The organism is Streptomyces sp. HB132, from assembly GCF_016909575.1.
GTDB lineage: Bacteria > Actinomycetota > Actinomycetes > Streptomycetales > Streptomycetaceae > Streptomyces.
Genome location: NZ_JAFBGA010000016.1, coordinates 57,030 through 114,530, shown reverse-complemented (window position 1 = coordinate 114,530; position 57,501 = coordinate 57,030). Strand labels below are relative to the sequence as shown.

The 57,501-nt window shown below is 71.6% G+C and carries 46 protein-coding genes and 3 pseudogenes (2 of these 49 running past the window's edge); 24 read left to right on the top strand and 25 right to left on the bottom strand.

The genetic code is table 11. The annotated features are described in order from the left end of the window. A protein-coding gene (locus JOC24_RS27530; protein WP_205023104.1) for an acyl-CoA dehydrogenase family protein crosses the window boundary here: on the bottom strand, positions 1-329 show its start. 859 nt of this gene lie to the left of the window's left edge; the window shows 329 of its 1,188 coding nt (coding positions 1-329); it begins with the start codon at positions 327-329; the stop codon falls past the left edge of the window. A 64-nt stretch (positions 330-393) separates the two neighbouring features. Between JOC24_RS27530 and JOC24_RS27525 the strand changes: the two genes are divergently transcribed. Both JOC24_RS27525 and JOC24_RS27520 read left to right on the top strand, forming a co-directional pair. Next, complete coding sequence (locus JOC24_RS27525) at positions 394-1,065, top strand: TetR/AcrR family transcriptional regulator (RefSeq protein WP_205023103.1); 672 nt, start codon at positions 394-396, stop codon at positions 1,063-1,065. Between the two features lie 144 nt (positions 1,066-1,209). Then, positions 1,210-2,154 (top strand): DMT family transporter, encoded by a 945-nt coding sequence (locus JOC24_RS27520; protein WP_205023102.1) that lies wholly within the window; start codon positions 1,210-1,212, stop codon positions 2,152-2,154. Positions 2,155-2,272: 118 nt separating this feature from the next. Here JOC24_RS27520 and JOC24_RS27515 read toward each other — a convergent pair whose 3' ends face one another. The 6 genes from JOC24_RS27515 to JOC24_RS27490 all read right to left on the bottom strand — a co-directional run bounded on the left by JOC24_RS27515 (position 2,273) and on the right by JOC24_RS27490 (position 10,789). Next, entirely contained in the window at positions 2,273-3,352 is a 1,080-nt protein-coding gene (locus JOC24_RS27515; protein ID WP_205023101.1) for a Zn-dependent alcohol dehydrogenase, read from the bottom strand. A 53-nt stretch (positions 3,353-3,405) separates the two neighbouring features. Further along, positions 3,406-4,800, bottom strand: a complete 1,395-nt coding sequence (locus tag JOC24_RS27510) for an aldehyde dehydrogenase family protein (RefSeq protein ID WP_205023100.1) — start codon at positions 4,798-4,800, stop codon at positions 3,406-3,408. A gap of 229 nt (positions 4,801-5,029) precedes the next feature. Next, positions 5,030-6,283: an MFS transporter gene (locus tag JOC24_RS27505; protein ID WP_205023099.1), complete on the bottom strand. Its 1,254-nt coding sequence runs from the start codon at positions 6,281-6,283 to the stop codon at positions 5,030-5,032. After that, a complete protein-coding gene (locus JOC24_RS27500; RefSeq protein WP_205023098.1) occupies positions 6,283-7,695 on the bottom strand; it encodes a CitMHS family transporter in 1,413 nt (470 codons plus the stop codon). Before JOC24_RS27500 ends, JOC24_RS27505 begins: the two co-directional genes overlap by 1 nt. A gap of 121 nt (positions 7,696-7,816) precedes the next feature. Beyond that, on the bottom strand, positions 7,817-9,997 hold the full coding sequence (locus JOC24_RS27495) for a molybdopterin-dependent oxidoreductase (RefSeq protein ID WP_205023097.1): 2,181 nt from the start codon (positions 9,995-9,997) through the stop codon (positions 7,817-7,819). 162 nt (positions 9,998-10,159) lie between these two features. Further along, positions 10,160-10,789, bottom strand: a complete 630-nt coding sequence (locus tag JOC24_RS27490) for a TetR/AcrR family transcriptional regulator (protein WP_205023096.1) — start codon at positions 10,787-10,789, stop codon at positions 10,160-10,162. 109 nt (positions 10,790-10,898) lie between these two features. Here JOC24_RS27490 and hmgA point away from each other — a divergent pair, with 109 nt between their 5' ends. From hmgA to JOC24_RS27475, 3 genes are all read left to right on the top strand, one after another. Continuing rightward, on the top strand, positions 10,899-12,218 hold the full coding sequence (gene hmgA / locus JOC24_RS27485) for a homogentisate 1,2-dioxygenase (protein ID WP_205023095.1): 1,320 nt from the start codon (positions 10,899-10,901) through the stop codon (positions 12,216-12,218). Positions 12,219-12,276: 58 nt separating this feature from the next. Beyond that, complete coding sequence (locus JOC24_RS27480; protein ID WP_239581067.1) at positions 12,277-13,053, top strand: GntR family transcriptional regulator; 777 nt, start codon at positions 12,277-12,279, stop codon at positions 13,051-13,053. A 151-nt stretch (positions 13,054-13,204) separates the two neighbouring features. Continuing rightward, on the top strand, positions 13,205-14,446 hold the full coding sequence (locus JOC24_RS27475) for a type ISP restriction/modification enzyme (protein ID WP_307792766.1): 1,242 nt from the start codon (positions 13,205-13,207) through the stop codon (positions 14,444-14,446). Positions 14,447-14,681: 235 nt separating this feature from the next. Here JOC24_RS27475 and JOC24_RS27470 read toward each other — a convergent pair whose 3' ends face one another. Then, positions 14,682-14,945 (bottom strand): hypothetical protein, encoded by a 264-nt coding sequence (locus JOC24_RS27470; protein WP_205023092.1) that lies wholly within the window; start codon positions 14,943-14,945, stop codon positions 14,682-14,684. A 208-nt stretch (positions 14,946-15,153) separates the two neighbouring features. Between JOC24_RS27470 and JOC24_RS27465 the strand changes: the two genes are divergently transcribed. Then, positions 15,154-16,293, top strand: coding sequence for a serine/threonine-protein kinase (locus JOC24_RS27465; RefSeq protein WP_205023091.1), 1,140 nt, complete (start codon positions 15,154-15,156; stop codon positions 16,291-16,293). Between the two features lie 58 nt (positions 16,294-16,351). Here JOC24_RS27465 and JOC24_RS27460 read toward each other — a convergent pair whose 3' ends face one another. Beyond that, positions 16,352-17,161 (bottom strand): SGNH/GDSL hydrolase family protein, encoded by an 810-nt coding sequence (locus JOC24_RS27460; RefSeq protein ID WP_205023090.1) that lies wholly within the window; start codon positions 17,159-17,161, stop codon positions 16,352-16,354. Positions 17,162-17,528: 367 nt separating this feature from the next. Here JOC24_RS27460 and JOC24_RS27455 point away from each other — a divergent pair, with 367 nt between their 5' ends. Next, positions 17,529-18,623, top strand: a complete 1,095-nt coding sequence (locus JOC24_RS27455) for a DUF5925 domain-containing protein (protein ID WP_239581066.1) — start codon at positions 17,529-17,531, stop codon at positions 18,621-18,623. A 20-nt stretch (positions 18,624-18,643) separates the two neighbouring features. On the opposite strand, the gene JOC24_RS27450 is transcribed toward JOC24_RS27455, so the two are convergent. Next, the gene (locus JOC24_RS27450; RefSeq protein ID WP_205023088.1) at positions 18,644-19,018 is read right to left on the bottom strand and encodes a GntR family transcriptional regulator; all 375 of its coding nucleotides are present in this window, start codon (positions 19,016-19,018) and stop codon (positions 18,644-18,646) included. A gap of 94 nt (positions 19,019-19,112) precedes the next feature. On the opposite strand from JOC24_RS27450, the gene JOC24_RS27445 reads away from it, so the two are divergent. Then, a complete protein-coding gene (locus tag JOC24_RS27445) occupies positions 19,113-20,033 on the top strand; it encodes a GNAT family N-acetyltransferase (RefSeq protein ID WP_205023087.1) in 921 nt (306 codons plus the stop codon). Continuing rightward, positions 20,014-20,511 carry a ribonuclease FAU-1 family protein gene (locus JOC24_RS27440; protein ID WP_205023086.1) on the top strand — a complete coding sequence of 166 codons (498 nt, stop codon included), beginning with the start codon at positions 20,014-20,016 and terminating at the stop codon, positions 20,509-20,511. The genes JOC24_RS27445 and JOC24_RS27440 overlap by 20 nt, the downstream gene beginning before the upstream one ends. 145 nt (positions 20,512-20,656) lie before the next feature. On the opposite strand, the gene JOC24_RS27435 is transcribed toward JOC24_RS27440, so the two are convergent. The 4 genes from JOC24_RS27435 to JOC24_RS27420 are packed head-to-tail and all read right to left on the bottom strand — an operon-like array spanning position 20,657 to position 25,180. Next, complete coding sequence (locus JOC24_RS27435; RefSeq protein ID WP_205023085.1) at positions 20,657-22,144, bottom strand: trifunctional class I SAM-dependent methyltransferase/NUDIX hydrolase/VOC family protein; 1,488 nt, start codon at positions 22,142-22,144, stop codon at positions 20,657-20,659. Positions 22,145-22,178: 34 nt separating this feature from the next. Beyond that, complete coding sequence (locus JOC24_RS27430) at positions 22,179-23,666, bottom strand: tripartite tricarboxylate transporter permease (protein WP_205023084.1); 1,488 nt, start codon at positions 23,664-23,666, stop codon at positions 22,179-22,181. Between the two features lie 3 nt (positions 23,667-23,669). Continuing rightward, positions 23,670-24,200 (bottom strand): tripartite tricarboxylate transporter TctB family protein, encoded by a 531-nt coding sequence (locus tag JOC24_RS27425; RefSeq protein WP_205023083.1) that lies wholly within the window; start codon positions 24,198-24,200, stop codon positions 23,670-23,672. Then, on the bottom strand, positions 24,197-25,180 hold the full coding sequence (locus JOC24_RS27420; RefSeq protein ID WP_205023082.1) for a Bug family tripartite tricarboxylate transporter substrate binding protein: 984 nt from the start codon (positions 25,178-25,180) through the stop codon (positions 24,197-24,199). The genes JOC24_RS27425 and JOC24_RS27420 overlap by 4 nt, the downstream gene beginning before the upstream one ends. A gap of 142 nt (positions 25,181-25,322) precedes the next feature. On the opposite strand from JOC24_RS27420, the gene JOC24_RS27415 reads away from it, so the two are divergent. The 3 genes from JOC24_RS27415 (at position 25,323) to JOC24_RS27405 (ending at position 28,970) form a co-directional block, all read left to right on the top strand. Then, a complete protein-coding gene (locus tag JOC24_RS27415; protein WP_374104530.1) occupies positions 25,323-26,021 on the top strand; it encodes a response regulator in 699 nt (232 codons plus the stop codon). A gap of 126 nt (positions 26,022-26,147) precedes the next feature. Then, the gene (locus JOC24_RS27410; RefSeq protein WP_205023081.1) at positions 26,148-27,722 is read left to right on the top strand and encodes an alkaline phosphatase D family protein; all 1,575 of its coding nucleotides are present in this window, start codon (positions 26,148-26,150) and stop codon (positions 27,720-27,722) included. 231 nt (positions 27,723-27,953) lie between these two features. Beyond that, positions 27,954-28,970, top strand: coding sequence for a lytic polysaccharide monooxygenase auxiliary activity family 9 protein (locus JOC24_RS27405; protein WP_205023080.1), 1,017 nt, complete (start codon positions 27,954-27,956; stop codon positions 28,968-28,970). A gap of 48 nt (positions 28,971-29,018) precedes the next feature. Here JOC24_RS27405 and JOC24_RS27400 read toward each other — a convergent pair whose 3' ends face one another. From JOC24_RS27400 to JOC24_RS27390, 3 genes are all read right to left on the bottom strand, one after another. Next, positions 29,019-29,912 carry an esterase/lipase family protein gene (locus tag JOC24_RS27400; RefSeq protein ID WP_205023079.1) on the bottom strand — a complete coding sequence of 298 codons (894 nt, stop codon included), beginning with the start codon at positions 29,910-29,912 and terminating at the stop codon, positions 29,019-29,021. A gap of 239 nt (positions 29,913-30,151) precedes the next feature. Next, on the bottom strand, positions 30,152-31,150 hold the full coding sequence (locus JOC24_RS27395; RefSeq protein ID WP_205023078.1) for a DNA polymerase Y family protein: 999 nt from the start codon (positions 31,148-31,150) through the stop codon (positions 30,152-30,154). Continuing rightward, positions 31,147-34,611, bottom strand: a complete 3,465-nt coding sequence (locus tag JOC24_RS27390; protein WP_205023077.1) for a DNA polymerase III subunit alpha — start codon at positions 34,609-34,611, stop codon at positions 31,147-31,149. Before JOC24_RS27390 ends, JOC24_RS27395 begins: the two co-directional genes overlap by 4 nt. 153 nt (positions 34,612-34,764) lie before the next feature. Here JOC24_RS27390 and JOC24_RS27385 point away from each other — a divergent pair, with 153 nt between their 5' ends. Further along, a complete protein-coding gene (locus JOC24_RS27385; protein WP_205023076.1) occupies positions 34,765-35,829 on the top strand; it encodes a DUF3533 domain-containing protein in 1,065 nt (354 codons plus the stop codon). Positions 35,830-35,838: 9 nt separating this feature from the next. Here the strand turns inward: JOC24_RS27385 and JOC24_RS27380 are convergent. Continuing rightward, positions 35,839-37,013 (bottom strand): annotated as a pseudogene (locus JOC24_RS27380) (macrolide family glycosyltransferase). Between the two features lie 469 nt (positions 37,014-37,482). On the opposite strand from JOC24_RS27380, the gene JOC24_RS27375 reads away from it, so the two are divergent. Continuing rightward, entirely contained in the window at positions 37,483-37,980 is a 498-nt protein-coding gene (locus JOC24_RS27375) for a phospholipase (protein WP_205023075.1), read from the top strand. 205 nt (positions 37,981-38,185) lie between these two features. Here the strand turns inward: JOC24_RS27375 and JOC24_RS27370 are convergent, their stop codons facing one another. Together JOC24_RS27370 and JOC24_RS27365 are read right to left on the bottom strand one after the other, a co-directional pair. Further along, positions 38,186-38,806, bottom strand: coding sequence for a hypothetical protein (locus JOC24_RS27370; protein ID WP_307792767.1), 621 nt, complete (start codon positions 38,804-38,806; stop codon positions 38,186-38,188). Between the two features lie 171 nt (positions 38,807-38,977). Further along, positions 38,978-39,445 (bottom strand): MarR family winged helix-turn-helix transcriptional regulator, encoded by a 468-nt coding sequence (locus tag JOC24_RS27365; protein ID WP_205023074.1) that lies wholly within the window; start codon positions 39,443-39,445, stop codon positions 38,978-38,980. A gap of 103 nt (positions 39,446-39,548) precedes the next feature. Between JOC24_RS27365 and JOC24_RS27360 the strand changes: the two genes are divergently transcribed. From JOC24_RS27360 to JOC24_RS27325, 8 genes and pseudogenes are all read left to right on the top strand, one after another. Continuing rightward, positions 39,549-40,763, top strand: a complete 1,215-nt coding sequence (locus tag JOC24_RS27360) for an amidohydrolase family protein (protein ID WP_205023073.1) — start codon at positions 39,549-39,551, stop codon at positions 40,761-40,763. Positions 40,764-40,995: 232 nt separating this feature from the next. Then, positions 40,996-41,328, top strand: coding sequence for a hypothetical protein (locus JOC24_RS27355; protein WP_205023072.1), 333 nt, complete (start codon positions 40,996-40,998; stop codon positions 41,326-41,328). An 88-nt stretch (positions 41,329-41,416) separates the two neighbouring features. Next, positions 41,417-41,953: a VOC family protein gene (locus JOC24_RS27350; protein ID WP_205023071.1), complete on the top strand. Its 537-nt coding sequence runs from the start codon at positions 41,417-41,419 to the stop codon at positions 41,951-41,953. Next, positions 41,946-42,749, top strand: a complete 804-nt coding sequence (locus JOC24_RS27345; RefSeq protein WP_205023070.1) for a MerR family transcriptional regulator — start codon at positions 41,946-41,948, stop codon at positions 42,747-42,749. The genes JOC24_RS27350 and JOC24_RS27345 overlap by 8 nt, the downstream gene beginning before the upstream one ends. A gap of 356 nt (positions 42,750-43,105) precedes the next feature. After that, positions 43,106-43,654 carry a hypothetical protein gene (locus JOC24_RS27340; RefSeq protein ID WP_239581064.1) on the top strand — a complete coding sequence of 183 codons (549 nt, stop codon included), beginning with the start codon at positions 43,106-43,108 and terminating at the stop codon, positions 43,652-43,654. Between the two features lie 435 nt (positions 43,655-44,089). Then, entirely contained in the window at positions 44,090-45,595 is a 1,506-nt protein-coding gene (locus tag JOC24_RS27335; RefSeq protein ID WP_205023069.1) for a serine/threonine-protein kinase, read from the top strand. Positions 45,596-45,866: 271 nt separating this feature from the next. Beyond that, a pseudogene (locus JOC24_RS27330) lies at positions 45,867-46,065 on the top strand (transposase); the annotation flags it as partial. Positions 46,066-46,263: 198 nt separating this feature from the next. Then, positions 46,264-48,258, top strand: a complete 1,995-nt coding sequence (locus JOC24_RS27325) for an N-6 DNA methylase (protein WP_205023068.1) — start codon at positions 46,264-46,266, stop codon at positions 48,256-48,258. Positions 48,259-48,344: 86 nt separating this feature from the next. On the opposite strand, the gene JOC24_RS27320 is transcribed toward JOC24_RS27325, so the two are convergent. Together JOC24_RS27320 and fxsT are read right to left on the bottom strand one after the other, a co-directional pair. Beyond that, entirely contained in the window at positions 48,345-49,430 is a 1,086-nt protein-coding gene (locus JOC24_RS27320; RefSeq protein WP_205023067.1) for a S1 family peptidase, read from the bottom strand. A 518-nt stretch (positions 49,431-49,948) separates the two neighbouring features. Further along, positions 49,949-53,875: an FxSxx-COOH system tetratricopeptide repeat protein gene (fxsT, locus tag JOC24_RS27315; protein ID WP_205023066.1), complete on the bottom strand. Its 3,927-nt coding sequence runs from the start codon at positions 53,873-53,875 to the stop codon at positions 49,949-49,951. A 395-nt stretch (positions 53,876-54,270) separates the two neighbouring features. On the opposite strand from fxsT, the gene JOC24_RS27310 reads away from it, so the two are divergent. Both JOC24_RS27310 and JOC24_RS27305 read left to right on the top strand, forming a co-directional pair. Continuing rightward, on the top strand, positions 54,271-54,540 hold the full coding sequence (locus tag JOC24_RS27310; protein ID WP_307792765.1) for a hypothetical protein: 270 nt from the start codon (positions 54,271-54,273) through the stop codon (positions 54,538-54,540). A 269-nt stretch (positions 54,541-54,809) separates the two neighbouring features. Further along, positions 54,810-55,316, top strand: a complete 507-nt coding sequence (locus JOC24_RS27305) for a DUF4231 domain-containing protein (protein ID WP_307792764.1) — start codon at positions 54,810-54,812, stop codon at positions 55,314-55,316. Positions 55,317-55,489: 173 nt separating this feature from the next. Here JOC24_RS27305 and JOC24_RS27300 read toward each other — a convergent pair whose 3' ends face one another. The 3 genes and pseudogenes from JOC24_RS27300 to JOC24_RS27290 all read right to left on the bottom strand — a co-directional run. Next, the gene (locus tag JOC24_RS27300; RefSeq protein WP_205023064.1) at positions 55,490-56,392 is read right to left on the bottom strand and encodes a S1 family peptidase; all 903 of its coding nucleotides are present in this window, start codon (positions 56,390-56,392) and stop codon (positions 55,490-55,492) included. 268 nt (positions 56,393-56,660) lie between these two features. After that, positions 56,661-57,467: a DUF1684 domain-containing protein gene (locus JOC24_RS27295; RefSeq protein ID WP_205023063.1), complete on the bottom strand. Its 807-nt coding sequence runs from the start codon at positions 57,465-57,467 to the stop codon at positions 56,661-56,663. A 4-nt stretch (positions 57,468-57,471) separates the two neighbouring features. Beyond that, positions 57,472-57,501: pseudogene (locus JOC24_RS27290) on the bottom strand (NtaA/DmoA family FMN-dependent monooxygenase) (it continues 1,299 nt past the right edge of the window).

The following is a 57,501-nucleotide window of genomic DNA, read 5'->3' as shown; positions in this document are numbered from 1 at the left end:
CACTGCCGCTTCTGCTCCTCACTGCCCCAGGAGGCGATCGTCTTGGCGACCAGGCCGAGCGAGACCGAGACGATGCCGCGCACCGAGGAGTCACCGCGGCCGAGTTCCTCGGTCACCAGACAGTAGGCGAGATGGTCCCCTCCGGAGCCGCCGTACTCCTCCGGGATCGTCAGCCCGAGGAAACCGAGGGCGCCCAGCTTCTTCACGATCGACTTGTCGACACTCTCGGCGCGGTCCCATTCGACGACGTGCGGGGTGATCTCCCGTGCGACGAAGTCCTCGGCGAGCTGCCGGACGGCGTCCTGCTCCTCGCTCAGCTCCAGGTTCATCCTGTGACACCCACTTTTAATTAGCACTGCTAGTTTTAGGCTTGCAGGCCCTACTATGTGCCGCATGGCCCGACCGCGCAAGCCCCTCCTCAGCAGAGACCGCATCGTGGCGGCGGCGAGCGCGCTCGTCGACGCCGAGGGGCTGGACGCCGTCTCGACCCGCCGTCTCGCGGCCGGCCTGGGGGTCAGCGGGCCCTCGCTGTACAACCACTTCCGGAACAAGGACGAGATCCTCGACGCGGTCGCCGACGCCGTGTCGGCCCAGGTCGACCTGTCGATGTTCGAGGAGTCGGACCCGCGCGACTGGCCGGCCGCCCTGCACGACTGGGCCGTCTCCTACCGCGCGGCGCTCACCGCGCACCCGCACATCGTCCCGGTGCTCGCCCAGGGGCCGGGCCGCCGTCCGGCCGGCCTGCGGGTCGCCGACGCGGTCTTCGGCGCCATGGTCCGGGCCGGCTGGCCGCCCGCCCAGGCCACCTACATCGGCGCCCTGATGCGCTACTTCATCACCGGATCGGCACTGGGCTCCTTCGCCCGCGGATTCGTCGACGACGAGACGGCGTACGACCCCGCGGACTACCCCCACCTCGGCCAGGCCCACCTGCTGGCCGACCGCCGCCAGCAGGTCGACGAGGGCGCCTTCGAGACGGGGCTGCGCGCCCTGCTGGACGGTCTCGCCCTCCAGTACGAGCAGTCGGCCCTCCGCACCCCCCGGCCCGCTCCGAACAGCGCCTGACGCGTCCGTCGCCGTCCACGGCCCACCTGCGGCCGGGGAGCGCAGCCGGTCCTGCGCCCGCCCGGCCCGGCGCAGGGCCGACGTCACTCGGCGTCGTCGACAATTCGGTGGGCCCGGAAGCGTCCTGGGCTTACCGTCGGGGCCATGACGACGACACCGCCGGTGAGCCCCGCCCCGCCCACCGCATCCCGACGCGACTGGCGTGCTCCGGCGGCCGCCTGCACCACGGTCATCCTGTGGGCCTCGGCCTTCGTATCCATCCGCAGCGCCGGCGAGGCGTACTCACCGGGTGCGCTGGCGCTGGGGCGGCTCCTCGCGGGCACGCTGACGCTCGGCGCGATCCTGCTCGTGCGCCGCGAAGGGCTGCCGTCCCGGGCGGCCTGGCCGGGCGTCATCGGATCCGGGCTGCTCTGGTTCGGGCTGTACATGGTCGTGCTCAACTGGGGTGAGCAGCAGGTCGACGCCGGGACGGCGGCCATGATCGTGAACGTGGGGCCGATCCTGATGGCGCTGCTCGGTGCCAGGCTGCTCGGCGAAGGGCTGCCGCGCCGGCTGCTGACGGGCATGGCGGTGTCGTTCGCGGGCGCCGTCGTCGTCGGCCTCTCCATGTCCGGGCACGGGGGTTCCTCGGTGCTCGGGGTGCTCCTGTGCCTGCTGGCCGCGCTGTCGTACGCGGGCGGAGTGGTCATCCAGAAGCCGGCGCTCCGTCACGGTTCCCCGCTGCAGATCACCACGTTCGGCTGCCTGATCGGCACGGTCGCCTGCCTGCCGTTCACCGGGGCCCTGGTCTCCGAGGCGGCCGACGCACCTCTGTCCGCCACGCTGAACATGGTCTATCTCGGCGTGTTCCCCACGGCACTCGCCTTCACCACCTGGGCCTATGCGCTGGCACGGACCACCGCGGGCCGGATGGGCGCGACGACGTACGCGGTGCCGGCGCTGGTGGTGCTGATGTCCTGGCTGCTGCTCGACGAGGTGCCCGCGCTGCTCACCGTGGCGGGCGGGCTGCTCTGCCTGGCCGGGGTCGCGGTCTCCCGGACACGTGCGCGGAGGGCGCGTGGGGAGGCGGAACCCGCCGCGGCCGCCTGAGGGACATCGTCCTTACGGGGCGGGCGCGCGGAGCCTGATCCGCCGCAATGCTCGGCGCGGGCGGGCGGGGCCGCGTATCGTGCGGCCCCGCCGTCCGGCCGGCGCCGTCTGGAACCGTCTAGAACACAACCAGCGCGCGTCCGCCCTTGCCCGCGATCATGTTCTCGAAGGCCGCCGGGATGCCGTCGAGCGCGATCCGCTCGGTGACCAGCATGGAGAGGTCGAACCGTCCGGCGCGGATGTGCTCGGCGATCACCGGCAGGTCGCGGGCTGGATCGCTGTTGCCGTAGACGCAGCCGGTGAGGGAGCGGCCCCAGTGGAAGATCTCCAGGGCGTTGAAGGTCACCTGCTGGTCCTTGCCGCCGATGCCGACGACCGTGGTGCGGCCGCCGCGGCGGGTCGATTCCCAGGCGCCGCGGATGGTGGCGGGCCGGCCCACGCACTCCACGGCGACGTCCGCGCCCTGGCCACCGGTGAGCTTGCGGACGGCGCGCGGTGTGGTGTCGGACGCGAGGACGTAGTCGGTGGCGCCGGCCCGGCGGGCGAGCTCCTCCTTCTCCGGTGACACGTCCACCGCGATGATCTTCGATGCTCCGGCGATGCGGGCCGCCTGCAGGACCGCGAGGCCGACCCCGCCGATGCCGAGGACGACGACGCTCTCGCCCTCGCGCACCCGGGCGGAGTGGTGGACCGCGCCGTACCCGGTCAGGACCGCGCAGCCGAGCAGGGCGGCGTCGTCGAGCGGGATGCCGGACGGGGCGGGCAGCACGCAGTTCGCGGCGACGACGGTCTCCTGGGCGAAGGCGGCGACGTTGAGGCCGGGGTGGAGCTCGGTGCCGTCGGCGGTACGTGCGTGGACGTTCGCCGCGCCCTTCAGCGCGTCGGCGCACAGCCAGACCTCGCCGATCCCGCAGTGGAAGCACGCTCCGCAGGACGGCGCCCAGTTGAGGACGACCGGGTCGCCGGCGGCCACGTGGGTGACGCCCTCGCCGACGGCGAGCACCGTGCCGGCCCCCTCGTGGCCGAGGACGGCCGGGACGGGCAGCCGCATGGTGCCGTCGGACAGGGACAGGTCGGAGTGGCAGACACCGGCGGCGGCGAGGCTGACGCGCACCTGGCCGGGACCGGGCTCGGGAAGTTCGATGTCGGTGATCTCCAGGGGAGCTCCGACGGCGGGCAGTACGGCGGCGCGGACCACGAACAGACTCCTCGGTGGATCGTCGGGCGGATCAGAGTGGATCGTCGGGCGGATCAGAACTGGAGGGACTTGGTCTGGAGGTACTCGGAGAGGCCGTGCGGGCCGAGTTCGCGGCCCACTCCCGACTGCTTGTAACCGCCGAAGGGTGCCAGGGGGTTGAAGCGCCCGCCGTTGATGTCGACCTGCCCGGTGTCCATGCGGCGGGCGAAGGCCACGGCCTCCTCGTCGTCCGCACCCCAGACGGCGCCGGCCAGCCCGTACACGGTGTCGTTGGCGATGCGCAGGGCGTCCTCCACGTCCTCGTACTTCAGGATCGAGAGGACCGGGCCGAAGATCTCCTCCTGCGCGATGGTCATGTCCGGGGTGACGTCCGCGAAGACGGTGGGGCTGACGTAGTAGCCCCGGCCCTCGGGGGCCTCGGGGCCTCCCGCGACGAGGCGGGCGCCCTCCTCGACACCCTTCTCGATGTAACCCCGCACCCGCGCCTGCTGCTTGGCGTTCACGAGGGGGCCGACCCGTTCCCCGGGGACGTACTTGGCGACGGCCGTCACCGCGAGGCTCACGGCCTCCTCGTACCGCTCGGCGTCGACCAGCATCCGGGTCCAGGCGCTGCACGTCTGGCCGGAGTTGGACATCACGTTGGCGACGCCGCCGTTGACGGCCTTGGCGAGATCGGCGCCGGGCAGGATCACGTTGGCGGACTTGCCGCCCAGCTCCAGGGCGACGCGCTTGACCGCCGCTCCAGCGGTCGCGCCGATCTGCCTGCCGACGGCCGTGGACCCGGTGAACGAGACCAGGTCGACGCCCTCGTGCTCGGCGAGCGCCTGTCCGGCGACCGCTCCGATGCCGGTGACGAGGTTGAAGACGCCGGCCGGCAGGCCCGCCTCCTGGGTGGCCTCGGCGAAGAGCTGGGCGGTGAGCGGGGTGTCCTCGGCCGGCTTGAGGACGACGGTGCAGCCCGCGGCCAGCGCCGGGGCCACCTTGGCGACGATCTGGTGGAGCGGGTAGTTCCAGGGTGTGATCGCGCCGACGACGCCGACGGGCTCCAGCAGGACCGTGGAGTTGCCGAGCTTCTCCTCGAAGGAGTACGAGGCCGCCAGCTCGGCGTACGAGCCGGCGACCAGCACCGGTACGCCGGCGTGCACCGTCCGGGACAGCTGCGGAGGCGAGCCGAGCTCGGCGGTGACGGTCTCGGCGATCTCGTCCCTACGGGCGGCGAGCACGTCACGCAGCGCGGCGATCCTCGCTGCGCGCTCGGCGGGCGGGGTCGCCGCCCAGCCGGGGAACGCGGCGCGTGCGGCCCGCACGGCGGCGTCGACGTCCTCGGCGGTGCCCGCCGGGACATGGCCGACGACCTGCTCGTCCGCCGGATTCACGACCGCGATCGTGTCCCGGCCGGAGGCGGGCCGCCACTCCCCGCCGATGTACATCCCGTCATGCGCCTTCATGGCTGCCCCTCCCGGGCTCGCTGTGCCTGCCGCCGAAGCCGTGCGTCGTACGGACGGATGCGTCCGGCCCCAAACTAGCGCTGTTAGTTTTTCGGCGCCAGGGAACGGCTGGAGACACAGGTCACGCATGGCCGACGGCCACACTCGCACGCCGGCCGGTAAAAGTCGCCGGGCAGGACGGGGCCGGGCTCCGCGGGCGCCCGTGGGGCGCACTCGGCGGGGTCGCGCGTCAGGTGGAGTCCCGCCGGGCGCGGGGGCGCTCGGCCCGGGGGCCGGGGGCCGGGCCGGGGGCCGGACCGGCAGCCGCGGTCCCGCCGCCGCGCAGCCCGAGGCCCGCCGCCCCGACGAGCAGCGCGCCCAGCATGACGAACGGCGCGGCGGTGCCCGCGACTCCGGCGATCAGTCCGGCCGCCGCGGGCGCCGCGACCTGACCGAGCCGGTTCCCGGTGAGCCGGAGGGCGAGCGCGGTGGAGCGGGCCGCCGCGGGTGCGGCCTGGACGACGGTGGTCATCGAGAGCGGCTGGCCGAAGCCCAGGCAGAAGCCCAGCACGGCGAGCATCACGGCGAGCCCCCACACCGGGACGGGAAGAGCGACGGCCGCGCAGAGGAGGCCGCCGAGCAGGCAGGTCACGGAGAGCAGGGCGGCCCTGCCGACCCTGCGGAGCACGGGCGTCATGACGAGCCGGCAGGCGATGGTCGCGGCGGCCCGCAGGCTGAGCAGCAGGCCGACGGTGGCGGGCGCGATCCCGCGGTGTTCGCCGACCACCGGCAGGTAGGCGGTGAGGATGTCGGTGGCGCTGAGCACGGCGAGGCTGATGAAGATGCCGGCCGGGACCCCGCGGGTGCGCAGGATGGTGCCCACCGGCACCTTCGGGGCGGCCTTCCGTGCCGATCCGGCGGTCCTGCGGTGCTCGATGCGCCACAGCGAGGTGAGGGAGACGGCGGCGACGGCCGCCGAGACGAGCAGCGCGAGGGCGCTCGTACGGGCCATCGCGCCGTCCCGCTCGGAGATGAGGTAGCCCGCGGCGATCGGTCCGATGAGCTGGCCCAGGGAGGCGCCGATGGTGAAGTGGCCGAAATTGCGGTCCTGTTCGGCGGGGGCGGACTGCCGGGCGACGAGCGACTGGGCGCCGATCACGAAGCACAGGTGGCCGAGCCCCATGACCCCGCTCCAGGCGGCCAGTGCCGTGAGGGAGCCCGAGGTGCCGCTGAGCGCGCAGCCGCCGCCGATCAGGACGACCCCGAGGGGCAGCAGGGGTGCGCAGCGGCCGTGGTCGGTCCGCCGGCCCAGCGGTACGGCGGCGAAGAGCGGCAGGAGCGCGTACACCCCCGCGATGACGCCGATCGCGCGCTCGTCGGCGCCCAGCGAGAGAGCCCGGTAGGAGACGGCGGGCCGCGCCATCGACACCGCACCCTGCGCGAAGGCGAAGGCGATGACGAGGCGCAGCAGCCAGCCCCTGCCGGGCCCTGGTTGCGGAGGCATCAGACGAGTCCGAAGAGGATGGCGGCGCCGAGGACCACCAGCGAGGTCAGCACGGCCCACTTGACGGTGAACCGGGTGTGGTCGCCGAATTCGACCTTGGCCATGCCGACCAGGACGTAGACGGCGGGGACGAGCGGGGAGGACATGTGCAGCGGCTGCCCGACGATGGAGGCCCGGGCGATCTCCAGGTGGGAGACGCCGTGGGCGGCGCCGGCCTCGGCAAGCACGGGCAGCACTCCGAAGTAGAAGCCGTCGTTGGACATGAAGTAGGTCAGAGGCAGGCTCAGCACGCCGGTGACGACGGCCATGTGCGGGCCCATGCCGTCGGGGATCGCCCCGACGAGCCAGTCCGCCATGTGTTCGACCATACCGGTGCCGGTGAGCACGCCGGTGAAGACGGCCGCGGCGAAGACCATGCCGGAGACGTTGAGCACGTTGTCGGCGTGGGCCGCGATCCTGGCCCGCTGGTCGGGCATGTGGGGGAAGTTGACGGTGAGGGCGAGGGCCGCGCCGATCAGGAAGAGCACGGGGATCGGCATGAGTTCCAGGATCATCGCGGCCAGCAGGGCCACGGTGAGGCCGGCGTTGAACCAGTAGAGCTTGGGGCGCAGCGTGGACCTGTTGGGGTCGAGCCCCTTGAACTCCTGCTCGTCGTCGTCGCCTTCGGAGACGTCCGCGCTCCCCGTGCCACCGGTGCCGGTGCCGGTGCCCTGCGGGGTCTTGGTGAGCCGGTCGCCGCCGCCCGCGCCGACGAGGACGGTCTCGGGCTCGGTCACCAGCGCCTCGTCGAGGGTGAGCATGCCGAGCCGCTTGCGCTCGCGGCGGCCCAGGACCCAGGCGAGGAGGATGACGGCGAGGAGCCCCACGGCCAGAGCGGGGATCATCGGGACGAAGATGTCGGCCGCGTCCACCTTGAGCGCGGTGGCCGCCCGGGCGGTGGGGCCGCCCCAGGGCAGGGTGTTCATGACCCCGTTCGCCGTGGCGGCGACGCAGGTCATGACGACCAGGCTCATCTTCAGCCGCTTGTAGAGCGGGTACATGGCCGAGACCGTGATCATGAAGGTGGTGGAACCGTCGCCGTCCAGCGAGACGATCGCGGCGAGGAGCGCCGTGCCGATGACGATCCGCATCGGGTCGGCCTTGCAGAAGCGCAGGATGGCCCGGACGATCGGGTCGAAGAGGCCGACGTCGATCATCACGCCGAAGTAGACGATGGCGAACATCAGCATCGCCGCGGTCGGCGCGAGCGTGCCGACCCCTTCGATGACGTAGTCACCGAGCTTCGCGCCCTGTCCGACGGCCACGCAGAACAGGGCGGGGATCAGGACCAGCGCCGCGATCGGCGACATCTTCTTCGTCATGATCAGGACCAGGAAGGTCGCGATCATCGCGAAGCCGAGGATTGTCAACATATGGGATACCTAACGTTCACCTTTGAACTCTCACCGGTGCCGGCGGTGCGGATGACGTTAGGGGCCCCCGATCGGCGTTAACAAGATGTTGACGTGTGAGCAATACGAGCAAAACCCCAGGTCAACGGATTGGTGTGACGGAGACGGGGATGGCGTTGAGCACTGCGGTGCCGGACATCGGGTCCAGGAGGGTGCCGTCCAGGAGCTGGTTCACGTTGACGCCCGGATCCGCCCCGGCGACCGACATGCGGACGCCCGGGCGGCTGTGGCCCCAGCCGTGCGGAAGGCTCACGACCCCGGTCCGTACCGAGTCGGTGATCTCGGTGGGCGCCTCGACCTCGCCGCCGGCCGCGGCGATCCGGGCGGTGTCGCCCTCGGCGAGGCCGATCCTGGCCGCGTCGTCGGGGTGGACCTGGAGGGTGCAGACGTTCGAGCCGCCGCGCAGCGCGGCGACGTTGTGCATCCAGCTGTTGTTGGACCGCAGGTGGCGGCGGCCGACGAGGACGAGTCCGGCGGGCCGCGCGCCGAGCGACGCGCGGAGCCGGGGCAGGTCGGCGGCGATCGGCGCCGGGAACAGCTCGATGCGGCCGCTGCGGGTCCTGAGCACCTGCGGGAGGCGCGGCTCCAGCGGGCCGAGGTCGATTCCGTGCGGCTGGGCGAGGAGCCGCTCCAGCGTCAGCCCGTACGGCCCGAGCCGCAGCATCAGGTCGAGGCGGCGTTCCGCGCCGGTGCGGCCGGTCAGCTCGCCTGCGAGCGCCTCGGGGGCACCCGCCCTGGTGAGCGCCGTGGTGAGGGCCAGGTCGTCGACGGCCTCCGGCGGTGCGCCGTGCATGCCGCCCACGGCGAGGATCAGCCTGGCGAGGATTTCGCTCTCGTCCATCCGTCCGTCCTCCAGCGGGACGGCGGGGCGGCTGTAGCGGACCTGGTTGCGCACCGCGAGGGAGTTGAACGCGAAGTCGAAGTGGGCGCTCTGCGAGGGGGGTGGCGGGGGCAGGACGACGTCGGCGTGCCGGGAGGTCTCGTTGAGGTACGGGTCGACGCTGACCATGAAGTCGAGGCCGTCGGCGAGTGCCCGGTCGAGGCGGTCACCGTCCGGTGCGGAGAGCACCGGGTTGCCCGCGATGACGATCAGGGCCCGGATCCTGCCCTCCCCCGGCGTCTCGATCTCCTCGGCGAGAGCGGCGGCGGGCAGTTCGCCCTTGGCCTCGGGATGTCCCGATACCCTGCTCCTCCAGCGACCGAGGGCGAAGCCCCTGCCGGGCGCGGCGGGGCGAGGGGCGCGGGCGGTGGCGGAGAGCGGGAAGAGCGCGCCGCCGGGGCGGTCGAGGTTGCCGGTGAGGATGTTGAGTACGTCGACGAGCCAGCTGGCCAGGGTTCCGTGCTCGACGGTGCAGCTTCCGATGCGTCCGTAGACCGCCGCGGTGGGTGCGGCGGCCAGTTCGCGGGCGATCGCCCGGATGGTGTCCGCGTCCAGGTCGCAGGCCTCGGCCACCGCCTCGGGGGTGAAGTCCCCCATGGCTTGCGCCAGTTCGTCGTAGCCGTCGAGGTGCTCGGCCAGCGCGCCCGGGTCGGCGAGCTTCTCCTCGACGACGACCTGGGTGAGCGCCGCGAGCAGGAGGGCGTCGGTGCCGGGCCTGATGGCGGCGTGCCGGTCGGCGAGGCGCGCGGTGCGGGTGCGGCGCGGGTCGATGACCGTGAGGGTGCCTCCCCGCCGCCGGAGCGCTTTGAGCTTGCCCGGGAAGTCGGGGGCGGTGCACAGACTGCCGTTGGACTCCAGTGGGTTGGCACCGATCAGCAGCAGGTGGGCGGTGCGGTCGAGGTCCGGTACGGGGATGGCGTTGGCGTCACCGAAGAGCAGCCCGCTGGAGACGTGCTTGGGCATCTGGTCCAGGGTGCTGGCGGAGAAGACGTTGCGTGTGCCGAGGGCGGACAGCAGGAGCGGCGGATAGAGCCCGCCGGCCATCGTGTGGACGTTGGGGTTGCCGAGGAAGACCCCGACGGCCTGCTTGCCGTGTTCCCGGACCAGAGCCGGGATCTTCGCGGCGATCGCGTCGAACGCCTCGCCCCAGGTCGCCTCGCGCAGGACTCCGTCCGTGCGGACCAGCGGGGCGCGCAGCCGGTCGGGGTCGGCGTCGAGACCGCCGAACGAGGCGCCCTTGGGGCAGATGAAGCCCCGGCTGAAGACGTCCTCGCGGTCACCGCGGGCGCCGGTGACCGTAGCCCCCTCGATGGTGAGGGTGAGTCCGCAGGTGGCCTCGCAGAGCGGGCAGACACGCAGAGCGGTGCGGGATTCGTGGGACATGGGCCCTCCCCGGGGCGGCGGTGGCGCGCGGGCTGATCCGGCGTCCCGCGGCGCGCTCGGCGGGCGCGGGCTTCCGGCGGACCGAGCATACCGACCGGTACGGATGCTGGCGAGGTGCTGGAGCCATCCGTTGTACCGCGGCTACCGCGGCTCGGGATGCGGTCATTCGAGGACCCGCGCGAGATAGGCCTGGAGCAGGACCCGGGTCTCCGCTATCAGGTCGGGGTCACCCGCGGGGTCGGTGCGGAAGGCGAGCTGGAGGAGCGCGTCGGCCGCCTGCACGCAGACGAGGACCGTGCGGAGCAGACCGGCGTCGCCGAAGGCCCCGCCGCCCGCCCTGCCGAGGTGGCCGGAGAGGAGCTCCGTGAGGTGCCCCGCGACGCGACGGTTCACCTCCTCGTCGAGCTGACCGGCGACGGGCACGGGCGGGCCGAAGTCGACCAGCGCGAAGCCGGCGACGGAGCGCTTCATCGCCAGGTACTCGTCGAGCACGGCGTCGATGGCCGCACGCCACTCCCGCTCCGGGATCGCCTCCAGCCTGGCGACGACCCGGCCCGCGTAGACGGCGAGGTTACGCTCCGCCAGGGCGTCGACCAGCGCCCTCTTGTTCGGGAAGAAGCGGTAGACGGAGCCGATCGGCACGCCGGCCCGGTCGGCCACCGCCCGGGTGGAGAGCTGTTCGTATCCGGCCTCGTCGAGCAGCGCGGCACCGGCGTCGAGGATCCGGGCGAGGCGGTCGGCGCTGCGTTGCTGCACGGGGACGCGTCGGAGGTTCGTATGAGCGTGGGACACGGCTCCATGATGCCCGTATGCCGTTGACGGGCCACGTTTCGATTCCTACGGTGATCCATAGGATTCTTCGTCAGGGGATCCATGGGACCCCATCCACCGGGAGCGCATGATGAGCGGCAACGAGCAGGCGAGGGACGCGGCGGAGAACCTCGCCCATATGTCCGGCTTCGGCAACGAGCACAGCTCGGAGGCCGTCCCGGGCGCCCTGCCGCACGGCCGGAACTCGCCCCAGCGCGCGCCCCTCGGGCTGTACGCGGAGCAGCTCAGCGGCTCGGCCTTCACCGAACCCCGCGCCCGCAACCGCCGGTCCTGGCTCTACCGGATCCGCCCCTCCGCCGCCCATCCGGCCTTCGTCCGCATCGACAACGGCACGCTGCGCACCGCGCCGTTCACCGAAACGGTCCCCGACCCCAACCGGCTGCGCTGGGACCCGCGCCCCGACCCCGCGCCGGGCACGGACTTCCTGACCGGCCTGTGGACACTGGGCGGCAACGGCGACGCCACGCAGCGCACCGGCATGGCCGTGCACCTGTACGGCGCGGACTCCTCCATGACCGACCGGGTGTTCAGCGACTCCGACGGTGAACTCCTGATCGTCCCCGAGCGCGGCGGCCTGCTGCTCCGCACCGAACTGGGCCTGCTGCGGGCCGAGCCCGGCCACGTGGCGCTGATCCCGCGTGGCGTCCGCTTCCGCGTCGAACTGCTGGACGGCACCGCGCGCGGCTATGTCTGCGAGAACTACGGGCAGCCCTTCGTCCTGCCCGACCTGGGGCCGATCGGCGCCAACGGCCTGGCAAACGCACGGGACTTCCTGGCGCCCGTCGCGGCGTACGAGGACCGCGAGGGCCCGGTCGAGGTGGTCAACAAGTTCTGCGGGAACCTCTGGTCGGCGACGTACGACCACTCGCCGCTCGACGTCGTCGCCTGGCACGGCAACCACACGCCGTACGTCTACGACCTGCGCCGCTTCAACGCGATGGGCACCATCAGCTACGACCACCCGGACCCGTCGATCTTCACCGTGCTGACCTCGCCGTCCGACACCCCGGGGCTCGCCGGTGTCGACTTCGTCGTCTTCGCCCCGCGGTGGCTGGTCGGCGAGGACACCTTCCGTCCGCCGTACTTCCACCGCAACGTCATGAGCGAGTACATGGGCCTGATCGAGGGCGCGTACGACGCCAAGGCGGGCGGCTTCGTGCCCGGCGGCGGTTCGCTGCACAACATGATGTCGGCCCACGGCCCGGACCGTGAGACCTTCGACCGGGCGAGCGCGGCGGAGCTGAGGCCGCAGAAGATCGACGACGGCCTGGCCTTCATGTTCGAGACGCGCTGGCCGGTCACGGCGACCGCGCAGGCAGCGGGCGCCGACCACCTGCAACGCGGTTACGACGACGTGTGGCAGGGTCTGAGCGGCAACTTCCGGCCATGAGATCGTGCCGCCGGCCGGGCGGCACGGCGCCTCACCGCAGAGAGACCAGGTGAACCGGATGGATCAGGTGAACGAGGCGGGCCGGACACCCGGCTTCGCCCCCGACTCCCTGGTGCTGAACCGGAAGCTCCCCCTCTGGTACCAGGTCTCGCAGTCCCTGCGTGCCTCCATACTGGGCCGCCCCCAGGACGCCTCGACGCGACTGCCCACCGAGGAACAGCTCGCCGCGCACTACGGCGTGAGTGTCCTCACCATGCGCCAGGCCCTGAAGGAGCTGGAGAACGAGGGGCTGATCAGCCGGCACCGTCGGCGCGGCACGTTCATCGAGCCGCGCGCCCGGCGGGTGTCGCCGGTCCGGCTGCTGGGTTCGATCGACGCGATCGTCGCCCAGCAGTCGGGCGAGCGGACCACCGTGCTCGGCCATGGCCGGGCGTCCGTCCCCGGTGATCTCGCCGAATTCTTCCCGGGCTGTACCGAGGTGGTCAGCTACCGGCGGCTGCGCTTCGACGAGGGGACGGGCGAGCCCACCAACTGGGCGGAGAACGCGGTGCGCCCGGAGATCGCGGCACGGCTCGACGTGGCCGATCTGGAGCGGTGGCCGATGACCAAGGTGCTGCGCGACGCCGTCGGCGTACGGATCTCCCAGATCACCGACACCGTGGAGGCGCGCCTCGCCGACCCCGTCACGGCCGAGCTGCTCCAGGTCCCGCTGCTGAGCCCGATCCTGCACTACACCGGCGTGACGTACGACGAGGACGGCACGGTGGTGGACGTCGCCCGCATCCGCTACCGGGGCGACCGCTTCTCCTTCTCCGTGACCGTCGACGCGCACTGACGCCGTGAGCCGCGGCCGGCGTTCGTCACGAACGGCGGGCCGTCGCCGGGGACGGCGGCCGGTCGTCACGATGCCGGGCCGTAGTCACGACGGCGGGCCCTGTCGTTACGATGCCGGGGGCGGCGGACGTGGCGACGGGGAGGACGACACGGTGGCAGCACAGGTGGCGGCCGGAGCCGGCGGGGGCGGTGCGCTCCCGCTGCTGGACGACCTCATGCCGTGGTCGGTGCGGCCGCTGAGAACGGGGCGCGCCTGGGTGACCGCGCCCGACGCCGCCTCGCTCCGGGCCCGTTGGGACCTGCTGGCGGCGGCGGAAGGCGCCGAGCAGGAGCGCCTGTTCCGGCCCAGCCGCTCCCGTACGCCGCTGACCCCGGCCGCCTCTCTGCCGGGCCGGCGGCCCACCGGCACGAGCGCGTTCGCCCGGGACCCCGGCCCGTACCCCGAACCGGTACGGATCCTGCACGGCGCCTTCGACGAGCAGTGGCTGATTCCCGACCACCGGCTGCTCGACGCGGCCCGCCCCGAGCTGTGGCGGGTCGCCGACGCACACCAGCTCTTCGCCGTCGAGCACGGGTACGTCCCCCAGGACGGCGGCCCCGCCCTTTCCGCGACCGCGCTGCTGCCCGACGGTCTCTCCCCCGCCGGGCGGCCCGGCCGGATACGGCCGCTCTACCGGCGGCCGGGCGGACGGGAACCCAATCTCGCACCGGGCCTGTCCGCACTGCTGGCCGCCAGGTACGGGGTGCCGGTCACGGCCGAACACGTCCTCGCCTGGGTCCTCGCCGCGGCGCTCCCCTCCCCCGCCGGCCCCCTCGTCCCGCTGCCCGCCGACGGCGGACCGTGGGCGCAGGGCGTGGAGCTCGGCCAGGAGCTGCTGCGCCTCCATCTGCGCGGGGCACGGGGCGGCGAACGCCCACGCATGCCCGGCGGCCGTCGCCCGTACGTGCGGGCCGCGATCCCGCCCCGGCCGGCCGGCCCGCACTACGACGCCGCCGAGGAGGCGATCGTCCTCGGCGAGGGGCGCGTATCGCCCGTGCCCAGCGGGGCCTGGGACTTCCGGGTCAGCGGGGTACGGGTGCTGGAGCTCTGGCTCGGGCGGCGCACGGCGACGCCTGAAGGGACGCCGGCACAGGGGCTGGAGGCGGTGGGGCCGCGCGACTGGCCGCAGGAGCGGACCTCGGAACTGCTGGAACTGGTCAGTGTCCTGGCGCTGCTCGCCGGACTGCGGCCCCGGCAGCAGGCGCTGCGGGAGCGGCTCGAGCGGGCGGACGTCCTGACCCGGGACGGGCTGCGCAGCGCCGGGCTGCTTCCCGTGGCCGCCGCGGCCCGGCTTCCGGCATCCGTGCTGGACCACCAGGAGGAGGGGCCGGAGGGGCAGTTCGCGCTGCTGTGAGCTTGCGCGTCCCGTCGCGGAGGACTCGCAGAACCGCGGTGGGCGTCCCGTCGGCCGCGGGTGGGCCGGGCGGGGAGAGCCGGCGCCGATGGGTGCCCTGCCGAGGCGGTGGAACACACCGACGCAACACTGCCGTTCCCTGGGGATGACGGGCGGACAGCAGCACTGCGCCGGGACGAAGTGATCGTGGCCACGGCCCTGAGCGAAGGGCCGGACCGGTCGTGACAGCCGTCGGTCAGCGGCGGCTGCCGAAGAGCGAGCGCCGCAGTCGCCGCAGGGGGGCGAAGAGCGAGACACGCGCGCTCCTGCTCCTGCGGGTGTGCGCGGCATCGCGCGAGGTGAGCTCGAGCATCAGCAGCGTCGCTTCCGCCGACTCACGGCGCGGAACGGCGGGACCGCCCAGCACTGCGAGATGGCGGTCGAGGCGCGAACTGGTCGCACCGCTCCCACATGTGATGGCAGGCACACGCGGCCTGCTGCGCACCGTTATCTGTTCCATGTCACTCCCCACCCGTACGAGGGCACCCGGCCCGGGCAGGTTAACCCTATCGTCCCGCGGTGACACTCGTGTATCCCGGCCGCAGGATTACATACCCGTGCACGGGTGCTGACGGCCCGTTATCGGATCCTGTCGGTTCCGGGGCGGGTTGAGTTAGCTTGGAAGGGATTCGTCCTTACCCCGCACCGCTGTTGACGGAGGGTCACCGATGAGCGAAGTCCCGGGCACCGGACGTGTGATCGCGGATCGCTACCGACTCCTGGACCCCCTGGGCGAGGGCAGGGCGGGGATCGTGTGGCGGGCCCGCGACGAGGTGCTGGGGCGCGAGGTGGCCGTGAAGGAGGTGCCGGCCCCGGTGGACGCATCCGCCGGCGGCGCCGGGCGGCCGCACTCCCGCCTGGAGCGCGAGGCCCGGACGGCGGCCCGTGTCTCGCACCGCAACGTCGTCGCCGTCCATGACGTGGTCGTCCAGGATTCCCGGCCCTGGATCGTCATGGACCTCGTCCGCGGGCTGGCCCTGTCAGATGTGCTGGACGCCGACGGTCCGCTGTCCCCGCGGCGCGCGGCCCGGATCGGCGCCGAGGTGCTCGCGGCGCTGCGCGGCGGCCATGAGGCCGGTGTGCTGCACCGGGACGTGAGGCCGGGCAACGTCCTGCTGGCCAACGACGGCAGGGTGATGCTGAAGGACTTCGGCATCACCACGGCCCGGGAAGGGCCGGCACCCACCGCGACGGGAGAGCCGGCGGGCTCACCGGGACACCTCGCGCCCGAGTGCGCGCGGGGGCGCGCACCTGGGCCCGAATCCGACCTCTGGTCGCTCGGAGTGCTTCTGTACGCCGCCACCGAGGGGCAGTCACCGTTCGGCGGGGGCACCCCCGGGGGCAGCGCGGACGACGACGAGCCGCTGCCGCTCCGGCGAGCCGGCGCGCTCGCCCCCGTCATCGAGGGACTGTTGCGCAGTGATCCGGCCGAGCGGCTCACCGCCGCCGAGGCGGAGCGTCGGCTGCGGATCCTGGCCGCCGGCGGGACCGGCTCACCCGGGGGCGGGGCGGCGGGCCCGCCGCCCGTACCGACGAGCGGCGAGGACTCCGTGGCAGGGGGGTCCGAACCCGCCGAGGGCATGCCGGAACCGGTCGGGCGCACGAAGCGCACGGGCGTACTGGTGGCCGTCGGGGTGGTCGTCTCGCTGCTCGTCGCAGGCGCCCTGGCCTGGGCGCTGACGGACGACGACGGCACGGACGGGAGAAGTGACGGGAAAGCCGTGACGAGCACATCGGCGAGTGGCGCACCGGCGCCGGTGCCGGTGCGCCAGAACCCCTCCGGGGCACACGGGGAGGGGACTCCGTAGACCGGAGCCCCCTCCTCGGCGGACAACCGAACCGGCGCGCCGCGCTACCGGAGGACGGTCAGGCCTTCGAACTGAGGACGGGCAGGTAGCCGCCCGACTGCCCGGCGGCGGTCGGGTGGTAGGACTCCCCGATGTTGAGCCAGTTCACACTGTGCAGCCAGGCGCTGCCCGAGCAGATCTCGTGCCCGGTGAAGGTCGAACTGACGTCGCCCCAGGTGAAGCCGTGATCGGCCGCGCGCTTGGCTGTGGCGGCGTTGAGGTAGTCGGCTGCACCGTTGATGGCGGTGCGCTCCTTCTCGCTGAGACCGGCGACGCAGTTGCCGCCGATCTTGTAGAAGCGGGGGTAACCGAGGACGACGACGTGGGCGGAGGGTGCCTTGGCGCTGATCGCCGAGTAGACGGAGTCCAGTTTGCCGGGGAGGGTCGAGTCGACGTAGGCGCGGGCGGTGGCGATCCGGCTCAGACAGGTCGTCTCGGACTGCAGCACGCAGGTGGTCATGACATCGGCGAAGCCCGCGTCGTTGCCGCCGATGGAGATCGAGACGAGATCGGTGGCGGAGTTGAGGGGTCCGAGCTGACCGGCCGTGACGTCGCCGGTCCTGGCTCCCGAACAAGCGGTGAACGCGAACGAGGCGGGGTTGTTGGCCGCCTTCCAGAGGGCGGGATAGGCGCGGGTGCTGCGCTTGCAGTCACCGCTGGCACTGTCGTAACTGCCGGCACCGACGCCCGACGAGTACGAGTCCCCCAGGGCCACGTAGTCGACGGACTGCACGGATTCCTGGGCCTGGGCCACGCCCGCACCGGTCAGAGCGAGAACGGTGCCGAGCAGGAGAGAGGACGAGAACGCCACGAGTCTGGACATTTTCATGGAACCTCCTTGGGCAGGATCTCTGCCTACTCCGTGGTAGCAGTACGGGCCCGATTTCCGGAAGTGTCCATGCCAAAAAGCTTCGACAGGGTCCGGACGCCGTACTCCTGGCGACACGTCATATCGGAACCCGACATCCCACGCACCAGTGGTGAAATCGCCCGCGCGGTCATCCGCCGTGGGACGGCGCACGGTTGGGGGCCGTACGGCACGCGCGGCGTCCTGGACCCGGCGCTCACCGCGAGGTTCGCCTCCGTGCGCGGCACGCGTACGCTGCGCCGCGGGCCCGGCCACTCGGACCCACCACCCGGGTGCGGCTGCTGAAACCCGGGTGCGCGGGGTGCCTCCGTGGCGGATCATTGCCGCCATGTCTGCCAACCCCGAGTCCGCCCTGCCGATCCGGATCAACGTCGATGACAGCGATTCGCCGTCCGACGTCGTGGAGGCACTGTTCCTGGGCCGCTTCGTGACGGGCGAGCAGCCTCACTCCCACAGCTCCTCCCTCGACCGGGTCAAGTCGGGGGCCACCCTGCTGCCCGCGGCCGCCCGGGTGCTGAGGTCCGCCCGCGACGACGACCGCAACGCGACCCTCGCCGAGGGTGACGGGTGGACGCTGCTGGTCTCGCGGTGGAAGCGGGGCGCCGACGTCACGGTCACCGCCACCACTCCCGAGCTGGCCCGGAAGATCCTCTCCGAGGCGACCGACGAGGCCCAGGACGAGCCGGAGCCGCAGCCGGACAACGTGCCCATGGGCTTCTGGTACGTCTCACCGCGCCGCGGCCCGCACCGCACCACCCGGCAGATCGCCGCCGGCACCTGGGACGAGGTCCGGCACAACTACACGGCTCCGGTGGCCGACGCCATGGACGGGCTGATGAAGGTCACCCCCGACGACATCTCCGGCCGGCTGCTCCTGCTGCACGGCCCTCCGGGCACCGGCAAGACCTCGGCGCTGCGTACCCTCGCCCGCTCCTGGCGGGACTGGTGCCAGGTCGACTGCGTCCTGGACCCGGAGCGGCTCTTCAACGACGTGGGCTATCTGATGGACATCGCCATCGGTGAGGACGACGGTTCGGCCAAGGGACGGTGGCGGCTGTTGCTCCTGGAGGACTGCGACGAGCTGATCCGCGGCGAGGCGAAGCACACGGCGGGTCAGGCACTGTCGCGGCTGCTCAATCTGACGGACGGGCTGCTCGGCCAGGGCCGTAACGTGCTGGTGGGGTTGACCACCAATGAGGACCTGGAGCGGTTGCACCCCGCAGTGGTCAGGCCGGGCCGTTGTCTGGCGCGCATCGAGGTCGGCTCGCTGACCCGGGCGGAGTCGGCGTCCTGGCTGGGCACCGAGGAGGGGCTGGGCCGCGAGGGTGCGACGCTCGCCGAGCTGTACGCCCTTCGGCGGGGCAAGGGGCCGGCGTCGGTGCCCAAGCAGGACGTGGGGGCGGACGCGGGTCTCTACCTGTGAGCGGCCGGCGTCCCCGCGCGCTACCGCACATAGGCCGCCCGTACGGCGTCCTCCGCCAGGGCCAGCGCGTCGGCCCGGGAGATGCCGAGGCGCCGGGCCTGCTCGGCGTACTCCTGCGCCGCCGTGGCGGCGTGGCGGGCCGCCGCGTCCCCCGCGGCTGCGACGAACGTCCCGTTGCGGCCTCGGGTCTCGATCACCCCGTCGGTCTCCAGCGCGCGGTACGCCTTGGCCACGGTGTTGGCGGCGAGGCCCAGTTCCCCGGCCAGGCCTCGTACGGTCGGGAGGCGGTGGCCGACGGGCAGGGCGCCTGAGCGGGCCTGTTCGGAGAGCTGCGCGCGCAGCTGCTCGTACGGGGCGGTGGCGGAGTCCGGGTCAACGGCGATCTTCAGGGTCACGCGCCGATTCTGTCCCACCCGGGGGCTGTCCCGTCACCGGCCCGCCGCCGGAAACTCGGAGGCGCCGCTCCGTACCCCGCGTTACCGTCCGCCCATGACGGTACTGGTGCGCGACTTCCTTCCCGCTGACGCGGAGGCCTGGGTGCGGGTGCGGCGTGCGGCGCTGCCGTACATGGTGACGACTCCGGAGCAGGTCCTGCGCGACCTGGCCGACGCTCACCCCGACCGGCACTACCGGCTGCTGGTCGCGGAGGAGGACGGCGAGGTGATCGGCACGGCGCAGGTCGGCATCTCCCACGAGAGCCCGAAGCCGGGCCAGGGTTTCTGCAATCCGTACGTCCATCCGGACCGGAGGCGGCGGGGCGCGGGGTCGCTGCTGGTGCGGGCCGGTGAGGAGTATCTGGCCGGTGCCGGTGCGAGTGCCGTCTACACCTGGGTGCTCGACGAGCCGGCCGACCGCGCGTTCGCCGGGAAGCGCGGCTTCGAGGCGCGCAGGCCCGCGCACTTCCTGCGTCTCGGCCTGACGGACGGTTCGCTGCCGCCGCTCCGGGAGCTCCCCGCCGGGGTCGCACTGCTCACCGCGGCCGACTTCGAGGACGATCCACGACCGCTGTTCGAGGCCGACGCGGCGACGACCGCGGACGAGCCGAGCGACACCCCGGTGGAGTTCTCCGACTACGAGGACTGGCTGGCCACGACCTGGCGGCGGCCGGCCTTCGACCGCGCGCTCACCACGGTCGTGACGGTGGACGGACAGGTCGCTGCGTTCAGCGCGGCGGAGACCGACGGCACGACCCGCTACTGGTCCGCGATGACCGGCACCCTGCGTGCCTTCCGGGGCAGAGGACTGGCGAAGCTCGCCAAGAACGCCTCGCTGCACCGGGCGCGGGCGGCCGGGTACACGGACGCCTACACCGGTAACGACGCCGGCAACGGCCCGATGCTGGCGGTCAACCGCTGGTTCGGCTACGAGATCTGCGCCACGGAGGTGCGCCATGTCCACGAGATCGGCTGACCCCGCCACGTTGACGGTGGCACTGGTCAAGGCGGGCCGTACGAAGATCCGTTACCCGGCGGAGCCGGTCGCCGACGACGGAACCCGGATCACCGTCCGGGCCCCGTGGGCCGCCCCGGGGGCACGGGACTTCGGATTCGTACGGTTCGAGCCGGGCGACGTCTTCACCGAGCACTACTGGCGCGACCGGTGGTACGCGGTGAAGGAGGTCCGCACCGGAGCCGGACAGCTGAAGGGCTGGTACTGCGACATCACCCGGCCCGCGGTACTGCGGGGATCCGAACTCCTGGTGGAGGACCTGGACCTGGACCTGTGGGTGTCGGCGGACGGCTCGTCCGTACTGCGCCTGGACGAGGACGAGTTCGAGGAGAGCGGCCTCGCCGGCAGGGACCCCCTGGCGGCGGAGGCGGCCGTGCGGGCCCTGGACGGGCTGGAGCACCTCGCCCGCACCGAGGGCCTGGCGGGGCTGGTGCGCTGAGCCCGGCGGCCCGGGCGGCGTTCGGCCTTCCCCGTCCGGCCGTCGGCGTGTCCGGGCGGTGCGTACGGCGACATGGACGGCCGCCGTCCGTGGGGTGGGCACGCCCCTCGCGTCTCCCGTACCCGTGAGTGGGACGGGCGGGCTCTCAGGGGGCGACCAGCTCCACCTCGTGCCCCGCCGTGTCCGCCAGACGGGCCGTACGGCACCCGCTGCCGTCCGCCGCCGCACGGCCGTCGGGCGGCAGCGGCCTCCAACCGTGTGCCGGGGCGTCCGCCACCAGTGCGTCCAGCGTGGCACGGTCGCGTACGTGGAACGCCGGGCGGCCGGTGCCGGGGCGCGGCGCGTCGCCGTTGCCGTTCCCGTCGCCGGGCGGGACGGGTGCGTGCTCGACCGCCACATGGCTGTCGCCGTGCCGCCAGCTCCGGCCCTGCGCCCAGCGCTGGTACGGGACATGGCCGAGCCGGCCGAGCAGCCAGCCCCACTCCGCGTCGGCCACGGCCAGGTCGGGCACCGGCAGCCGCAGGTGGTGGAGCCGGCCGGTGGGGGCCGCCGACACCGGCAGCGGGACGGCTCGCCGTGTGCCTCGCGGTGCGTACGCGACGGTGTCGGCGTCCTCGTGCCAGTGGATCAGGAAGCGCTGCCCGGCGCGGTATCCGTCGAGGCCCTCGCGGCAGTACGCCACCATGTCGTCGGGCAGCGCGTCCAGGGGGTACCAGGCGAGCTCGGAGCACTTGTCGGGCTCTGCGTTGCGGGGCGGGCGCCCGGGATCGAGGTCGGCCTCGAAGAACCAGCCCATCCTGGGGTTTCCGCCCGGCCCCCGGTGCTGCATGACCAGGGCCACCCGGAGCTTGTCCGGGGCCAGCTCGACCCCGATCTCCTCGGCGGTCTCCCGGATCATCGCCTCCCGCACGTCCTCGCCGTCCTCCGCGTGCCCGGAGGGGGCGTGGAGCAGCCCGTCCGCGTACCCCGTGCCGGCTCGCCGGGCGAGCAGCACGTCGGAGCCCCTGCGCAGGATCAGGTGGACGTCGACGACCTCGGTGTGGCGGTGGGGCGGCTCGGCGCGGGCCACCAGGGCGTACCGCTCGTCGTCGACCTCCCTGCCCCAGAGCCGGGAGTCCCCGGAGAGCGGCTCGTGGTGGACGCGCTCCGTGTGCTCGGCGAGGAGCGAGGTGAGACGGGCGGCGGAGAGTCCGGTGCCGTTCCACACGCCTTCGACGAGTACCAGCCGGCCGCCCGGCCGCAGCAGGGAGAACCAGAGCCTCAGGGCGGCCGCAGGGTCGGGCAGCAGCCACACCGTGTGCCGGGCGAGGATCACGTCGAACCGCTGGGTGCCGACCGGTGGGTCCCCGGCGTCGCCGACGAGCACCTCGGTGCCGGTCCCGGCCAGCTTGGCCCGCGCCTGTTCCACCATGCGCGGCGACCGGTCGACGGCCGTCACGCGGTGCCCCTGGCAGGCGACGAGCAGAGCCAGGCTGCCCGTACCGCATCCGAGGTCGAGGACCGTGGAGCGCGCGGTGGGCAGCCAGGTCTCCATGCGCCGCGCCCAGGCGTCGCGGACCGCGGGGTCGCGCAGCCCGTGGTCGGGTTCCTCGTCGAAGGAGTCGGCGGCGGCATCCCAGTCGATCGTCGTCATGACCGAAATCCTCTCAGCCGCCGCTGACATCCCCTCATGCCTGATTGCGTCCGAGCACCTTCCTCACCAGGGGCCACGCCAGGATCAGCGCGACGATGACGTACACGGTCACCGAGAACGGGGTGTCGACCAGGCCCGTCACGCTGCCGTCGCTGATCTGGAGGGCGCGCCGCAGCTGCTGCTCGGCGGACGGCCCGAGGATGACCGCGATGATCGCGGGGAGCACGGGCAGTCCGTACCGCCGCATTCCGAAGCCGATCAGTCCGATCACCAGCAGGATCACCAGGTCGACGGCCTCCCCGCCGACCGCGTACGCGCCGACGGCGGCGAAGAACAGGATGCCCGCGTAGAGGTAGGGACGCGGGATCCGCAGCAGCTTCGCCCACAGCGGCGCGAGGGGCAGGTTCAGCGCGAGGAGCAGCACCATGCCGACGAAGAGCGACGCGATCAGGCCCCACACCAGCTCGGGCTCACGCTCGAACAGCAGCGGGCCGGGCTGGATGCCGTACTGCTGGAAGGCGGCCAGCATGACGGCGGCGACGGCCGTGGTGGGCAGGCCGAGCGTGAGCATGGAGACCAGGGTTCCGGCGGCGGAGGCGGAGGCCGCCGACTCCGGGCCGGCGACACCCTCGATGGCGCCCTTACCGAACTCGTCGCGGTGCTTGGAGAGCCGCTTCTCCGTGACGTACGAGAGGAAGGTGGGGATCTCCGCGCCGCCCGCCGGGATCGCGCCGAACGGGAAGCCGATGAGGGGCCCGCGCAGCCAGGACTTCCAGGTGCGCCGGACGTCGGACCGGCCGAGCCAGGGGCGGCCGACGGGGATCGGCTTTCCCGCGGAGCGGCGCAGGTGTGCGGCGACCCAGAGGGCCTCCCCGATGGCGAACAGCCCGACCGCCACGATCACCACGTCGATGCCGTCGGCCAGTTGGAGCGAGCCGAAGGTGAGGCGCTGCTGTCCCGTCATCTGGTCCAGGCCGACGAGGCCGATGGTGAGACCGATGAGGAGCGAGGCGAGGCCGCGGATGCGGGAGGAGCCGAGGACGGAGGTGACGGCGATGAACGCCAGCACCATGATGGCGAAGTAGTCGGGTGCGCCGATGTCGACCGCGAGCGAGGCGACGGTCGGGGCGAGCACGACCAGCAGGATCGTGCCGATCATGCCGCCGGCGAAGTGGCCGATCGCGGCGGCGGCCAGCGCCTGCGCACCGCGTCCGGCCTTCGCCATCGGGTTGCCCTCGATCGCGGCGACGACGGCCGCGCTCTCCCCCGGGGTGTTGAGGAGGATCGAGGTGGTGGAGCCGCCGAACATCGCGCCGTAGTAGATCCCGGCGAACATGATGAAGGCACCGGTCGGTTCGAGGCCGTACGTCACCGGGAGCAGCAGCGCCACGGCCATGGCGGGGCCGATGCCGGGAAGGACGCCGATCGCCGTGCCGAGCAGGACGCCGAGCGCGGCCCAGAGCAGGTTGACCGGCGTGAGCGCCGTGCCGAACCCGTCGATGAGGGAGTTGAGGGAATCCATCGGTCAGAGCACCCCCATCAGCGGGCCGCCCGGGAGGGGCACCCCGAGCAGGTTGTCGAAGACGAAGTAGGTCATCAGGGAGAGCCCGGCCGCGATCAGCGGATCACGGTCGTGGTGGCGGCTGCCCAGGGCGTAGGCCGAGCCCCAGAAGAGGAGGGCGCCGGAGATCGGGAAGCCGAGCGGGCCGATGAGGACGGCGAAGGCGAGGAAGACGCCGGTGAGCAGGGCGACGGTGCGCCAGTCGGCGGGTTCGTCGAGGTCGACGTCCTCGCCGCCCTCCGCCTCGCCGCGGCCGCCGCGCAGGACGTCGACGGCCAGCAGCACGGCGACGGCCAGCAGCCCGATGCCGACGACGACGGGGACCGTCCGGGGGCCTACGGGGCCGCGCTGGGTGATGTCCACGCTCATCGTCAGGGCGTCGGTCAGGACGAGGACGCCCAGCACGAGCAGCATGACGCAGACGCCGAGTTCGGAGTGCTCGCGGAGCCAGGAACGCGCGGTGACGGGCCGGGAGGGGGTGTTCTCGTCGCTCACAGTCCCAGCTCCTTGAGGACGGTGACGACCCTGCGGTCCTGGGCGTCCAGGAAGTCACCGAAGTCGTCGCCCGCGAGGAAGGCGTCGTCCCAGCCGTTCTTCTTCATGGACTCACGCCACTGCTTCGAGTCGTGCAGTTCGCTCACCAGTCCGACGAGCTTGTCGCGTTCGGCGTCGGAGAGCCCGGGCGGGGCGACGATGCCGCGCCAGTTGGTGAAGTCGGTGTCGAGACCGGCCTCACGGAGGGTGGGCGCGTCGAGGCCCGGGACACGCTTCGGGCCGGTGACGGCGAGCAGGCGCAGCTCACCGGACTCGATCTGGTCGAGGTACTCACCGACGCCGGAGACGCCGAAGCCGACCTTGTTGCCGAGGATCGAGGCGAGCAGTTCGCCGCCGCCGTCGAAGGGGATGTAGTTGACGTCCTTCGGTGCGATCCCGGCCGCCTTCGCCATCAGCATGGGTGCCAGGTGGTCGGGACCGCCGGGCGAGGAGCCGCCGCCGACCGGTATCTTCCCCGGGTCCTTCTTCCAGGCGGTGAGCAACTGGTCGATCGTCCTGTAGGGGGAGTCCTTGGCGACGACGACGATGTCCTGCTCCTCGGTGAGCCGGGCGATCGGGGTCGTGTCGGCGAGGGTCTTGGGCGACTTGTTGGTGTTCACTGCGCCCACGACCCCGAGCCCCATGGACATGGCGAGCTTGCCGTTGCCGTGCTCGGCGACCAGCCGGGTCACACCGACGGTGCCGCCCGCGCCGGGCAGGTTGAACACCTCGATGCCGTGGGTGAGCCCCGCGTCCTCGGCGTTCTTCGCCGCGGTACGCGCCGTGATGTCGTAACCGCCGCCGGGTGTGTTGGGAACCATGAAGCGCAGTCCGGGGATCTGCGTGCCGGAGTCGGAACCGCTGCCGGTGGAGAGCAGCGGTGGCCCGACGGCCACCAGCAGCGCTGCCCCGAACAGGGCGAGTGGAGTGCGCAGTCGCACCGGGTGCCGCCTTTCGAGCCCTACGTGGAGGGGTGTGAACGGGTGTGAGGTGGCCCACATGTTGCCTGCGCGTTAACGAGCTGTCGCCGTTCCGGAATCAATGGACGTTGTGGTCGTTGTGGTCGCGCCCTAGCGTGTCGGCGTGACGAAAGTGCTGGTGGTGGACGACGACTTCATGGTCGCGAAGCTGCACAGCCGGTATGTGTCCGCTTTGGTCGGCTTTACGGTCGTCGGGGTGGCCCACACGGGCGCGGAGGCCCTGCGCGCGGCCCGCCGGCTCCGCCCCGACCTGGTCCTGCTCGACATCTTCCTTCCCGACATGGACGGGATCCAGGTGCTTCGGGAGCTGCGCGCGGCGGAGGAGCGGGAGGGGGACACCCACAGCGCGGACGCGCTGTTCATCACGGCGGCGCGCGACGCCGGGGTGGTCAGGGCGGCCCTGCGGGCGGGCGCCCTGCACTACTTGATCAAACCGTTCCACCGCTCGGCCCTGCAGGAGCAACTGCAGCACGTGGCCTCGCTGCGCAACCGTCTGGACGCCCTGGACGAGGCCCACCGGGAAGCCCGGCAGGAGGACGTGGACCGCATTTTCGGTACCCGCCCACCGGGCTCCCGCGAACTCCCCAAGGGCCTGGCGGCCCACACCGCCGATCTGGTCGAACGCGTCCTGCGCGAGCATCCGGCGGGGCTGTCGGCGTCCGAGTGCGCCGAGGCGGGCGCACTGTCACGGGTCAGCGCGCGCCGCTACCTCGAGTACTTCGCGGAGACGGGCCGGGCCGAGGTGTCCCTCCGGTACGGCGGGACCGGCCGGCCGGAGCGCCGCTACCGCGCGGTGTCCTGAGCCCTCCGGGCCGCACAGCCGCCTTGTTCACGTATCGCTCGGCCTTCGGCCATGCGTTGCGCGTGAGCATGACACCCATACCCGGCAGCGTGTCCGAGGTTGACGCCGATCGACCGAGGAGGACCCGTGGTCTCGCATTCCGTGTCCCGCAGGCAGATGTTCGGATTCGGCGGAGGAGCGGCCGCCGCACTGATGCTCGGGACGGGGGCGTGGGAGGCGCAGTCCGCGTTCGCCGCGCCCGCCCTGAAGGGTGACCCGTTCACCCTGGGTGTCGCCTCGGGCGACCCGACGTCGGACGGCGTCGTGCTCTGGACGCGCCTGGCTCCCGACCCCTTCGCCCAGGATGGCCATGGCGGCATGCCGGCGAAGCCCGTCCGGGTCCACTACGAGGTGGCGCTCGACGAACGGTTCCGCCGGGTCGTACGCCGCGGCAGTGTCGTGGCGACTCCGGAACTGGCGCACTCCGTCCACCCCGAGGTGCACGGGCTGGCCCCCGACCGCACGTACTGGTTCCGCTTCAAGGCAGGTTCCGCGGTCTCCCCCGTGGGACGTACGCGCACCACCCCGGCGCCCTGGGCCTCCCCGCGCGAGCTGAAGTTCGCCTTCGCCTCCTGCCAGGCCTGGCAGGACGGCTACTTCACCGCGTACCACCACATGGCCCAGGAGGACCTGGACCTGGTGGTGCACCTCGGTGACTACCTGTACGAGTCCGGCGTCAGGACGAACAAGCGCGGCGTGAGCACCGACCCCAGGTTCCACACCGAGACACTCGACCTCGCCCGCTACCGCCTCCAGTACGGTCTCTACAAGTCCGAGGCCCCGCTGCGCGAGGCGCACGCCAACTTCCCGTGGATCATGACGTTCGACGACCACGAGGTGGAGAACAACTGGGCGGACCAGACCTCCGAGAACGACGAGGACCCGAAGACCTTCCTGCTGCGCCGCGCCGCCGCCTTCCAGGCCCTGTACGAGCACGCGCCACTGCGCCGCACCCAGTTGCCGAAGGGCCCCGACGTACAGATGTACCGCAGGCTCTCCTACGGCCGGCTCGCCGACTTCACGATGCTCGACACCCGTCAGTACCGCGACGACCAGGCGTGCGGCGACGGCGCCTCCGCCGACTGCGCGGACCGCTTCGACACGGACCGCTCCCTGCTCGGGTCCCGCCAGCGGGACTGGGTCCTCAAGGGCTTCAGCCGCTCGCGGTCCCGCTGGCAGATCCTCGGCAACCAGGCCCCGATGGGCCAGACCGACCAGGACCCGGGTCCGGCCACGAAGGTCTGGATGGACCCGTGGGACGGCTACGTCGCCGAGCGCAACCGGCTGCTCGCCGAGGCGGACACCCGCGGGGTGCGCAATCTGGTCGTCATCACGGGCGACCGCCACCAGAACTACGCCTGGGACCTCAAGCGCGACTACACCGACCCTGAATCGGCGACCGTCGGCTCGGAGTTCGTGGGCACCTCGATCACGAGCGGCGGCGACGGCGCCGACATGACGGCCCAGGGCGAGACGTTCCTCGCGGCGAACCCGCACATGAAGTTCTTCAACAACCAGCGTGGCTACGTACGCGTCACGGTGGACCGCGACCGCTGGACGAGCGACTTCCGCGTCCTGCCGTTCGTCACGAAGCCGGACGCCACGATCAGCACCCGCGCGAGCGTGGTCGTGGAGGACAGCACTCCGGGTGTCCAGATCTGACGGATCCGGTCGGTGGGACTGTACGGACAGATATCCGGTCGTCATGCCCGGATTGTCTGTCCGTAACTTCCCACCGACCCGTTTCCCTGAGCCCTCCCCTAACCACTCCTTAAGCGCGCCATAACGATCGTCACCTGGGGCTTCGCACGGCCGGATGCGGGTTCGGCGGCGGCTAGCTTGCTGATCACCAGACCTGGTCAACAGCCGTGCCGCCGAAGGAGAACCACCACCATGGCCGTCATCGCCACCACCCGCCGCAGGCTCGCCGGAGGCATCGTCGCGCTCGGCGTCGCGCCGCTCGCCCTGACCGGCCTCGCCGCCGTCCCGGCAGCCGCCCACGGTTCGCTGAGCGATCCGGTCAGCCGTGTCTCGGCCTGTTTCGCGGAGGGGCCGGAGAGCCCGCGGTCGGCGGCGTGCAAGGCGGCGGTGGCGGCGGGCGGGACCCAGGCTCTGTACGACTGGAACGGCGTGAACATCGCCCACGCGGCGGGCAAGCACCGTGATCTCATCCCGGACGGCAAGCTGTGCAGCGCGGGCAACGACAAGTTCAGGGGACTCGACCTGCCGCGCGCCGACTGGCCGTCCACCCCCATGGAGGCGGGCAGCCACACCTTCCGGTTCCGGGCGACCGCTCCGCACAGGGGCTCGTTCGAGCTGTACCTGACCAAGGCGGGCTACGACCCGGCGCAGCCGCTGAAGTGGTCGGACCTGCAGGAGAAGCCGTTCGCCACCGCCGCCGACCCGACCCTGGAGGACGGGTCGTACGTCTTCGACGGCACCGTGCCGCAGGCGTCGGGGCGGCAGTTGATCTACACGGTCTGGCAGCGGTCGGACTCCCCCGAGGCCTTCTACGCCTGCTCCGACGTGGTCTTCGGCGGTGAGAACGGCGGGAGCGCCGAGGCGGTTCCGGCACCGGCCGCCTCCGCTCCGTCCGAGGCGGAGATCGACGAGGGTACGGACAGGTCGTCCGTCGAGCACAACGGCCACGGGGACGACGACGCGGCGACCGGCGCGGAGGTCACCGAGGCGGCCCCGGCCGCCGGCGCCGGCGCGAACGCGCCGGAGGCGGACAACGTCACCGCATCGCCCGCGGACTCGGCCCCCGCGGACGAGGTCCTCGCCGAGACGGGTGGCGGCAGCAGCACCTCGTACCTCGCGATGGGCGGTGCCGCCGCGCTGGCCCTCGGCGCGAGCGCCCTGTTCGTCTCGGTGCGCCGCCGGTCCGCGGGCGGCGCTCACCGCGCCTGATCCGGTGACCCGCCCGGCCCCGGGGATCCCCGGGGCCGGGCGGTCCTGTCAGCCGACGGCCGAGGCGCAGGTGGTCGGGGTGGCGTGCGCCGGGTCGAGGGCGTTCACCACCTCGTGGAAGGCGACCCGGTCGATGGTGCCGATCGCGACGTGCTCGGACAGGTCGACCGGGCACAGGTCCTGGAGCAGGACGTTGCGTACGTTCGGCCCGCTCAGGTACTGCGTGCGGTACGGGGTCACGACCTCGTCGTACTTGGTCGCGATCACGGTGTAGCGGACGCCGGGCACGGTGTCGCCGCCGGCGTTGAGCTTGGTGATGAACGCGGACCCGGCGATCTGGTCGGCGAGACCCGGGGTGTTCGTCGTGAGGAGGTCCTCGATGCCGGGGAAGTACGGCAGCAGCCGGGTGAGGCCCAGGAGCGTGGTGCCGTGGTTGTCGGGGGCGATCCCGACGAGGGCGTTCACCTTGTCGGCTCCGCCGAGGAACTTCAGGTAGTAGTTGGGCATCATGCCGCCCTGGGAGTGGCCGACGAGGTCGGCCTTCGGGGCGCCGGTGGCGTCGAGCACCTTGTCGACGAACACGTCGAGCTGTCCGGCCGACTTGTCGATCGGGCCCAGTCCGTTGAAGACCGGCACTCCGGGGAGCTGCCCGTAGTCGAGCGAGAAGACGCAGTAGCCCCGGTTGACGAGGTACGGCGCGAGGACCAGCCAGTTGTCGATCGAGTTGCCGAAGGTCCCGTGGACGAGGACGACGGGGCGGGGGTGGGCCGCGGAGGGCTTGCAGGAGTAGTCGTTCCAGCCGCGGGAGGAGGCTGCGGCCTGCGTGGTGGCCGCGTTGGCGGTCGCCGTGGGGGCGGCGACGAGTGCGGTGACGGCGAGGATGAGTGCGGCGAGCGTTCGGCGTGCGCGTGGGGTGCGCGGGGCACGGGTCCAGGGCAGCATCGGGTGGTCTCCTTGCGGCTCAAGGGAGTTGCGATGTCGGTGCGCCCTGCGGTCCGGACCACAGCGAGTGACGTTTCTTAACGTGCTCATGCCAAGTTACGCATGGGTAAGGTCACGGGGGAAGTTACGCGTCGGTAAAAGATTCCCGCGCTCCGGGCTGCCGGCGCCCTGGACCCCGGCGCTCCCGATGCCCCGGACGGCGGGTCCCCCCTGACCGGCGGCGCACCCGGCGGCCCGCGTCAGGCCGCGAGCCGCCCCGGCTTCACGGCCTGCGGACCGAAGCGGGCCCGCAGCCGGTCGGACACCGCCTCGATGCGCCGCGCCCGTTCGTCCACCGGGTCGAAGGTGAGCTGGTGGGCGGCCCGTTCCGCGTCGTGGAGCCCTTCCGCCCGCAGTCCGATCCCCCGCACCCGCGCCCGCTGCAGGGCGAACGAGTCCTGGATCCGGTACGCGAGCGAGGTGAGCGCCGCCGAGTGGGCGGTGGGCTCCGGGAGCGTACGGCTGCGGGTCAGCGTGGCGTAACCGGTCCGGTCGGCGTAGCGCACGGAGACCGCGAGCGAGCGGCACACCTGTCCGTCGCCGCGCAGCCTGGCCCCCAGTTCCTCGGTGAGCGAGAGGAGCGCGCGGCGGTGCTGCTCCGGGTCCAGTTCGTCGCGGGGGAAGGAGCGTTCGGCGGCGATCGACCGGGCGGCGGCGTTCGGCACGACCCGCGTACGGTCGATGCCGTTGGCCCGCTCCCACAGCTCCCGCCCGGTCCGCACCCCGGTGATCCGCTGCAGGGTGGCGAGCGGTGCGGCGGCTATCCGGCCGATGGAGTCGAGCCCGTATCCGCACAGGGTGCGCGCGGTCGCCGCCCCGACGCCGTCGAGCGCGGCGGCGGGCTTGGACGCGAGGAAGCCTGCGTGCCCACCGGGGGGCACCACGAAGGTGGTTCCGGCCGCCGCCTGCCGTGCGGCCATCCTGGCCAGCATGGGGTTGGAGGCCGCCCCGATCGCGCAGTCCACGCCGTGCAGGGCGAGGGCGCGCACCCGGATCACGGAGGCCAGGCCCGCCGCGTCCTGCCCGAAGTAGCGCAGCGCGCCGCTGACGTCGGCCAGCGCGGCGCCGGGCGGGGCCGCCTCGACGACCGGGGTGAACGCCCCGAGGAGGGCGAGCAGTCCCTCGTAGCCCGCGCTGTCCGGAAGTCCGCCGCCGATCCGGCGGAACCGCAGGCACAGGACGGCCGGCTGCTCGTTCATCCCGCGCTCCCCTGGCTCTGGTGCCACAGCTTCCTCCCGGTGGGCGTCCCCTCGCCGGCCGGCTGGAGATCCGACCAGGGGTTCATCTCGTAGCCGGTCGGCAGTTGGATACGGCGGCCGTCGTCGGGGGTCTCCCCCTCCTCGTCGACGGGTACCTCCGCCAGCCGTGCCGCGACCGCGTCGAGACCGCCGGTACGCCGGAGTTCGGCCAGTTCCGCCAGGTTCCAGGCCGCCGCGCCGACCACGCTCATGCTGCGCGCGCCCCGCCGCTGGACCGTCCCGCGCACGAGCAGCAGCCACGAGTGGAAGACGGTGTGCGCGCAGGCGGCGTGGCTGTCGTCGAAGAAGGCGAGATCGACCAGTCCCGTCCCGTCGTCCAGGGTGGTGAAGACGACCCGGCGCCCGGACCGGATCGGCGGGGTCTGGGTGGCCACCTTGGCGCCCGCGACCAGCACCGTCTCCCCGTGTCCGGCCTCCCTCAGCCGCTTGGCGGAGACCGCGCCCAGCTCCTCCAGGAAGGCGTGGTGATCACCCATCAGGTGGCGGGACACGTCCATGCTGAGAACGCCGAGCTCGGCGCTGAGGCGTTCGGCGTCGTTGAGGTCGGGCAGGCCGATGGTGCCGGTCCGGTGTCCGTCGCCGAGCGGGAGCTGGGCGCCGTTCCCCCTGGTCCCCGAACCCCGTTGGGCGCGGTGGAGTTCCGACAGGTGCAGGAGCAGGTCCCGGCGGTTGGCGCCGAAGGAGTCCAGCGCGCCGACCTGGGCCAGCCGTTCGGCGGCGGGCTTGCCGGGCCGGGCCCGCTGCCAGAAGTCCAGCAGCGAGGTGTAGGGCCGGCCGGCCTCGATCCGGGCGACCTCGGCCTCACTGATGCCGTGTACGTCCGAGAGCGCCAGCCTCAATCCCCATTTATCACCGTTGTCGCCAGACACCAGTTCGATCCGATGGGTGGCCGCAGACCGGTTCACGTCCAGCGGCAGCACCGGCACACCGCGCCGGCGTGCGTCCGCGAGCAGCAGCCGCTTCGGATACATCCCGGGGTCGTGCGTGAGCAGTCCCGCGTAGAAGGCCGCCGGGTGGTGCGCCTTGAGCCAGGCCGACTGGTACGTCGGCACGGCGAAGGCGACCGCGTGCGCCTTGCAGAAGCCGTAGCTCCCGAACGCCTCGATGATCTCCCAGGCGCGGGCGATCACCTCGGCGCCGTACTTCCTCCGCGCCGCCTGCTCTGCGAACCAGACCCTGATCCGGGCCTGCGACTCGGGGTCGGAGAGCCCGCGCCGCACCCGGTCGGCCTCGCCGCGTCCGCAGCCGGTCATGATGTTCACCATCTCGATGATCTGCTCGTGGAAGACGACCACCCCGTAGGTGTCGCGCAGCGCTCCTTCCAGGTCGGGGTGCGGATAGCGCACGGGCGCGCGGCCGTGCCTGGCCTCGATGAACGGCCGCACCATGTCGGCGGCGACCGGGCCCGGCCGGAACAGCGAGATGTCGACCACCAGGTCGTGGAAGGTGGCGGGCTGGAGCCTGCCGACCAGGTCGCGCTGTCCCGGCGACTCGATCTGGAAGCAGCCGAGCGTCTCGGCGCTCTTGATCAGCCGGTACGTCTCCGGGTCGCCCTGCGGCACGGCGTCCAGGTCGATCTCCCGCCCCGAGGCCCGCTTCACCTCGGTCACCGCGTGCGCCATCGCCGACTGCATCCGCACGCCGAGCACGTCGAGCTTGAGCAGCCCGAGGTGTTCCACGTCGTCCTTGTCGAACTGGGACATGGGGAAACCCTCGCCGCTGGTGGGCACGACCGGGGTGCGCCGCAGCAGCGAGTCGTCCGAGAGGAGCACCCCGCACGGGTGCATGGCGATGCCGCGCGGCAGGGCGTCCAGCGACTCCACCAGGTCCCAGAGCCGGCCGTGCTTCTCCTTCTGCCCTGCCACGGCGCGCAGTTCGGGGAGCTCCTCCATCGCGGCGCGGGCGTCCCTGGCCCGGATGTGCGGGAAGGCCTTGGCCAGCCGGTCGGTCTCGGCCGGGTCCATGGAGAGCGCGGCGCCGACGTCGCGGATGGCGTGGCGCACCCGGTAGGTCTCGGGCATGGAGACGGTCGCGACCCGCTCGGCGCCGAAGCGCCCGATGATCGCGCGGTAGACGTCCAGGCGGCGGGCCGACTCGACGTCGATGTCGATGTCGGGCAGCACGAAACGCCGCTCGGACAGGAAGCGCTCCATGAGCAGGCCGTGTTCGACCGGGTCGGCGTGGGCGATCCCGAGCAGGTGGTTGACCAGGGAGCCGGCCCCGGAGCCACGCGCGGCGACCCGTATGCCCATGCCCTTCACGTCGTCGACGACCCGGGCGACCGTCAGGAAGTAGGAGGCGAAGCCGTGGTGGGCGATGATGTCCAGCTCGCGGTGCATCCGCTCCCAGTAGTCGCGTCTGCGGTCGTAGCCGTGCCGCACCATGCCCGCAGCGGCGCGGGAGGCCAGCACCCGCTGGGCGGTGCGCCGCCCGGCCCCGACGAGGTGCGGCTCGGGGAAGTGGACACTGCCGAGGCCCAGGTCGTCCGCCGGGTCGACGCGACAGGCGTCGGCGGTGCGCCGGGTCTCCGCGAGCAGCCGCTCCCCCGCGTCCTTGCCGAGCCCCGCGGCGGAGGCGATCCGCTCGGCGGTCTCCCGCATCGCACGGGCGTCCTTGAGCCAGCGCTCCCCGGTGTCGAGGGGGGAACGGCGCGGGTCGACGGGAACGAGCCGGCGGGCCGAGTCGAGTACGTCGGCGACGGGACCCTGCCCGGGGTCGGCGTACCGGACGGCGTTGGTGAGCACGGCCCGCACCCCTTGTTCGGCGGCGAAGCCGACGGTGCGGGCGGCGAGCCGCAGCGATCCGGGGCCGGTGCCCTCGCGGCCGTGGTGGACGGCTTCGAGGCGCAGGGCGTCGCCGTAGATCTCCCGCCAGGGGGCGAGCAGCACGGCGGCCCGGTCGGGCCGGCCCGCGGCGAGTGCGGCGCCCACCTCGGAGGCGGGGCCGAGCAGCACGGTGAGCCCTTCCGCGGGCAGCGCGGACCGGGCGAGCAGGGGCTGTCCGGTGTCCTGGGCGTCCGGAGCGTGGGCGGCGGTGACCAGGCGGCACAGTTCGGCCCAGCCAGGGGCGCCGTCCCGGGCGAGGAAGGTGACCCGGGGTGCAGATTCATCGACAAAGGCGCCGCCACGGACCGGCGTGCGCGGCCTGTGCGTACGCCCCTCGCCCGCCGCCCCTCCCGGCTCCTGCCGCGCGACCGCGAGCTCCGCCCCGAAGAGCGGCCGTATCCCGGCCTTCTCGCAGGCCCTGGCGAAGCGGACCGCACCCGCGAGGCTGTCGCGGTCGGTCAGCGCGAGGGCGTCCATCCCCCGCTCGACGGCACGCTCGGCCAGCCGCTCCGGGTGCGACGCCCCGTACCGCAGGGAGAACCCGGAGAAGGTATGCAGATGCGTGAACCCTGACATCCGCACCTCCTGGACCGATCCGTACTCACCCCCTCGCTCTCCACCATAGACCAAGTTTCGAACGTTCGTACGATAACCGGGGGCGCGGCCACTCCTCCGCCATTCGGCCCGCCCCCGCCTGCACGAACAGCGTCCTGCCCGGACCGTGGGGGCATGACTTTCGCTGACGAGGTGAAGAACGCCGTCACCGCACGCGCCGCCCTGCTGGTCATCGGCGTACTGGGACTGCAGCTGCTGTTCATCGCCTCCTACGTCGGCGCGCTGCACAGGCCGGACCCGACGGACGTCCCCTTCGGGGTCGTCGCCCCGCAGCAGGTGTCGGGGCAGCTCGTCACCCAGCTGGGGAACCTGCCCGGCGGCCCGCTCGACCCGCGCGCGGTCTCCGACGAGGCCGAGGCGCGCCGGCAGATCGAGAACCGCGACATCGACGGCGCCCTGATCGTCAGCCCCTCCGGGTCGACGGACACCGTGCTCGTCGCCTCCGGCGGCGGCACCGTGCTGGCCACCTCGCTGACAAAGATCATCAAGGAAGCGGAGGGGCCCCGGCAGCGCACGGTACGGGCCGTGGACGTGGCCCCCGCCTCCCCGGACGACTTCGACGGCCTCTCGTCGTTCTACCTGGTCGTGGGCTGGTGCGTCGGCGGCTACCTCTGCGCCTCGATCCTGGCGATCAGCGCGGGTACCAAGCCCGCCAACCGGCAGCGCGCGGTGATCCGCACCGGGGCCATGGCGCTGTACTCGATCGCGGGCGGCATCGGCGGCGCGGTCATCATCGGCCCGGTCCTAGGCGCGCTCCCGGGCAGCGTGTGGGCGCTGGCCGGGCTGGGCGCCCTGGTCGTGTTCTCGGTCGGAATGATCACACTCGCCCTGGAGGCGCTCACCGGCATCGTCGGCATCGGCCTGGCCGTCCTCATCATCGTGATCGCGGGCAACCCGAGCGCGGGCGGCGCCTTCCCGCTGCCGATGCTGCCGGACTTCTGGCGGGCCATCGGCCCCGCCCTGCCACCCGGCGCGGGCACCTGGACGGCCCGCTCGATCGCGTACTTCAAGGGCAACGCGGTGACCGGGCCCCTGCTGGTGCTCTCCGCCTGGGCGGTCGTCGGCACGGCGCTCACCCTGCTGCTGTCGATGCGTCGCCGGGAAGGGGACGGAACACGGCGGGCCGCCACTCCCGGGGGCACGGCAGCCTCCCCCGGGAACGGCTCGAGCCTCGCCTGAGACCGACGGTCAGCCCAGCATCTCCTCGACGAGATCAGCGGCCCGGGCGGTACCGCCCGCCGCCCGGACGTCGGCACGGAGCCGCGCCGAGCGCCGGGCGACCTCGGGGTCGGTGACGAGCTCGGTGAGCGCGGTGCGCAGCGCCACGGCGGTGGCGTCCGCCGTGTCGATGCGGCGGGCACGCCGAGCTCGACCAGCCGGTCCGCGTTCATGAACTGCTCGGCGCCCTGCGGGACGGCGATCATCGGGACACCGGTGTACAGCCCTTCACCGCTGCCGCCCATCCCCGCGTGGGTGACGAACGCGTCGGCCTGCTCCAGGATCGCCAGTTGGGGCACCCAGGAGTGCACCTCGACGTTGCCCGGGATGTCGCCCAAGGCGTCCGGGTCCGTGTATTTTCCGATCTGGAGCACGACGTGCCAGCCCGCCAGGTCGCCGTACGCGTCCAGGCACCGGCGGTAGAAGTCCGGCTGCTTGGTGTACGCCGAGCCCAGGGAGACCAGCAGCACGTTCTCCGCGCCGGCCGGCCGGGTCCAGGTGTCCCGGCCCGCGCGTGGGCCGAAGCAGGGGCCGACGAACGACACCGCGTCGCTGTCGACCCGGTCCGCGTGCGGCTGCATGGCCCTCGGGATCGTCGCCAGGGCCCTCGACGGCCGTCCGGAGAAGGCGTCGACGTCCGTGGTGGTCGCCCCGGACACGGCGAGCCACCGCGCGAACTTCGCCCGGTACACGTCGGCGCCGGGCAGCTTCCACAGCGCCGCCGCCACGTCCTCGGCGTAGCCGTCCCAGGCCACGAAGGTCGGGGAGAGCTGAAGGACCGGCCTGCCCTGCGACTCCGCGAGGGCGCGTGCCGCGTAGGCGCCGATGTCGTACAGGTAGAGGTCCGCCCTGTCCTGGTCGTAGGCGGCGCGCAGGTGCGGCAGTGCCTGGACGGCCTCGTCGAGGAAGAGGTCCATCGCGGCGATCGGCTCGGAGGGCCAGTCGTTGTCGGCGAACGGCAGGACGGATGGGTAGGGGACGAACTCGGCACCGGTGGCCGTGATCCGGTCCGCCATGGCGGGGTCGTCGGCATACGTCACCCGGTGGCCGCGGGCCACCAGCTCACGCAGGATCTCGAGGCTCGGCAGGACATGGCTGACGATCGGGATGCCGATCATCGCGATGTGGGCACGGCGACGGGACATGGAGGATCACTCGATTCAGGTATACGGCGAGAAGGACACACCGGACCGGCGCGCCGCCACCCGGGGCACGTCCTGCCGGGAGCGCGCACGGGTGCGCGGCACGGGAACGGGGACGCCGCCCCGTCCGGTGTCAGCCGTAGATCTGAAGGAAGTTCATGCGCAGGATTTTAACGGCACCCGGCCCACCACGCACGGGTTTTCCCCGGGGGCGGCACGGGGCCCGCGCCGTGCGACCGGCACCTCGGACCGGCACGCCACGGTCATCTACGGGGCCCTCCGGGTGAGACCTTCCGGCCGCCCACCACCCGAGGCGCGGCCGAACTCCGGGCGACCGAACGGCGACCAGCTGACGATCAACCGGCGAAGACGCTAGTAATGGCAGGTACATGACGTCATTCTGTGAGCAGCCTCGCGAGACCCGCGAGGAGTGCATCCAGCACAACCCCCTTTCATCCAACGGAGGTTGCTCATGCGTCGTAGATTCGCCGTCCCCCTCACCGCGGTTGCCATGTCGCTCCCGCTCGTCCTCGTACCTGCGGTCTCCGCTTCGGCGGCCCCCTCGGACAAGCCGCAGGTCCTCAGCTCCTGGACCCAGACGAGCGCCTCCAGCTACAACGCGTGGAACTCCGCCCGCAACAACCAGGGCGCTTGGTCCGCCTACGGCTTCAACTGGTCGACGGACTACTGCAGCACCTCCCCCGACAACCCGTTCGGCTTCCCCTTCCAGACGGCCTGCGCCCGCCACGACTTCGGCTACCGCAACTACAAGGCCGCCGGCACGTTCCCCGCGAACAAGTCCCGCATCGACTCCGCGTTCTACTCGGACCTCAAACGCGTGTGCGCCGCCTACACCGGCGCCAAACTGACCTCGTGCAACAGCACGGCATGGACGTACTACCACGCCGTGGACATCTTCGGCGTCGCACCGGCCAAGACGACCCCCGAGGGGCTCCCCCAGGCCGCCTGACCGTCTCACCCCGGGTCGGCCGACGGGCCTCGGGCATGACGGTCACGCCGTAGCCCAGCGTGTACGCCAGGGGCTGGGACCCCTGGCGCACACGGCCCCGCGGCCCCCGCCCGGGCGATGCGGGAAGAACCTCCCGGCGCTTCGAACCACCGGGCGGCCGGAGGGCCGGAGGGCCGACCCGCGCTCCGCCGCCCGCCCGGTCGGCTCAGTACGCCCCGAACGACCAGAAGACGCCGACCTCGTCATCGTTCACCGCGATCAGCCCCAGGTCGTCGAACAGGTCGAGGCCGTTGATGTACTCCCCCGTGAGGAAGAGACGGGATTCGGTCCCCCGCAGGCCCGCGGCGAGGAAGTCAGGGGCAGGGTCCGAGGCGGCGGCAGTGGCGTTGGTCCAGTAGCCCGCGGTGGGCCCGTACCGGTCGAGCAGGGTCCGCGCGTCGGCCAGGACGGCGTCCCGGTCCGGGCGGGAGCGGACCGGGGCGAACTCCGCCTGCCACTCCTCGGCCATGACGGCGAGCGCGGCGACCGCCGCCTCCGTCGCCAGAGGGTGCAGGCATCCGGGGAACTCCGAGGCGGCCGGCGGCTCGAAGGGGTAGGCGGGCACCTCGTGGCGGGCCGTGTTGTCACGGTCCCGGTCCAGCCCGGCCCACCCGCGGGGGTCGGGGACCGAGCGGCGCAGCACGGCGAGGACGTCGTGCGCCCAGTCCTCGTGGAGCCGGGGGCCGGCGGCCACGAAGTTGTAGGGGTCACCGAGCAGCCGGAGCACGGCCGCCTCCCACGAACCACGGCAATCGGGCGTCACGTTCAGCACCACAGGCGTCTCCAGGTGGACATCCGGCCGGACAGACACTCGTACGTTCTCCCCGGAACGCAGGTGCGCGCCGCGGCACCTGCCGATCCCGGCGCGATCCGCCGGCGGTCCGGATCCGTGGATCGCCCGTCGGAGCGATCGGCGCCCGGACCCCTGGCCGTGATTCGATATCGGGTCGTCACTCGTTCAGTCGCGGCTCGCGGCCTGTTTCCTGGACCATGCGGTGGCGTCGGTCCCGTATCGAGCCAGGAGGCGCGCGAACTGGATCCGCTCCTCCGGCGACCAGGCAGCGGTGATCTCCTGGAACGCTTTTCGCTGTTCAGCGGCGAAGCGGTTGCGTTCCGCCTCGCCGTACTCGGTGAGTTCGAGCACGGTGCGGCGCCCGTCGGACTGGGACGCCGCCCGGCGCAGCAGCCCTTCCCCCATACAGGCGGCGACGGTCCGGCTCGCCACCGGCTGGGCGACGCCCATCTCGGCAGCGAGGCCACCGACGGTCATCTCGCCCGGCGCGTCGGCGATCACATTGAGCACGAGGTTGCGGGAGAGGTCCTTGTTCGATGCCGGTGCGCGCCGTCGCAGACGTGACAGCGCCGGTCCGATCTGGTCCAGCGCCAGGTCGTCGGAATGCCGCTCGGAGAAAGACGCGCTGCTCATGCGACCGAGTCTAGGCCCGGTCCACACATTTGCATACCACTGGATAAGTACATAGCATCAGGTATGTAAAAATCGGACGAGTGAGGAAACGAGGCGGATCGCCATGGCGCTCACCGCGATCACCAACGCGCAGGTCTTCGACGGGGAGAAGACGGTCGGCGTGCAGACCGTGGTCATCGACGGCGGGAGGATCGCTCGTGTCGGTGGCGACGCTCCCCGGGACAGCGAGATCGTCGACGGCGGTGGCGCCACACTGCTGCCGGGACTCATCGACGCCCATGTCCACTCCGCTCCGGGCTCCCTGGCCCTCGCCCTGCGGTTCGGGGTGACGACCGAACTGGAGATGCAGGGGATGAACACCCGGGAGAACCGGGGATCCGTCACCGACGACGACACCCTGGCTGACGTGCGCTCTTCCGGTTTTGCCATCACACCGCCCGGTGGTCACCCGAGCGAGCTGATGCCCGAGGGCTTCCGGCCGAAGTGGGATCTCCCGCCGGTGATGCCGCTGATGCCGTTCTCCACCACTCCCGAGGAAGCGGCTGCGTTCGTGCCCCAGCTCCTCGCCCGGGGATCCGACTTCATCAAGTTCATGATCGACGACGGCAGCGTGGAGGGACACCCCGGGCTGCCCTCGCTCGACCAGGCCACCGTGACCGCCGGTGTGGCCGAAGCCAAGAAGTACGGCGCCCTCACCGTGGCCCACGCGCTGACCGTGGAGGCCACCAGGATGGCCGCCGAAGCCGGTGTCGACGGCGTCACCCACGTGTTCATGGACCAGCCGCACACCGCCGAGATCATCAGCCTCGTCAGGGACGCGGGCATGTTCGTCATTCCCTGCATCAGTCTCAATGCCTCGATGATGGGGAAGACCGGCAGCGAACTCGCCGACGACCCCCGGGTCGCCGCACGCCTCGACAGCAAGTGGGACCGGACCCTGCGGTCCAGCTACAACCGCTACCCCCAGGGCAAGCTCGACGACGTGTACGACACCGTGCGCGCCCTGGACGCGGCCGGCGTCGACGTGCTGGCCGGCACCGACGTCTCCATGCCCGAGACGTTCTTCGGGGGCCTGGCGCACGGGGCGAGCCTGCATCACGAACTGCAGTACCTCGTGGCGGCCGGCCTCACGCCCGCACGGGCCCTGCGCGCGGCCACGGCGACCACAGCCCGCCGCTTCCGCCTCGGCGACCGGGGCCGCATCGCCGAGGGGCTCCGCGCCGACCTTCTGCTGGTCGACGGCGACCCGATCAGCAACATCGGCGACACCCTCAACACCCGCGCCATCTGGCGCCGCGGCGCCCGCCTGGCGGCATGACCCCAGCGCCTTCCGCGCGGTGTCACAGTGGGAAGCGACCTGGGTGACGAGGGTCGAGGAGCATACCGGGGCCGCCCGACCGCTTGTCCACCGGTGCCGTCCCCCACTGTGCACGCACGGCCGACCCGCCCGGGGCAGCGTCGAGCTGTTGTCGTACCGAGTACACTCGCCCGGTTTCCGCCGGTCAGGCGTGAAGTCGGTGTCCCCGCACACGAGGTGAGGCAGGCCCTGCGTGACTGAGCACGAGATCGAGCCGCCGGCTCGAAGGTCGACGACGAAGGCGATCGCCACGGCTCTGTGCGTCGCTCTCCTTCTGGTGCTGCACGCTGTCGGCGGCTTCTTCCTGCTGAACGCCCTTCTCGCCGAGTCCGAGGGCCCGTGGGACTCGAACGTCACCGGCACGGTACGGGCCCTGGCGGGGCTCGGCGTGGCAACCGAACTGCTGGCCGCCGCCGTCACGGTGGCATTCGTCTCGCTGGTGCACCTACGACGACGGTGGTGTCTGATCCCCTGCGTCCTGATCCTGGTGGCGGCAGTACGGATGGTGTCCGCGCCGACTCCGTGAGGGCCTGTGGGGTCCGAGGGAAGCGAGTGGGGACGCGATTCACGGGCCGGCTTGACCCTCAAGTCGCGTGAGGCTGAAGGCTGGGTGCATGAGCGACTACTACAACGCGTTCGAGACAAGCCCCGTGCCCGCTCCCGGCCCGGATGCGGTTCCGCCGGAGCTTTTCCGTGGCATCTACGGCATGCCCGCGTTCGTGACGATCCCCACGAACGATATGGAGGCATCGGTGGACTTCTGGACTCGCGGCCTCGGGTTCTTCGACCTGTTCAGCGTGCCCGGCAGGCTCGTGCATCTGCGCCGGTGGGCGTTCCAGGACGTACTTCTCGTCCAGGCGGCGGGCGTTCCGGAGCGGGCGCAGGCGATGAGCGTCAGTTTCTCGTGCGTGCTCAGCCAGGTCGACTCCCTTGTCGAGGCCTGTCGTGCCTTGCGCCCGGACTCGGTCGACGGTCCACGGGACACTCCCTGGAACACCCGCGACGTGGAGGTGATCACCCCCGAGAACGCGCGGGTCGTCCTCACCGCGGCCAAGCCCTTCGACCCCGCCAGTCAGGAGGCACGGAACCTTGAAGCCATGGGGATCACTCCACCGGCCGTCGTCCGCGACGACAATGGGGAGCATGCCTGATACCACTGACGCCGACGGCCTGACCGTGGGCCAGGTCTCGGCGCGTCTGGGTGTGACGGTCCGCGCTCTGCACCACTGGGACGAGATCGGCCTGGCGCGTCCGTCGCTGCGCACGACTGCCGGATACCGGCTCTACACCGCTGGTGATCTGGAACGGCTGCAGCGCATCGTCGTCTACCGCGAGCTCGGTCTCGGCCTGGGCAGGATTCGGGCCGTCCTGGACGACCCGGCCGTGGACGTGCCCGGTGCGTTGCGCGCACAGCGCACCCAGGTCGCTGAACGCATCGAGCGCCTCCAGCACCTCGACACCGGACTCGGCCGGATGATCGACGCCCACGAGCACGGCCTGCTGCTGACCATCGAGCAGCAGACCGCGATCTTCGGCCCCCGGTGGAACCCGGACTGGCCCGCCCGAGCACGTCAGCGCTACGGAGACACGACGCAATGGCTGCAGTACGCCGAACGCTCGGCCTCCCGCGGTCCGGAGGAGTGGCAGAGCATCGCCGATGCCGTCGCGGGCCTCGACCGCGCTCTCGCGGACGCGATGGACGCCGGAGTCGCACCCGGCAGCCCGGAGGCGAATCAACTCGTCGACAGGCACCGCGAAGTATTCGACTCGTACTTTCCGCTCTCCAGGCAGATGCAGGTCTGTCTCGGCCGTATGTATGAGGCCGATCCGGCATTCGCCGCCCACTACGACGGTATCCGTCCCGGTCTCGCCACCTGGTTCCGCCGAATCGTCGACGCCGGTGCACGCGCTCACGGCATCGACCCGGACACCGCGACCTGGCAGTAGGACGCGGTTCCGGGAGCCCCACGCTCGTGGGGCTCCCGGAAGCGTCACGAACCCGTAGGTGCTTCTGACCTGTCACCAGGTCTCCGCTGTCGTCACTTCCGCCCAGACCGTCTTGGCCCAGGCAGGGCCGTTGTACGGGTCACGGCATGCGGCACGCCCCGGTGAACCGTACGAACGCCGACCCGTCGGCGGCAGCCCCTTTCGGCAGGCGACCTTGACCGCCCGCCCCGGACGTCTGAGTGTGTTCCTCACCGGAGGTCAGCTCCGTGGCGGCAACACGCTTGCCACCACGCCACCGGGGCGGGGCCCGGAGGGAGTGACCGCCAGACGCGGGCCACGACGTTCCAGGGGGAGAGATGAGCACGGGAGTCATAGCGTTACTGGTCGCCGTAGTGGGCGTGGCCGGCACCCTGCTGGCCCCGGTCACCACCGCGTGGGTGACCTCGCGCTCACGGCGCCAGGAGTTCGAGCTCCAGCAGCGCGCCGACCGGACCGAGCGGCACATCGACGCCGCCCAGGCGAACCTGGAGCGTCGGCGTGACATCTACGTCGCTCTGAACTCCGGTGCCCGACGGTATCGGTTCCAGATGATGGCAGACCTCTACGCGGTACGTTCCGGAACAGACCCGGACCCTGCGACAGAGGTGGCCCGGGTCGAGTTCCAGGACACCTACGCCCAGGCACAGATGCTCGTCCCCGACGACGTCCTACAGCCCTGCCAAGAGGTCCGTGTGGCGCTCGCGGAGGCCAAGAAGCTCATGGAAGCGCTGGCCGAGGACGGTGGGCCCGACCAGCGGAAGTGGCAGGAGACGCACTCCTTCCTGATCCAGATGTGGGGCGCGATCACGGCGATGCAACTCGCCATGCGTCAGGATCTCGGCATTTCGACACCGCCTCACCCGTGAGATCGCGCCCCAGGGCCCCGTGCGCTCGACCGGGCCCTGGGAGCTGCAGGGCCGAGAGGAGCCCGGCACCGGTGTGGGCCCGGGGCCGCCGACCGCCCTCCGTCACCGTGCCCAGGTTCGTCCCCAGGGGGATCCCCACCACGCTGCACGGCTCGACTCCTTCTCCGTCTGACGCCGCCGCGTCGACCGAGGCGCCCGCCACTCTCCCGCGCAGATCGAGACTGTGCTGGGCCAGGTCGGGGAGATCGCCGGAGTCCGGCAACGCCTTGGTCATGGCTGGTCACGGTCACCGCGGCGAACGTCCCCACCAGGAGCCGGTCGGCTGCGCCTGCGAGGGCGTGAGGCTAATCCAGCTCCTCGTGGGTACCCGCGTCGGGATGGGCGTCGTCCCGGACTCGCCAAGGGTGCGAGCCCTTCGATGCAGAGGGAGTGGGAATGAGGCTGCGCGACTTCGCTCAGACCACAGCTTCCCGGTGTTCGGCAGAGGTGCTGAGCGGCCGGTACCGTTTGGACGGCCTCCTCGGATCGGGCGGCGCCGCGGATGTGTACCGCGGGTTCGATCTGCGGCTGAGACGACAGGTCGCGGTCAAGATCTTCCGGCCCGACGCCTGCACCGGCGGGGAGGAGACCTTGGTCGGCGAAGGGCTGATCCTGGCCCGGCTCCACCACCCCGGACTCGTTGCCGCCTTCGACGCCGGGCAGCACGACGGACGTACCTTCCTGGTCATGCAGCTGGTCCAAGGGACCACGCTGAAGGAGCGCATCGCCGCAGGCCCGCTGCCACCGGACGCCACTGCCGCACTCGGAGCGGGCCTCGCCCAGGCGCTGGGTCACGCACACGATGCGGGAATCGTCCATCGAGACGTCAAACCCTCCAACATCCTCCTGGACGATGCCGACCGGCCCTACCTGGCCGACTTCGGCATCTCTCGACGTCTGGACACAACCACCCGCACCGCCACCGGCACGCTCATGGGCACGCCCGCCTACCTTTCTCCCGAGCAGGTCCTCGGCCGACCCGTCGGTCGACCGGCGGACATCTACGCCCTCGGTCTGGTACTCCTCGAATGCCTCACGGGAAGGCTCGAGTACGACGGCGGTCCTCTTGAGGCCGCGATCGCACGACTGCATCGTCGCCCCGACCTGCCTCATGAACTGCCAGAACAACTGAGCCGCCTGTTGCGGAACATGACGGCCCTGGACGAGCAGGATCGGCCACCGGCCCGCGACTGTGCCCACGCACTGACCGCAGTGGCAGACACGGCCCCCATGTCCCTCGCCCCATCGACGCCGGCCACGACTCTCGTCGCTGCCCAGCAGCCGTCACCGACGGCCGGGCACACACACGCGAATCCGATCACCGCGATGCCCGACACACGCCCACGCCCGCCCGCGCGGAGACGTCTCCTCGTAGTCGGCACGGCCGCCGCGCTCACCGTTGCCGTGGCGACCGCGGTCGCCGTCACCGGCACCGGCAGCTCCGCACCGCAAGACAACGGCACTGTCACCACCGGGGTCACCGGCACCCCCAGCGACGCGATGAATACACCTGGCAACACAGCACAGAAGACTGCGCCGGCTACTACCGCTCCAGCGGCGCCGTCCTCGGGCCACAGCACCTCCGTCGACACCCGTCCCGGCGGCGTACCCCGGCAAGGCCTCCCCGTCACGTCCCGCAGCTCGAATGACGCACCCGCTGACAGCGCGGACGCCCACGGGTCAGCCGGCCGGGCGGCCTCGCCACGAGACAAAGACACTTCGGGAGCGCCACCGGGAAAGGGCCACGCGCCCCAGCCCTCCTTTCAACCGCCCGGTCAGGCGAAGAAGAAGGATGCGGCCGGGAGAAAGGGCCCGGAGGAGGCCGAATCGGCGACCGGGGACGCTGACGCGCACGCAACGCCGACCCAGGGGGAGCCTCGCGACGAGCCCTCGGAAGGTTGAGCCGGCAGCGGCCTTCGCCCCCGAGCCCACCACGTGCGGCCCGGCACCTCAACTCCCGGAAGTCCCGGCCACAAGGATGTCCACGACCCGCTGGAACAGCTCCCATAGCCCACCCGGCACCAGCCGCTGAACCAGGTCCATGCCCCCGGCGTAGCGACGATCACGCCAAATGAGACCAGTTCCGAGACCGTGTCCTACGTGGTGAGGCGGACGTTGTCCCGGCATGGGGCGGGGAACGTGGAGCTGGCTCGTGCCCGGCGGCCTGTGAGAGATCGTCAAGCCACTGATTCCGGAGCAACGGACACGGCCGCAGGGCTGCGGAACACAGAACGTGCCTGATGAGACGGTGTTCGCAGCCATCATCTACGTGTGTCAGCGGGTGCGCCTGGCGGTCGCCGCCGCCCTGCTTCAGACACGCCCCCACCCGCGGCCGCCACTTCAAGCCCAGCGCGTCGTGGGGCGCGGTCCACGGCGGAGGCACCCCACTTCCCGCGCTTCGGGAACCGGCCCGGTGCGAATGCACCCATATCCCCAAGCCTCGACATTCCCTACACGGCAACATCAAGGGTTCGACCTGTGAACAAAGTCAATGAGCGTAGTAGCCTGCCATGACTGAGGCCGCCGGAACGCCGACCCGCCCGGCCCGCCAAGGACCCGGAGACCCTCGAATGCGCACAACCAACGCCGTACCGGTCAGTCTCGCCGAGATCGCCCGGATCGCCGGCGTGGGTCGTGCGGCGGTCAGCAACTGGCGCCGCCGTCACGACTCGTTCCCGTCCCGCATCGGCGGCACGGACGTGAGTCCCCAGTTCTCGCTGTCCGAGGTGGAGCAATGGCTGCGGGACAACGGCAAACTGCACGATGTCGCCGGCCGCGAATTTCTGTGGCCCCGGTTCGAAGCACTCGGCAGCAGGGACACATCGGGACACGCCATCGCCGAGGCGGCCCGCAGGATGCGCTCCCCGCGAGCCCGTTCCACCCTGGCGGACCTCTCCGAGGAGGCGCGGGAGCTGGCCGGTGAGGCCGCCAGGCTGGGACGGAGCGACGGACCGCGCGAGACGTTCGAGTTCCTGTTGCAGCGGTGGCTGGACACACACGTTCGCCAGCTCAGCACCACACCCGCGCCCCTGGCGTCGCTCATGGCCCGGATCGCCCTCGACGCACGACTCGGTGAGAGCTCCGGAAGCCTGACGGTCTTCGATCCGGCGTGCGGTACGGGGCATCTGCCGGTAGCGGCAGCGGAGGAGTACACCGGCCCGGAGCTGACACTGGTCGGATGTGAACGCGATCCGGCGCTTGCCGCACTCGCCACAGCCCGCCTCGGCTTCGCGGCAGAGGGCCGGACGGACGTGCGTACGGAGATCGTGACGGCCGACGCGCTGCGAGCCGATCCGTTCGCAGGGCTGGGGGCCGACATCGCACTGTGCAACCCGCCGTTCAACGAACGCGACTGGGGCTACGAGGAGCTGGCCACCGACCAGCGCTGGACGCACGGGCTGCCGCCACGAACCGAACCCGAGCTGGCCTGGGTCCAGCACCTGCTGACGCATCTGAGGCCCGGCGGCACCGCCGTCATCGTCCTGCCTCCGGCCGTCGCGTCCCGCAAGGCGGGCCGCCGCATCCGGGGGTCGCTGCTGCGTACCGGGATACTGCGGGCGGTCGTCGCCCTTCCGCCGGGCTGCGCACAGCCGCACAGCGTCTCGCTCCAGCTGTGGGTCCTGCGTGCGGCCCCGCACGCTCCCGGCCCGGCGGGCCCGGTCGCTCAGGACGCCCTCCTGGTCGACGCGACGCGGCTCGCCAAGCCCGGTGGGCGCGAGCAGGGACCCGACTGGGGCACGCTGAACGACTTCGTGCTGTCCGCCGTCTCGCAGCTCGACGCACCGGACGGGGAGCTCCCGGACGGCGCCGTCCGGATCCCGCTGCTCGACCTGCTGGACGACGAGGTGGACGTCACTCCGGGGCGCTACACCTCTGCGGGCGGCGACCCGTCGGGCGTCGAGCTGGCGGCTTCCTGGGTCGAGCTGACCGGATCTCTCGGTCAACTGACCGAGCTGACGCAACAGTTGTCGAAGCTCGGACTCTCCGAGACTGATTCCCGCACGACGACCACGGTGGGCGACCTCGTGAAGGCCGGCGCCCTCACCCTGCGCGCCGGACAACAGCCGGCGGACGCCACGGTGTCTTCCCACCGTGACGCGGGTCTGCCCCTGCTCACCGTCGCCGATCTGCTGATGGACGGAAGTCCGAGCACCGAGGTCGCCCGCGGTGCCGGCCCGACCGTGGCCGAGGAGGGGGATGTCGTGGTCGCCGGGGTCGTCCGCGCGTTCAGGGCGTGGGTGCACGAAGGGCCACCGGTCGCCCTGGGGCCTCAGCTGTACGTCCTGCGGGTCGAGCCCGCGAAGCTGAACGCTCATTTCCTGGCCGGCTGCCTGCGCGCCCCGTCCAACGGCCGCCAGGCCGGTACGCACGCCTCGAGCTCGTCCCGAGTCGACATCAGGCGCCTTCACGTCCTCCAGCTGCCGCTGGAGGAACAGGGCTCCTACGCAGAGGTGTTCCGGCGCCTCACCGCCTTCAGGCAGTTGCTGACCAAGGCCGACGCGCTCGGCGAGCGGCTCGCGGACGACATCGGCGACCGGCTCTCGGCAGGCGGGCTGACGGGCTGACGGCAGCGGGGAGGCGAGAGATACGGAAAGCCCGCCCCTCGCGCGGAGGGGCGGGCTCGCCGGCCGTCAGGAGCCGGAACCGTGGGTCAGCCGATCTCGGCGCCGTACGCCGCCAGCGCCTCGGGCACCGGCTGGAAGAACGTCTCGCCGCCGGCGGAGCAGTCGCCGCTGCCGCCCGAGGTCAGGCCGATCGCGGTGTCGCCCGAGAAGAGCGAGCCGCCGCTGTCACCGGGCTCGGCGCAGACCGTGGTCTGGATGAGGCCGTTGACGATGTCGCCGTTGCCGTAGTTGACGGTGGCGTCCAGGGCGGTGACCTCACCGTCGTGGACCTGGGTGGTGGAGCCACTGCGGGTCACCGTCATGCCGACGGTCGCTTCGCCCGCCTTGGTGATCGCCTGTGTGGAGCCGTCGTAGAGGTCCACCTCGCTGGGGTGCGCCACGTCCGAGGTGTACTTGACCAGGCCGTAGTCGTTGTCCGGGAAGCTGGAGCCCTCGTTGGCGCCGATCTCCGAGCCGCCCTGCGTGTCGGACCAGCTGCTGATCCCCTCGGTGCAGTGCCCGGCGGTCAGGAAGTACGGCTCGCCGTCCTTGACCACGTTGAAGCCGAGCGAGCAACGTCCGGTGCCGCCCCAGATGGCCTCGCCGCCCGCGATGAGGGGCTTGAACTCCCCGTCCGACTTCTTCAGCTCGGCCTTGGAGCCGAGGCCCTCGACCACCTTGCTGAGCTTGTCCCAGGCCGCGCCGTCGACCGTACGGTCCGCAGTGACGACCATCTTGTTGCTGACCGGGTCGACGGCCCAGGAGGTGCCCGGGATGGTCGCCTTGTCGGAGAGGGTCTGGCGGGCGTCCTTCAGCTCGGCGAGCGTGTTCTGTACCAGTCTGGCCTTGCCACCGGCCTGGCGGACCTGCTCGGCCGCCGCCTCGTCCACGACGTTGACGACGAGGTTCTTGGCCTTGGCGTCGTAGTACGCGCCCGCCGCGTCGCCGCCCAGCTTCTTGTCCAGGCTGGCAGCGAGAGTTCCGGCCGAGTGGGCGTTGACGGTCCGCGCGTCGAACTGCGGTACGGCTTCACTGGCGTTCGCAGTCTGGAACGTCACTCCTGCTGCGACCAGAGCGAGGACGGCCGATCCGGCCATCGCCACGCGCTTGCTGGATATGCGTCGGTGCTTCAACTTCGACCTCCTGTGGGGCCGTGCACGGACAAGTGGGGTGTCCGGAACACGGAGGATGGGGCGCCCACTATTCCGATGTGGGCGGTGGCACACAAGGTCGACTTCCGGACGCGCACACGACGACGACCGTTCACCCGCGAGGTGTTCACAACCCGCGTGTCGTGCCACGTCGGTTCCGATTGCGAACACCCGGGGCGATGATCCGTCGGCAGCGGGTGAGGACTAGTCCTGTCCTGTAGTAGCCCCTGGAGTCCGGATGCCGTGGAGAGCACTCCTGAAGCCGAACGCCACCGGACGCCCTCGGACGTCCCGAACACCATCGGCTCGTCCCGACAGAGAGTGCCGTGCCGCCTCGGATGGGTCGTCACTGAACAGCCGGTGTGAAAGGGGCACTTGACGCTCCACCAGGACCGCGTGCTCAACCGGCTGCTGGAAGAGAGGTAAGCCGTGGCCAGCCGATCACGGTGCGGCTCCGGCGCCGGACACGTCACGACACGTCCGGCACCGGGCCCTCGGGCTCACACAGTCATGGGCTCCAGTTCACGGCGGAACCTTCTCTCGGTCCGCGCTATCCGGGTCAGCGGATGCTCGTCACCGAGCTGCCGGGCCAGCTCGTCGCCGGTCTCCGCCCGCAGCCTCAGCGCTTCGTCCTCGCGGCCCATCGCGTCGAGCGTGACCGCGATGTTCGAGGTCATGGCCAGGGTCTCCGGGTGGTGCGCCCCGAGGACCTCCCGCAGCTGACCGGCCACCGTGCGCTCCGTCTCCAGCACAATCTCGAGCCCGCCCCGGTCGGCCGTGGCGTTGGCCAGGTTCGTCACGGAGAACAGCGTGTTCGGGTGCTCCCGCCCGAACACCTCGCGCATCGAGGCGACCACCCGGGTCAGCAGCGCCTCCGCTTCCAGAGGCGCACCGGTTCCCGAGAGGTAGACGCCGAGGTTGTTCTGCGCGGCCAGGGTGTACGGGTGCTGCTCCCCCGGCACCTTCATGTACTCGTCCACCACCTCCTGCGCGGTGCCCCTGGCCTCCACGGCCTCCCCCGCGGCGAACAGGTCGGCCGCCATGTTGAGGTCGCAGGCCAGGGATTCGGGGTTGGCCGCGGTGTACTTGGCCCGGTACCTGGCCCGGGTGGCCACCGTCAGCCTCCGCGCGTCCTCGAGCTGCCCCGCCCTGCGCAGCGAGACCGCCAGGCTCTTGGCGGCGCTCAGCGTCGTGGGACAGGTCCGGCCGAGGGTCGCCTTGAAGCTGTCGTACGTACGGCTGAGCAGACCGACCGAGTCCTCGTACCGTCCGACCTCGCGCAGGTCGCGAGCCAGGCACATCGCGGAGGACAGGCTGGACGGATGCTCCGGGCCCAGGACCTCGGACCGCAGGTCGTAGACGTCCTGGTCGATCTCCCTGGCGCGTGCGTACTGCCCGACGCTCCGCAGGTTCAGCGCCAGGTTGTTGGCCGCGGCAAGTGTGCGGGGGTGCCTGTCGTGGAAGATCTGGCTGAACCCCTCGTGCGCCGCGGTCGCCAGCTCGATCGCCCTGCCGTAGTCACCGAGCAGCCCAAGGTCGATCGCCAGGCTGCTGGTGGTCATGTACGTGTGCGGGTGCTCCGGCCCCAGCACCTCCCGCTGCCGGTCGAGGGTCACCTCGTCCAGCTCCTTGGCCTCCACGAACCGGCCGCGGGTACGCATGATGTCGGAGAGGTGGAAGCAGAGGTAGAGGTACTGCAGGTCCCGGTTGCCGAGCATGTCCCGCCACGTGTCACGGAGCTCGTCCCCGAGTCTGCCGGCCGTCCGGACGTCTCCCCGCTTCCACAGGTAGCGCACCCGGTCGATGAGCAGCCTGCGGGTCTCCGGGTCCTTGCAGTTGCGCGCGTCCGACGGGCCGAGGTGCGGCCAGATCGTGGCGAAGCGCGGCCAGGTCCCGGGGTTGTCGATCGGCTCGTCGTCGTCGGGGCGGGCGCCCGCCAGGATGCGGTGGACGACGTGCCTGGCCTCGCGCTGCTCCTCCTCGCTGAGCTGGGCCCTGATCACCGCCTGCACCAGGCGGTGCACCTGGATGGAGTTCGACACCTGGTCGACCTTCGCCAGGGCGAACCGGCCGATCTCCCGGATGACCCGGCCGAGTACCAGCTTCTCCTGGAGCGAGGCGTCGTACGGCTTGAGTGCCTCGATCATCTCCTTGCTGTAGAGGAGGTTGGCGGAGATCGGCTCGGGTGCGAAGAACGCGCAGAGCTGGAGCAGCCGCACCGCGGCCGGCGAACGCTCCTTGAGTCGTTCGATGGAGATGTTCCAGGTGGCGGCGACGGGTTCCGGGTAGCCGGCCGGCTGGTTCAGGGCGAGGACCTGGGGCGCCTGGCGGGCCAGTTGCTCCAGGTAGCTGTCGATGGGGGTGGCGGTCTCCGCGATCCATGCCGCCGCCTGTTCGACCGCGAGCGGCAGGTCCCCGACGGCGGTGGCGACCTGGGCGGCGTCCTCGTCGCTCAGCCCCGGCGCACGGCGCTGCAGGTGCTCGACCGACTCCTCCCGCAGGAACACGTCGACGGGAAGCGCGTCACCGTGCTGGGACCACGACTGGTTCCTGGACGTGACGAGGATGTGGCCCGAGCCTCCTTGCGGGAAGTAGCGGCTGAGGCGCTCGGGGTCGTCGGCGTTGTCGAACACCAGCAGCCAGCGTTCCGATGGCACACCCCGCCGCAGCAGGTCCACGGCTTCCTTCGAGGCCGCCGCCATGTCGTCGCCGCCCTGGGCGCCGAGCCGTACGGCGAGTTCGGCGAGGCTCGCCACCACGTCGTCGATCTGCTCGGACGATATCCACCACACCAGGTCGTAGTCGGCCATGAAGCGGTGTACGTACTCCAGCGCCACCTGCGTCTTGCCGACGCCACCGAGGCCGTACAGCGCCTGCGGCTGCGGCGGCACCACGGCCATGCCCCCACCGAGCTGGTCACGCATCCGCTCCAGCACCAGGGAGCGGCCCGTGAAGCCGGGGTTGCGGGGTGGCGCGTTCCAGATCCTGGGGACGGTTCCGGGGAAGCGGGGCCCCGGGGACATCCCGTCGCCCAGCTGCACCGGCCGGTCCAGCGCGCGCATCAGGGCCGTCGTGGCGTGGACCTCGTCCAGCCGGAACAGGTCGACCGGATTCCGGTCGATGTACGGCGCGGAGAGCCGGACGTCGCTGACCCTGAGCGGCAGCAGCTGGCGCCGACCGCCCCCGGGGTCCTCGGAGACCGCCCTGTCCCACAGGTCCACGGCCCGCTGCGACTTGAGATAGGCACTGGAGAGCAGGACGACGGTGCGGGTCGCGGTCTCGGCCGCGTGCGCGACGTCCCCGGTACCTGCGGAGACGTCGCGCGGGACCACCCGGAAACCCGCCCGGGTGAGGACCGACTCGACCCAGTCGGCCCACATGCGGTTCTCCGCCACATAGCTGAGGAAGAGGTCGGCGGGCAGGGCGGGCCTGCGACGGGTGAACGCGTCACGGATGCGCAACCGGACCTCCTCTCCCACCGGGGGCATGGAGGTGACCTCGTGCTGCGTGACGACCGCGGTGAGGCGCTCGAAGGCGGACAGCAGCGAGTTGCTGAGCCCGGCCTCGTCGCCGAAGGTGGCGAGGGTCTCCTCGTACGCGTAGTAGGGGCGGTAGGGGATCTCCACCGCGTGCCAGTAGGCGGCGAGTTCGTCACCAGAGAGATCACGCGGCAGCCGGTCGAACTTCAGCCGGGCCAGGGCGCGGCCCGCGTCGACCTTTTCCTGCTCGCCCTCGTCGATCCGCATCGGGACGGGGAAGATCGAGATGGGCCGGCCGGTGTAGCGCTCGGCGATCTGCCGGGCGACCGAGGCCGCGCCGTCGATGGACTGGTCGCTGAGGGTGAAGCAGTCGACGAGCACGTCCGGGAGGTGGACGGTGCAGATGTCGGCGATGTCGCTCAGGCCCGTGCGGCTGTCGATGAGGACGTAGTCGTAGTTGGCCTTCATGTCGTCCCGCAGGGCGTCGAAGAAGTGGCCGCCGCCGAGCCGGTCGTAGAAGTTGTCCCAGTCGAAGGTGGAGACGGTCGCGGAGTACTCACGGTTCTGGCGCCCGGCGGAGACGAAGTCGAGCGTTCCGCCCCGGGGGAACTCCCAGCCGAGCGTCTCGGGGGTGAGCGAGACGGCGTGCGGCTGGATGCGGGCGTAGTCGCGGTGCCAGTCGTCCGCCCGCTGGGCGGGGGCGGTCGCGGCCCAGGCGTACTCGGTGATCAGGTCGATCACGCCGGTGGTGGCCCCGAGTGTCGAGGGGTCGAGGAAGGGGTGGAAGAACCGGTGGAGCCCCGGGGCTTCCAGGTCCCAGTCGACGGCCAGCACCCGCTTGCCGTTGGCGGCGAGGATCCAGGCGGTGTTCGCGAGGGCCATGGTGCGCCCCGTGCCGCCCTTGTACGAGTAGAAAGTGACGATACGCCCGTCACGACCGAGTGTCATACGTCCTCCGCATCCGTCGCAGGGTCGTGCATGCCAAGTGATCCGCAGGTCGACCAAGGGACCCTCAGTTGTCAACGTCCGGTGCGCCGGCGGTCGAGACGTCACCTGACTCAAATGCGGCTGCGCTACCCGGTCCGCAACTCGACCGACCAAGCCGCTCAGGAATCCCGACCATGACCAACAGCCTACCGACCCACCAAATGGGATGACTACTCAAAAGGCATCTCTCCTGGCGGAAGTGTTCGGTAATGCGGTGTCCGCGAATCATTGGACGGGTATTGGTCCGACAGAAGCAGTGCGAAAGATCTCCGGCGAGGCTGCGACGGTCCGGGTGCGCTCGGGGGTGGGCCCCCGCTGTCGCATTCTGGTGCGGGACCGACGGGTGTGAGCACTCTGTGGAGCTGAATGTCGATGACGACCTGGCTTGGGGTGGAAACACTCAGCCAGTGGCCCTTGGCTCGCCGGAGTTGAGCGAGGACGGCAGTCAGGCCGCCATCCGGGGTCGTCTGACTCTCACGGGAGAAGGTGGAGCTGTGCTGCGAGTGGGAGACTCACAGCTCCTGTTCGATGTCACCGATCCGTCGCCGCTGGTTGCGGTTGACGGAACGTGGGTCGCAGTCCTTGCCGGGCGCGACAGCATCAGCCTGTATTTCTACTCGCTGTGATGCACACGAGGGCGAGGTGACTCGGTCGCCGTTCAGCCACTTCGCCGGTTCAGGGTCGATTCGTGAGTGGGACTGCGACCCCTGAGGTCGATCACAACCTTGTCGATGAAGGCTTCGGAGCAGTGGGCGCGATGATCCGACAACGGGGGCTCCCAGCGAGTCCGGGGCCGCAGGGTTGACCGGATCGCTCCACCCCCGATGTACTCACCCTCATGCCCAGTAAGGATGCCGCTGCGTCGACCACCTCACACCCCATTCCGTCCCGACCTGTGACCACGGTGCACGACTACGTGGAGAGCAGGCTCGACCAATACCAGGCCTGGTACGACCGGAAAGCCGTAAAGACCAAAGCGATGCATCTGCGGATGCGGACCATGTCCGTCGTGGGCGGCGCCTTGGTCCCCGTTCTGGTCAATCTTGACCTACCGTTCTCAAAACTCACGGCTACTGTGCTGAGCTTGGTAGTGGTCGGCTCCGTCTCATTGGAAAGCGTCTACCGTTACCGCGAACAGTGGAAGAACTACAGGTCCACCGAACAGCTACTCGGCCACGAACGTATCTACTTCCAGACCAAGGTGGGCCCTTATGCCGGACTCTCGGAAGGCGAAAGCTTCACCACTTTAGTCGCCCGCGTAGAAAGTGCTATAGCCAGCGAGAACTCGGCAACTCTCAACGTGATGACTCTGGGCGGCCAAGTGAACGCCGACGTGCAAACCACACAAACCGCTCCGGTCCGCCAGGAGAGCCAGCCAGGATCCATCGGCTCAGCACCTTAGCGATCGTGACTGCAGGTCACGAGGCAGGCCCGTGGGAAGCAGGCGCACCTCGTGTGGATGAAGGCCGACCGCGGCGGCACCACGGGCACGCCGAGCCATCAATCGGCCCGCCCTGCGGCCCTCAACGGCGCAGCGACACGCCTGAGGGCCGCCGGACGGAAAACGCGTGGACGTCAGAACACGCTGACGCCGTACGCGCTCAGTGCTTCGGTGACCGGCTGGAAGAAGGTCGTCCCTCCGGAGGTGCAGTCGCCGCTGCCGCCCGAGGTGAGGCCGATCGCCCGGGTGCCCGAGTGGAGAGGGCCGCCGGAGTCGCCGGGTTCGGCGCACACGTTGGTGCGGATCATGCCGTAGACGATGTCCCCGCCGCCGTAGTTGACCGTGGCGTTGAGGCCGGTGACGGAGCCGCTGTGGGTACCGGTGGTGGAGCCCCTGCGGGTGACGGACATGCCGACGGTGGCGTTGGCCGCGCTGGTGATGTCCTGGCTGCCGACTGTGCCGGACTTGGTGACCGACGTGTTGGTGTAGCGGACGATGCCGTAGTCGTTGGTCGGGAAGCTCGATCCCGTGGTGGTGCCGAGGACCGTGGTGCGGGCCGAGTCGGACCACCAGGTGCCGGCGCCGTCGGTGCAGTGACCGGCGGTCAGGAAGTAGTAGGTGCTGCCGCTGCGGACGTTGAACCCCAGGGAGCAGCGCCAGCCGGACGCGTAGATCGCGTCGCCGCCCGAGATCAGCTTGCTGAACGTCCCGGGGGTGCGTTCGATGCGCAGGGCCCCGGCGTTGGCTCCGGCCGACTCCTTGATGTGGTTGATCTCCGCCTGGGAGACGGTGCTGTCCACGGTGACGACGAGCCGTCCGGTCGCCGGGTCGACGTTCCAGGCGGTCCCGGCGACGTCCGCGTCGAGGACGGCCTCGTCGGCCGCGCCGAGTTGGCTCGCACTGTATGTTCCGGTCTGGTCGGCGCTGGCCGTGGGGACGGCGAGGGCGGCGACGGCCACGAGGCCCGCGGAGACGGCCGTGATCCGGCTGCGTCTCGCCGTGCCGCCGTTGCGGGGGTTGGTGCGCTTGATCCTCACTTCTCGTTCCTCCCGAGGGGAGTCGGGGGCCCGCGTGTGGGGTGGCCGGGCCCGTGAGGCGCGGTCATGAGACACGACAATGCTCCGGGACGCGTTCGTTTTCCGGAGGCTCGTGCTCCTGACTGGCGCTGCTCGGGAGTATCGGGGGGCGCCAACGTGCCGCGCAAGGATGCGTTTTCGGCCGGTTCGGCACGCTCGGATGCCGGCCCCGGCAGCCCCGGGGCTGCTGGGACCGGTGTGCCGGCCCTCTCGTCGCGGGTGGGACGGATCAGCCGTCGATACGGTTCCGCTCCCCTGCCGGGACGGCCACCGTGAGGGTGTTGCCCGGCGGCGGGAAGGGGCAGATGAAGTGGTCGGCGAAGGCGCACGGCGGCAGCAAGGTGCGGTTGAAGTCGACCCGCACCCCGCCGTCGGCGTCGGGCGCCGGGGGCCGCAGGAAGCGGAAACGGTAACTGCTTTCCCCGCTGGTGGTGTCGGCGAAGACGGCCCAGAGCGAACCGTCGGGTTCGACCGCCACCTGGAGGGTGTGCTCGGCGCCGTCCACCGTGAAGGCGATCTCGCCCGAGAGCCCCAGCCCCCTCTCGCGCCCGTCGGCGTTCTCCACCCGGACGGTCCGGTCGGAGCCGTACGGCCGGAAGACCCCGTCCAGCGACCACGTCGGGTCGTACGGGGTGGCGTCGACGGTCCGGAACGCCTGGCGGGCCGGGGACTGCGGGTCGAAGTCCCGCACCGCCCACAGGCCCTCACGGCTCAGCACGACCAGCCGGCGCTCGCCCTGCGCCACCCTGGACGCGTCGATGGGGCCCCGGTCGGCGCCCAGGCGGACCTCTCCGGCCAGTGGTTCCGCGTCGACGGTCAGCCCGTCCTCGGGGGTGGCGGCGAGCACCACGTCGCCACCCTCCTCGCGCCACAGCCCGGGTACGGCCGGAATTCGCCCCTCCGGATGGTCCGCGAGCCAGTGGGTACCGGTGAGGGAGAGCGGGCCGTGCGGCGCGGCGACGGCGACGATCCGTCCCTCGTGCCAGCGCTGCCAGGCGTGGAACTCCTCGCTGTCCTGCTGTGCGTCCGTGCTCATGCGGTCAACCTTTCCATACCGGCTCGGTCAGCCC

Bases quoted from the DNA above. Each gene is read 5' to 3' on its own strand.
- JOC24_RS27430 (WP_205023084.1), bottom strand. From the start codon at position 23,666: ATGGATTCCCTCAACTCCCTCATCGACGGGTTCGGCACGGCGCTCACG.
- JOC24_RS27295 (WP_205023063.1), bottom strand. From the start codon at position 57,467: ATGAGCACGGACGCACAGCAGGACAGCGAGGAGTTCCACGCCTGGCAG.
- JOC24_RS27455 (WP_239581066.1), top strand. From the start codon at position 17,529: ATGTCTGCCAACCCCGAGTCCGCCCTGCCGATCCGGATCAACGTCGAT.
- JOC24_RS27350 (WP_205023071.1), top strand. From the start codon at position 41,417: ATGAGCGACTACTACAACGCGTTCGAGACAAGCCCCGTGCCCGCTCCC.
- JOC24_RS27510 (WP_205023100.1), bottom strand. From the start codon at position 4,800: ATGAAGGCGCATGACGGGATGTACATCGGCGGGGAGTGGCGGCCCGCC.
- hmgA (WP_205023095.1), top strand. From the start codon at position 10,899: ATGAGCGGCAACGAGCAGGCGAGGGACGCGGCGGAGAACCTCGCCCAT.
- JOC24_RS27465 (WP_205023091.1), top strand. From the start codon at position 15,154: ATGAGCGAAGTCCCGGGCACCGGACGTGTGATCGCGGATCGCTACCGA.
- JOC24_RS27460 (WP_205023090.1), bottom strand. From the start codon at position 17,161: ATGAAAATGTCCAGACTCGTGGCGTTCTCGTCCTCTCTCCTGCTCGGC.
- JOC24_RS27525 (WP_205023103.1), top strand. From the start codon at position 394: ATGGCCCGACCGCGCAAGCCCCTCCTCAGCAGAGACCGCATCGTGGCG.
- JOC24_RS27385 (WP_205023076.1), top strand. From the start codon at position 34,765: ATGACTTTCGCTGACGAGGTGAAGAACGCCGTCACCGCACGCGCCGCC.
- JOC24_RS27440 (WP_205023086.1), top strand. From the start codon at position 20,014: ATGTCCACGAGATCGGCTGACCCCGCCACGTTGACGGTGGCACTGGTC.
- JOC24_RS27495 (WP_205023097.1), bottom strand. From the start codon at position 9,997: ATGTCCCACGAATCCCGCACCGCTCTGCGTGTCTGCCCGCTCTGCGAG.
- JOC24_RS27325 (WP_205023068.1), top strand. From the start codon at position 46,264: ATGCGCACAACCAACGCCGTACCGGTCAGTCTCGCCGAGATCGCCCGG.
- JOC24_RS27365 (WP_205023074.1), bottom strand. From the start codon at position 39,445: ATGAGCAGCGCGTCTTTCTCCGAGCGGCATTCCGACGACCTGGCGCTG.
- JOC24_RS27395 (WP_205023078.1), bottom strand. From the start codon at position 31,150: ATGAACGAGCAGCCGGCCGTCCTGTGCCTGCGGTTCCGCCGGATCGGC.
- JOC24_RS27390 (WP_205023077.1), bottom strand. From the start codon at position 34,611: ATGTCAGGGTTCACGCATCTGCATACCTTCTCCGGGTTCTCCCTGCGG.
- JOC24_RS27345 (WP_205023070.1), top strand. From the start codon at position 41,946: ATGCCTGATACCACTGACGCCGACGGCCTGACCGTGGGCCAGGTCTCG.
- JOC24_RS27405 (WP_205023080.1), top strand. From the start codon at position 27,954: ATGGCCGTCATCGCCACCACCCGCCGCAGGCTCGCCGGAGGCATCGTC.
- JOC24_RS27360 (WP_205023073.1), top strand. From the start codon at position 39,549: ATGGCGCTCACCGCGATCACCAACGCGCAGGTCTTCGACGGGGAGAAG.
- JOC24_RS27480 (WP_239581067.1), top strand. From the start codon at position 12,277: ATGGATCAGGTGAACGAGGCGGGCCGGACACCCGGCTTCGCCCCCGAC.
- JOC24_RS27340 (WP_239581064.1), top strand. From the start codon at position 43,106: ATGAGCACGGGAGTCATAGCGTTACTGGTCGCCGTAGTGGGCGTGGCC.
- JOC24_RS27505 (WP_205023099.1), bottom strand. From the start codon at position 6,283: ATGCCTCCGCAACCAGGGCCCGGCAGGGGCTGGCTGCTGCGCCTCGTC.
- JOC24_RS27335 (WP_205023069.1), top strand. From the start codon at position 44,090: ATGAGGCTGCGCGACTTCGCTCAGACCACAGCTTCCCGGTGTTCGGCA.
- JOC24_RS27435 (WP_205023085.1), bottom strand. From the start codon at position 22,144: ATGACGACGATCGACTGGGATGCCGCCGCCGACTCCTTCGACGAGGAA.
- JOC24_RS27500 (WP_205023098.1), bottom strand. From the start codon at position 7,695: ATGTTGACAATCCTCGGCTTCGCGATGATCGCGACCTTCCTGGTCCTG.
- JOC24_RS27445 (WP_205023087.1), top strand. From the start codon at position 19,113: ATGACGGTACTGGTGCGCGACTTCCTTCCCGCTGACGCGGAGGCCTGG.
- JOC24_RS27520 (WP_205023102.1), top strand. From the start codon at position 1,210: ATGACGACGACACCGCCGGTGAGCCCCGCCCCGCCCACCGCATCCCGA.
- JOC24_RS27470 (WP_205023092.1), bottom strand. From the start codon at position 14,945: ATGGAACAGATAACGGTGCGCAGCAGGCCGCGTGTGCCTGCCATCACA.
- JOC24_RS27375 (WP_205023075.1), top strand. From the start codon at position 37,483: ATGCGTCGTAGATTCGCCGTCCCCCTCACCGCGGTTGCCATGTCGCTC.
- JOC24_RS27400 (WP_205023079.1), bottom strand. From the start codon at position 29,912: ATGCTGCCCTGGACCCGTGCCCCGCGCACCCCACGCGCACGCCGAACG.
- fxsT (WP_205023066.1), bottom strand. From the start codon at position 53,875: ATGACACTCGGTCGTGACGGGCGTATCGTCACTTTCTACTCGTACAAG.